Here is a 51,356-nt window from a genome sequence, read left to right as displayed (position 1 = left end):
TATCCGACCCCATCTTGTTTTCCGATACACCTCATCCACGCATAGCGTGGAAAACCCACCGTCACACGGAAACTGTCGGGGGTGGGGCGGYGTGGGYTGGCAGGACCGTTGGCGCCATGGATGGCGCCATCGAGCCCCCAGGGAGGGGTTCACGGCGTGTCCTGCCAGCCCACACCGCCCCGCCAAGCTAAGTAGTAACCCAGAGCCGCTCTGGCTTTTGAACTTGCACTTGCTTGAAAAAAGCGGTGCAGCCGCAGGCTGCAAAACCCCCTCAATCCTGATCGTGCGCGCGCGCCGCCTCCGCCTGGGTCTCTTCCTGCGCCGCCATCTCGCGCGCGATCCACGCATCGATCATGTGCCGCTGGCGCTGCGCCTGCCGCCGCTCGCGCGTGTACTCCTGGTCCAGCACCCGGTACAGCGACACCATCACCAGCACCATCAGCAACGCGAACGGCAATGCTGCGATCGTGATCATGCCCTGCAGCGCGTCCAGGCCACCGGCCAGCAACAGCGCCGCTGCAATCAGGGCCACCGCGATGCCCCAGGCCAGCTTGCGCTTCAGCGGTGGGTCGCCGGCCTCGTCGGTGGACATGCTGGCCAGCACCAGTACCGCCGAATCGGCCGAGGTCACGAAGAAGATCATCAGCAGTACCAGCGCGATGCACGACAGCAACAGCGGTAGCGGCATGCTGTCGAACAGTGTGAACAGTACCGTCTCGTAGCCATTGCCCAGCGCCTGCACCAGATCGGCGTGGCCGAAGATCTGTGCCCACAGCGCGGTGCCGCCGAACACCGCGAACCAGAAGAAGCCCAGCACCGTAGGTGCCAGCACGACGCCGATGACGAACTCGCGCACGCTGCGGCCACGCGAGATGCGCGCGATGAACGATCCCACGAACGGCGCCCACGAGATCCACCAGGCCCAGTAGAAGATCGTCCAGTCCGCCACCCAGGTGCTGCCGGAGAACGGTGACATGCGCAGGCTCATCGTCACCAGCTGGTTGAGGTAGGAGCCCAGCGTGGTGGTGAACGTATCGAAGATGAAGCCGGTCGGCCCCAGCACCAGCAGGATGGCTGCCAGCAGCGCAGCCAATGCCAGGTTGAAGTTGGACAGCCATTTCACCCCGCGTTCCACGCCACTGGCGGTGGACGCCATGTACAGCACGAAAGCGACGGCAATGATGGCCATCTGCACCGCGACGGTGGCCTGCACGCTGAAGACGCGTTCGATACCGGCGGCGATCTGGATGGTGCCGAAGCCGAGTGTGGTGGCGACACCAATCGCAGTGGCAACTACGGCGGCGACGTTGACCACCCGGCCGATCCAGCCGCGATGGTGACGGCCGATGATCGGTTGCAGCATGTCGCTGACCAGGCCGCGCCCATTGCGGTTGAACTGGAACCAGGCCATCGCCAGGCCTATCAACGCATAGATCGCCCACGGATGCAGGCCCCAGTGGAAGAACGCATAGCGCATCGATGCGCGCGCCGCATCCAGGCTTTGCGGAGCCAGTCCTTCCGGCGGCTTGCTGAAATGCGAGATGGGCTCGGCAGCGCCCCAGAACACCAGGCCGATGCCCATGCCGGCAGCGAACAGCATCGACATCCAACTGGCGCGTGAGAACTCAGGCTCGGCGTCTTCGCCACCGATGCGCAGGTTGCCGAAGCGGCCGAAGGCCAGGTACATCAGGAACACAAGCGCCAGGAACACCACCAGCAGGTACAGCCAGCCGACACTGCGGATGACCTCTGCCAGCATCGACTGGACCACCGTGTTGAAGGGGCCGGGGGCGATACCGGCAAGCAGCACCAGCAGCAGAACCAGTGCGATGGAAACGCGAAACACCATGAAGGAGCTTCTCCGATCAAGGGGATTGAGGGGAGCGAGCAGAGCTTGCGGCGAGGGGCCGGCGGCATGCAGCACAGACCGGGCAGGAGCCGCGAAAGCGGCGAGACAAGCATCGTTCGCGGCGACACGATGGGCGTGCACGTTACTGAACGCGATGTCATGGTTCTGTTAACGAATAGCGATTGGGGTCAGATMCGCTTTMCGCAGGAAAGCGGATCTGACCCCGGGGCAACTCCGGAGGCGGGCGGTCTATGCTCTAATGCGCAGCAAGAAGCGGGGGTACCGCGGCCATGTGGCCACGGTTGAGACAGTCCCTTGGAACCTGATCCGGCTCATACCGGCGTAGGGAAGCTTTGCAGTGCAGCCGTGCCCGGACTCCGCCCAAGGACCGTCCGTGCGCGGTCGCAGTGCGCCGCCGCTTCGTCCCTGACCTTCCTGGACGATGCCCGATGAACGCACAGCTCTCCGCCCTGCAGCAACAGGCCCAGCAACTCTCCGAATCCGTGACCCGGCCCATTCCCGGTTCGCGAAAGATCCACGTGCCCGGCTCGCGCCCGGATCTGCAGGTGCCGATGCGCGAGATCGCGCTGACCCGCACGCCGACGCTGTTCGGCGGCGAGGAGAATGCGCCGGTGACGGTCTATGACACGTCGGGACCGTATACCGATCCGGACGTGCGTATCGATCTGTCCGCAGGCCTGCCGGCGCTGCGCCGTGGCTGGGTGGAAGAACGGGGGGATACCGAACAGCTCGATGGCCTCAGCTCGTCGTTCGGCCGCGACCGTGAGCATGACCCGAAGCTCGATGCGGTGCGTTTCCCCGCACGCAGCCTGCCACGTCGCGCACGTGCTGGTGCCAATGTCACCCAGATGCACTACGCGCGCCGCGGCATCATCACGCCGGAAATGGAATTCGTTGCCATCCGCGAGAACCAGCGGCTGGACGCGATCCGCGATGCCGGCCTGCTGCAGCAACACCCGGGCGAGGCGTTCGGCGCTTCGATCCAGAAGATCATCACGCCGGAGTTCGTGCGCGATGAAATCGCGCGCGGCCGCGCGGTGCTGCCCAACAACATCAACCATCCGGAAAGCGAGCCGATGATCATCGGCCGCAATTTCCTGACCAAGATCAATGCCAACATCGGCAACAGCGCCGTGTCCTCGGGAATTGCCGAGGAAGTGGAGAAGCTGGTTTGGGCGATCCGCTGGGGCGGCGACACGGTGATGGACCTGTCCACCGGCAAGCACATCCACGAAACCCGCGAATGGATCATCCGCAATTCGCCGGTGGCGATCGGTACCGTGCCGATCTACCAGGCGCTGGAGAAGGTCGATGGCCGTGCCGAAGCACTCACCTGGGAGATCTTCCGCGACACGCTGATCGAGCAGGCCGAGCAGGGCGTGGACTACTTCACCATCCACGCCGGCGTGCTGCTGCGCTATGTGCCGCTCACCGCCAAGCGGGTCACCGGCATCGTCAGCCGCGGTGGCTCGATCATGGCCAAGTGGTGCCTGGCGCACCACAAGGAGAATTTCCTCTACACGCATTTCGAAGAGATCTGCGAAATCATGAAGGCCTACGACGTGACCTTCTCGCTGGGCGACGGCCTGCGCCCAGGCTGCATCGCCGATGCCAACGACGCGGCGCAGTTCGGCGAACTGGAGACATTGGGTGAGCTGACGAAGATTGCCTGGAAGCACGATGTGCAGACCATGATCGAAGGCCCTGGCCACGTGCCGATGCAGCTGATCAAGGAAAACATGGACAAGCAGCTGCGCGAGTGCGGCGAAGCACCGTTCTACACGCTGGGGCCGCTGACCACCGATATCGCACCGGGCTACGACCACATCACCAGCGCGATCGGTGCGGCGATGATCGGCTGGTTCGGCACGGCCATGCTCTGCTACGTGACGCCGAAGGAGCACCTCGGCCTGCCCAACCGCCAGGACGTGCGTGACGGCATCATGGCCTACCGCATCGCTGCGCACGCGGCCGACCTGGCCAAGGGCCACCCCGGCGCGCAGGTACGCGACAACGCGCTGAGCAAGGCGCGCTTCGAGTTCCGCTGGGAGGACCAGTTCCATCTCGGGCTGGATCCGGAGAAGGCCAAGGAGTTCCACGACGAGACGCTGCCGAAGGATGCGCACAAGCTGGCGCACTTCTGTTCGATGTGCGGCCCGCACTTCTGTTCGATGAAGATCACCCAGGACGTGCGCGACTACGCCGAGGCCGGCATGAAGGAGAAGTCGCAGGAGTTCCGTGCTGCCGGTGCCGAGGTCTACCACCAGGGCTGATGCCGCGCCGGTCGCGCCGGGCCATGCCCGGCGGGCGCAGCGGTCCAGGAATGCCGCCGGGCGTGGCCCGGCGCGACCCGTTATGCTCCGGCCATCGCCCAGCGGAAAGGACGCCATGCCTGTTGCCTTGACCACCCGCTGGCTGGCAATCGCCCGCCGCCACCCCTCGGCCTGGCTGTTGGGTGCCCAGCTGCTGGCGGTGCTGTTGTACCCGGCGCTCGACGACACCGCCGCCGGTCGTGCGGCGCTGGGCATGTTTGGCATGGCGGTACTCGGCCTGGCGCTGTGGGTGGTCCAGCGCAGTCCGCTCGGTACGTGGCTGGCGCTGCTGCTGGCCATCCCCTCGGTGGTGTTCTCGCTGGCCGGCGCGCTGCTGGACCGCACCGGCCTGCTCACTACGGCGCAGCTGCTGGAAAGCCTGCTGTACTTCTACACGGCGGGGGCATTGATCGCCTACATGCTGCAGGACCATAGGGTGACCCGCGACGAGCTGTTCGCGGCCGGAGCAACCTTCACCCTGCTGGCCTGGGCGTTCGCCTTTGCGTTCGCGGTGTGCCAACAGTGGTATCCAGGCAGTTTCCAGGGCACGACCGCAGGCCCCGAGCGCAGTTGGATGGAACTGCTTTATCTGAGCTTCAGCTTGTTGTCCGGTGTTGGATTGAGCGATGTCGTGCCGCTGCACCCGCAGGCACGGGCCCTGGTGATGCTCGAACAGTTCGCAGGCGTCATGTATATCGGCCTGGTGGTGTCGCGTCTGGTCGGATTGACCATGCTTCGGCGCATGTAAAAATGAACGCCAGATAAAAATTTCGCGCCCAAAAGGGCGCGAATAGTGGTGCAGATTATGTGAATGCGTCGGCGAGAGAGAGCCTGAGTGTCGACCCCGTCATAGGCGGGGTAACCGGCTTAGGCTAATATCCGGGGGCGTTATTGTTTTTGCGGTATGCGCCGATGCTTTGTGCGGAATCTGGCTTTTCGATGACCCTGTCCAGGGACGGTGGGGACGGTATTGCTGGTGAGCCCTGCCCAGGTCCCGTCCCTACTGTATAGCGGAAAATGAACAGCAGCGAACTCACGCCCATCGAGGCCGACCGCGTGCAGGTCGGCGACTGCGTCATTACCTTGTCCTCGCGTGAGGTCGAGGTTGAAGGCGCGCGCCGTCCGCGGCGGCTGACGCCGAAAGCGCTGGGCGTGCTGCGCGTGTTGATGCGGCAGCCGGGGCGCGTGGTCACCCGTGAAGAGTTGTTTGCCGAGGTCTGGCCCGATACGTTGCCGACCAATGACGTGCTGACCCAGGCCGTCACCCAGCTGCGCAAGGCGTTCGCCAACGACGACGACAACGGCCAGGCCTACATCGAAACCATCGCCAAGAGCGGTTATCGGCTGCTGGTGCCGGTGCAGGCGCTGGACGACGTCGAGCCGGTGGCGGAAGTGGACGCGGTGGCCGTTGCGGACGTGATGCCGTCGCCGGACGGTAGCGGCTCGATTCCGGCGCTGGCCGTGCCTGCAGCGCCTTCACGCCGGCATGGCTGGCGCCAGCTGCGCCGCCAGCTGTTGTGGCTGCTGGGTGTGATGATGCTGGCCGCGCTGCTGGTCATGGCCACATTGCTGCTCCGGCGCGGGCCGGAGCCGAACTCACCGGTGGATGCCGCGGTCGAGAACGGCGTGCGGGTGATCGGCAGCCCGCAGCGTCCCTATCGCCTGATCACCGCCACCAGTGGTTTTGAAACCTATCCCACGCTTTCGCCGGATGGCTCCCAGGTTGCCTACGAAGGCGCCAACGAGGACGGCGCCGGTGGTGGCGCGATCAAGGTGCAGACTTCGGGCAATGCGCCGGCCCGGCAGCTGGCGCTGCCGCCGAAGGGGGCCAGTGACCGCTTCCCGAGCTGGTCACCGGACGGGCGCGAGATCGCTTTTGCCCGCTTTGGAGCCGACGGCGGTTGCCAGGTGCTGATCGCCAGTGCGACCGGCGGCGGTGTGCGCCAGGCGACCCGCTGCGACGGAACCGAGCTGCTCAGCTTCGACTGGACACCGGATGGCCGCGGCCTGGTCTTTGGCAGCATGGTGGGCCGCTATGCCCATCGCGGCATCCGTGTGCTCGACCTGGCCAGCGGCCAGTGGCAGGCATTGGACTATGCGGTCGATCAGGATGACTTCGACTACGCGCCCCGTTACTCGCCGGACGGCAAGTGGCTGGTGTTCGTGCGCAATCCGCAGATGGGCGACCTGTGGCGCATGCCGGCCGGAGGCGGTGAGCTGGAGCAGTTGACCAACGAATCGGCCGAACAGCGTGGCTGGGCCTGGCTGGGCGATGGGCGCAGCATCGTGTTCGGCCGGCGCGTGGACAGTGAGGTGCGCTTGTATTACCTGGACGTCGAGCGCCGCACCCTGCGGGATGCCGGCCTCGACGACGCACAGTGGCCTGCGGTGTCACGCCACGGCGACGTGCTGGCCTTCGTTCACCGCCGTGCCCAGTTCGGCGTGTTCAAGGTGCCGATGGCCGGCGGCAGCGCCGAGCGGCTGTTCGCGTCCAGCGGGCGTGACGGGCAGCCGATGGCGGCGCCCGACGGTCGCCAGCTGGTCTTCACCTCCGATCGTTCCGGCAGTTTCGCGCTGTGGTGGGCGGACATGCAGCGGCCCGATTCTCTGCGGCCGATCGAGGGCCTGCGTCCGGAGGGGCGGCAGGCGCCGGACTGGTCGGCCGACAGCCGCCAGTTGCTGGTGGTCGGGCGTGATGAGCATGGGCGCACCGTGGTCTACGAGATCGCGCCGCGCGACGAGCACCTGCAACCGTTGCCGGTTCCGGTCGATCAGCCCCTGCAGGCCCTGTACGGGGCCACCCCGGAACAGCTGCTGGTGGTCGAGCGCGATGCAGAGCAGCGCACCCGGTTGAGTCTGTTCGATCGCAGCGTGACCCCCTGGCGCCGCCTGGCCAGCATCGACGGCGTCTCCCAGGCACGTTTCGATCGGGGCGATGGCCGCGTGCTGTTCACACGCCTGGCGTCCGGCGGCTTGTGGTCGGTGGATGCGGCACTGTCGCCGGCCAGCGTGCAGCAGGTCAGTGAAGACCGGCCCAGCCGCTGGCGCTATCGCACCTGGACGGTGGCAGGCACCGGTGGCATCGGGTATCTGGGCAACTCGACCGAGTGCGGTACGACCTTGATCCATATCCAGGCCGGGACCGAAGCCCCCGAGCGCTGCCTGGACCGGCAGCGGCTCAGCGCGGGCAACGGCATCAGTGCCAGCGCCGATGGCCGGGATCTGTACGTCGCCCTGGCGGTCAGCGATGGCGCCGACATCGGCGTCATGCAGCTGCCCCGGTCGACGCCGGCACTGTTCCCGGCCTTTCTCAAGTCGTTGATCCTGAAGAAAAATATCTCTTCGTGATTTCTTCGTGGAGTTCTCGCCGCGAATTCGTGGCGATCTCGGCGGATTTTCCTGACGGGCTGACGCCTGATTAGGCAAAACGGAAGCCTGTATCAGGCAAACCCGTGGTGCCCCATGCGTCAACTCTCGCTGGCCGATCGTGGCCAAACCGTCTCCCTCGACAAAGCGCTCGACGACCTCGCGCCGACCTGCATGGGCGTGGCCCGGCTCGGCAGCCTGCAGACGGCAGGGTCAAGCTTCACGGTCTGGCTGCAGGTCCGGGGCAGCTCCTGGGTGGAAGCCAAGGAAGGGCGTTTCCGCCTGCGCCATGGTGAGTGGATCGCCTTCGAGAAGGAGTCGCGCCCGCTGGTGCAGGCCGGCCGTAACGGACTGTGCGTGGGCCTCAGCCTGAATGCGGAGGCGATGCGGGTGCTGTCCGAGATGGCCGATTGCGGCCTGTACGCCGGTCGTGGTCGCATGAGCCGCGGCGACGCCCGCGTTGCCCTGCGCCTGTGGCGCGATGCGCTCGACAGCGGCCTGCCCGCGCAGGCGCTGCGCCCGCTGCTGTTGCATCTGGCCGGCCTGCAGCGTGACCTGGCCGACAACGTACAGCGCTGCCCCGGTCGCTCACGCAGCCGCAAGCGCCAGGTGTTCGGCCGCATGCAGCGTGCCCGCCTCTATCTGGAGGGCAACAGCCACCGTGTGGTGCGGATCGGCGAACTCGCCGAGCTGACCAACTTCTCCAGCTGGTACCTCTCCAAGACCTTCCAGAGCCTGTATGAAGAGAGCCCCCAGTCGCTTTCGGCACGGTTGCGCCTGGAGCGGGCCGCCGATCTGCTGCGCGACACCGACATGATGGTGGGCGAGGTCGCCGCAGCCAGCGGATTCGACAACTGCTGCAGCTTCGCCCGGGCCTTCCGTGCCCGTTATGGGCAGTCTGCTTCCCGGTTCAGGGAAAACGGCGGTTTGCTCCCGCCACACTCTGCAAAGTCTACGGTTGGGTCGCGCAAATACAGCATCGCAACGCAATCGTAACGTGCTGGAGCGTTTTAACACGCTACTAACACGTACCTTGGAGAGATTGATGAACGTTCGCACCCCTGCCGTGCGGCTGGGCCTGCTGCCCGCCGGCATCGCGCTGGCGCTGGCACCGGCATTTGCTTCCGCACAGGAAGCCAGTGCCCCGACCACCCTTGATCGCCTGGAAGTCACCGGCTCCCGCATCCGCTCGGTGGATGTGGAAACCTCCCAGCCGGTCCTCACCGTAAGCCATGAGGACATCCAGCGTTCGGGCCTGGTCAGCGTCGGCGACCTGCTGCAGAACCTGTCCGTGGCAGGCACCCAGACCTTCAGCAAGGCGGCCGTGCTGGCGTCCAACCCGGAACAGGGCGGCCAGTACGTCAGCCTGTACAACCTGGGTGAGCAGCGCACGCTGGTGCTGGTCAACGGCAAGCGCTGGAGCACCAGCCTGGCCGGCTTCACCGACATGTCGACCATCCCGACCTCGCTGATCGAGCGCATTGAAGTCCTGAAGGACGGCGCCTCGGCGATCTACGGTTCCGACGCCATCTCCGGCGTGGTCAACATCATCCTGCGCAAGAACTTCGACGGCGCCGAGGCCAGTGCCTACTACGGCCAGAACAGCCACGGCGACGGTTCCAAGACCCAGTACAGCCTGACCCTGGGTGCCAGCGGCGAGCGCTCCTCGATCGTGTTCGGCGCCAACTACATCAAGGAAGATCCGGTGTGGGCCAAGGATCGTGGCCTGACCCAGTACTCCTATGGCCAGGGCCACAAGGAAGACGGTCTGAGCCCGGCTGGCCCGTGGGGCCGCTTCACCGATCCGCGTGCCGAAGGCACCGCCGGTGCTGGCGAATACAACAAGGCTGGCAAGTGGGTCCCGAACACCTGGGTGGTCAACCACACCGGTTCGTGGGACACCCCGGTCGGCGTTGGCCAGCCGTCGAACAACTTCAACAACTACCACCTGATTGGTCTGGACGACTACTACAACGCCTCGCAGCAGATGATGCTGAACCAGGGCGCTGAGTCGAAGACCATGTTCACCTCGGCCAGCTACGACATCAACGACAACCTGCGTCTGAAGTCGACGGCGATGTACTCCGAGCGCGATTCCAAGCGCCAGATCGCCGGCTACCCGCTGACCGGCACCTCGCAGCCGCAGTTCCCGGTGGCGATCAGCAAGGACAGCATCTACAACCCGCTGGGCAACTGGGCCAACCCGGGCGCCGGCGTTGACATCGGTGGCTGGGGCCGTCGTATCTTCGAACTGCCGCGCATCACCCAGAACAACGTGAAGTCGCTGCACTTCGACGCGGCCCTGGAAGGCAACTTCGACTTCAACAACCGTCCGTTCGACTGGGATGTGGGCATCAACTACAACCAGTTCGATGTGACCCAGACCAGCTCGGGCAACATCAACCTGCTGGCACTGAAGAACGCCCTCGGCCCGTCGTTCATCAACGCCAACGGCGTCGCCCAGTGCGGCACCGCTGCCAACCCGATCGCGCTGGGCACCAGCCCGGGCAGCTGCGTCCCGTTCGACCTGCTGGGCGGCGCAAGCGCCGCGACCCCGGATGCGCTGAAGTACATCAACACCCTGCTGAACTCGACCGGCCAGAGCAAGAGCAAGCAGTACTTCGCCAACATCACCGGTTCGCTGTTCGACATGCCGGGCAATGCGGGCGAGTTCGCCTTCGCTGCCGGTTACGAGCATCGTGAAGTGTCGGGCTACGACCACCCGGACGCGCTGTCCTCCTCGGGTTACACCACCGAGCTGGCCGCCCAGCCGACCGAAGGCAAGTACAAGACCAACGAGTTCTACCTGGAACTGATGGTGCCGCTGCTGCGTGACCTGCCGGGTGCCAAGGAGCTGTCGCTGGATATTGCCAGCCGCTACTCGGACTACGACAAGTTCGGCAACACGGTCAACAGCAAGTTCAGCGTGACCTGGAAGCCGATCGACGACCTGCTGGTGCGTGCGACCTACGGCGAGGGCTTCCGTGCCCCGACCCTGGACGACACCTTCGGCGGTGGTTCGCAGACTTTCGACAAGTTCACCGATCCGTGTGATGCCGTGTTCGGCCAGCGCAGCAACCCGGCCGTTGCCGCCCGTTGCGGTGCTGAAGGCCTGGCGTCCGACTTCCGTCAGACCGACGCTGCTGGTCGTCCGATCAGCGCCCGTGACACCCAGGGCAACAACCCGTTCAACTCGGGCGTGGGCAACGACAAGCTGCAGCCGGAAACCAGCAAGACCCGCACCGCGGGCCTGGTCTGGAGCCCGAGCTTCGTCAGCGGCCTGAACGTCTCGCTGGACTGGTACAAGATCACCGTGGACAACGTGATCACTGCGCTGTCGGCGAACTACGTGCTGAACCAGTGCTACCAGAACGGTGTGCAGGCCTTCTGTGACCAGTACAGCCGTGGCGACGTTGCCAATGGCCAGCAGGTCACCGGCCTGAGCCGCGGCAATGCCAACCTGGGCTCGCTGGAAACCGAAGGCTACAACTTCGGCGTCCGCTACCGCATGCCGGAATACAGCTTCGGTACCCTGTCGTTCAACCTGGACACCAACTACCTGACCAGCTTCCGTCAGCAGGCCACCAAGGGTGCTGCATGGGATGACTACGCAGGCTACTGGAACTACCCGCGTGTCCGCGGCACCCTGGCCAGCACCTGGACCAAGGGCGACCTGTCGGCCACCTGGACCATGCGTTACTACGGCGGCTTCCGCGACTTCTGCTACGACCAGGAAAATGGCCTGGAGTGCAACCAGCCGGATTACTACACCGAGAACGGTGGCTGGAGTGGCGGCCTGGGTGCCAACAAGAAGGGCGCGATCGTCTATCACGACATCTCGGCCACCTGGCAGGCTCCTTGGAACGGCAGCGTGACCGTCGGTGCCCGCAACGTGTTCGGCAAGACCCCGCCGATCACCTACGCGGTGACCAACGCCAGCGCCGTGCAGCTGGACCCGATGCTGGATTACGACCGCTTCCTGTTCATCCAGTACAACCAGCGCTTCTGATCCATCGAAGCCTGAAGGCAAGACGAGGAGGGCGGGCCGCAAGGCCCGCCCTCTTTGCGTTTGGCAGAGTGGGTCGGGAAACTCTGAATCGGGCGGTTCAGCGACAGGGGTCACGTTTGTCGCAATTGGACCGTTGGTACGGTCGCGGAGGTCCATTCCGGACCAAGGAGAGCGCGAAATGAAAAACGCGATGCCACGGATGTTCGCAGCTGCGGTTCTTGCCGTCCTGAGCCTGGCCGGCAGTGTGTCGGCCGGCCCGCTGGTGTGTGCCAATGGGCGCTATTGCGCCGAGGTGCGCAGCGACTGCATCAAGGCTGGTGAAGATGCGGCGTACTGCCAGCTCCTCTTCGAACGCTGCGTGTACGACCACTGCGCACAGCCCTGATGCAACGAGGCGCGTCCTCGCGGACGCGCCTTCATCGTGTGCATTGCCGGTGCAGCTCAGGCTTCGCTGGGCGTAAGCCCCATCAGGCTGTTGGCATGTTCGCGCCACTGCGGCAGTTTGTTGAGCACGCCCGCGCGCTGCAGGTAGTCCTCATCCACCGGATCGCCGTTGACCAGCGCAAGCGCCACGTGCACCGCACCGGTCACCCAGAAGCTGCGCGTGTTGGCGCGCTGCGGCTGCAGGTGGAACGCCACCGCTTCGATGATCGGCATCGGCAGGCCCCACAGCCCCAACAGGTAGGCACCGGCTTCGGCATGGCCGGGGCGGGTATCACCGGCCAGCGACGGCTCGGTGCGCTCGTTGCGTACGCCGGGCAGCAGCAGGCCGATGTCGGCCAGCAGTGCCGCGGTTGCGCCCAGTTCGGCGCTGGATTCGGGCAGCAGGCGTGCGGCCAGCCGCGAGGCGAGCAGGGCGCGCTGCTGCAGCGAATTGCGTTCGGCGGTCGACAGCGTCGGCGCCGAGAACACTTCGCTGGCCAGTACCAGGTCGCGCAGTGTTGCCAGGCCCAGCCGGGTTACCGCGGTACGCAGGTCGGCGATGGTGCGGCCCTGGCTGAAGAACGCCGAATTCGACAGCTGCAGCACCTTGGCGGCGATGGCCGGATCGGCGGCCACCAGCTTGGCGACGTCGGCGCTGTCGGCATCGTCGTCATGCTCCAGCGCCTGGGTCAGGCTCAGGTACAGGTGCGGCGGCGACGGCAGTTTCTCGATGCGGCCGATGGCATCGCGCAGGCGCGGGCTGTCCAGTACTTCGCGCAGCTCTTCCAGGCTGGTCAGCGCTTCCAGAAGCACTTCCGGCGCCAGTGGCAGGGGCAGGAAGCGATGGGCAACGCCGATCAGGCGCGCCGGCGGCGGCCGGTTGCCATGCTGTGCGTCCACCAGCGCGATGCGGATGGTTTCCGGACGCAGGGTCCGGATCTGGCCGAGCAGCGTGGTGGCATTGAGATCCGGCAGCTGCGGGCAGACGATCACCGCGTCCACACCCTGCGTGGCCACCGCATTCATCGCGGTCTGGCCATCGGTGGCGGTCAGCGGCTGCCAGTCTTCCCCAAGATCGGCAATGAATTCGGTCAGCTCGGCCGGCAGGCTGGCTGCATCCCCAACAAGCAGAATACGCACGACACATTCCCCTGGCTGTCTCGACGGTGGATGTCGATGACGTGTGAAGTGACGCAATTTACCTAATACGACGGCAAGAGTGATGTGCCGTCATCATGAAACGTGACCCGCATCGCTCCGGCAGAGCATGCCGGAGCGATCCGGTTCAGGCTCAGGCCTTGCTGTCGAGATGGCGTTGGTGGGCCTCGATCAGGATCTGCTTGGCCTCAGCGGCGCCGCCCCAACCATCGAGCTTCACCCACTTGCCCTTCTCCAGGTCCTTGTAGTGCTCGAAGAAGTGGCCGATGCGCTCCAGCCAGTGGCTCGAGACCTGCGCGATGTCTTCAACGTGGGCGTAGCCACTGAAGATCTTCGACACCGGCACGGCCAGGATCTTCTCGTCGCTGCCTGCCTCATCGCTCATCTTCAGCACGCCGACCGGACGGCAACGCACGACCGAGCCCGGTACCAGCGGCAGCGGCAGCACCACCAGCACGTCGGCCGGATCGCCATCGCCGCACAGGGTGCTCGGCACGTAGCCGTAGTTGCAGGGGTAGCGCATCGGGGTGGACAGGATGCGGTCGACGAAGATCGCGCCGGTTTCCTTGTCCACTTCGTACTTCACCGGCTCCGAGTCCTTCGGGATCTCGATGATGACGTTGATTTCTTCCGGCGGGTTCTTGCCGGGCGAGACGAGTTCCAGACCCATGGTCGTGCTCCAGGTGGGGGATATAGACGGATAGCCCCCCATTTTATGCCTTTGCCGGGCGCTGTGCAGGGGAGGAGGCCGACAGTACGGCACGGCGGCCGCCCACACGTGCTGGTGGGGTTGCCCGATGGGGACGTCGGGGCGCCGGGTGCAGGCTGGAACCCTCATCCAAGGAGCTCCCGCATGAAAGCATCTGCCCTGTCGATCGGCCTGACCTGCGCGCTGCTGATGGTGTCGCCGGTACAGGCGTTTCCCTATGTCGACCTGATCGACTACCCGCACCAGGAGGCCAACTGGGACCGCTTCTTTGCCCTGGAAGGCCGTCTGCAGCACGGCTTCGACAGGATCTGCGGAGACACCTTCTGCGAAGGTGAGTACAGCGACATCCGTGCGCTGCGCCTGCGGTGTTCGGTGGACGCGGTGCGCGGCACGGTGCATGAGTGCCTCTGGGCATTTGCCGCCAGTGACCTGGTCGTGTCGCGGCATGATGGTGCGATCGCGGCCCGGCAGCCGACATGGCTGTGCCGGCTGCCGCTGGTGCCTGGCACTCCGGTGGAGGACTTCCATGCGGCGCTGGCGGCCCGTAATCCGCTGCACGATCCCTTGCCTGGCACGTCGGAGAGCGTCTATGACGGGCTGACCGGTTGCATTCACTGATGCGAACGTGACTGATTCTCATTAACGGAGTAGCATGCGCGGCGCCTTCCGTCTGTCGTCCCGGTTCCGCGCATGTCCTCCAATGCCGCTTCCCTCACTGAACTGCTGATCCGCGAGCGCCCTGCGCTGCTGCGCCGGGTACAGCGCATCCTTGGGGGCGACAACGGCGCCGAGGACGTGATCCAGGCCGTGTGGTTCAAGGCCCGCGGGGTTGACGACAGCCAGGCCATCGACAACCCGCGCGCCTATCTGTATCGACTGGCCGCCAACCTGGCGACCGACCACGGCCGCGAATCGACCCGGCGCAACCGCCTGCTGGCTGACCATTACCTGTGGGGACCGGACGAGGTGATCTCGACCGAGGAGCAGGCGATGGCACAGGACGAGCTGCAGCGGGTGCTCGACGCGGCGGGACACCTGCCGGAGCCGACCCGCACCATCTTCCGGCTCAACCGCCTGCAGGGCCTGACCCAGGCCGAGATCGCACGCCGCCTGGGCGTGTCGGTGACCACCGTCGAGAACCATGTCCGCACCGCGCTGCAACGCCTGGCCTGGGCGCGCAGCGGCCGATGATCGCCCCGGCTTGGGGCTGGCCCTCGCTGAAACGTCTTGATCACTGGACCGTGGATGCGGTCTAGTTCCTCCGCCCGCGCTTGAATGCGCCTGTCCGCCAGCCGATGAGCCCGCCGAACACGCTGCCCGCCGCCAATGACGATGCCCTGGCCGAACAGGCCCGGGGCTGGATTGCGTGGCTGGCCGCAGGCGATATCAGCGATGTGCGCATGGATGAGTTCGAACACTGGCTGCAACAGCCGGGGCACCGTCGCGCCTTCGAGCACGAGCGCGCATTGTGGCGCAGTGTCGGGCCACGGCCGCCGTCGGCACGCACCGAGCGCCGGCGCCCGAAGCGGTTGCGATGGGCAATGGCCGCTGCGGCGGCACTGGCGATGCTGGTGGCATGGCCGGAAGCCTGGCTGCGCCTGCACGCCGATCACCGTAGTACGCATGTCGTGCAGGACGTACGGCTGCCCGATGGCAGCCGCGCGGTGCTGGATGCGGACAGCGCGATCGCCGTGCGGTTCGATGCCGATGCACGCCAGATCGAACTGCTGCGCGGGCGCGCCTGGTTCGAGGTCAGCCCGGATGCGCAGCGACGTTTCAGCGTGCGCGCGGGCAACGGCGTGGTCGAGGACATCTCGACTGCGTTCTCCGTGGCACGCGACGGCGACCAGGTGGAAACCCAGGTCGGACAGGGCAGGGTGCGCGTGGCCAGCCCGGCCGACGGTGGCTGGACGTACCTGCAGGTGGGCCAGCGTGCCCTCTATGGCGAACACAGTGGCGTGACGCGCCTGCGGGATGTTGCCGCCGACAGTGTCGGCGCGTGGCGGCAGGGCGAACTGCTGCTGGAACAGGCCAGCGTTGCCGATGCCGTGCAGTGGGTGGGGCGTTACCGCGCCGGCCCGACCTTCGTGCGCGGCGATCTGTCGCGGCTGCCTGCGGTCAGTGCCGCGCTGCGCATCGATCGTCCGGAACAGGCGCTGGACGCGCTGGCGGCAACCGCAGGGTTGCGGGTCACCCGCCTTCCATTCGGCGTCGCCATCGTGCAGTAGATCCACGCCATGCGTGGATGATCCGTGCCTCTGTGCCGACCAGCAGTCGGCACCCACAGGCCCGCCACCCCGTCCGGTACTCGCGCGATCGGAAATTCTCCTTGGGGTTCTTGCCGGTCCACCCGTCTTACCCCGCGAACGTACCCGCCGCCGCCACGTACGTCGCCGTGTCCGCCTGTGTTGCGGATGACGCCGCGCCTGCGGCACCGATTACCTGACAGGTTCCCCATGTTCGACTCCCACCGCCCGGGCCGCGCGCTGCGCCCGTCCCGCCTGTGCATCGCCCTGCTGGCCGCCGGCCTGGCCGGCGTCGCACCGTCCGTGCTGGCACAGAGCGCCACCGGCAACCACGCCGCCGTGCAGCGCTTCGACATTCCGGCACAGCCGCTGGACGAAGCGCTGCGCAGCTTCATGCGCCAGTCCGGCGTACAGGTCGTGTATCCGGCCTCGCTTGCCCAAGGCCTGAACTCGCGTGCAGTCAACGGCAGCCTGTCGGCCAACGAGGCGCTGCAGCAGCTGCTGCAGGGCAGCGGCCTGGCGATGCGTCGGGTCAGTCCCGATGCGGTGACCCTGGAAGCGGCAACGCCGGTCCAGGCCGACAGCGGTGTGATCGTCACCGATACGCTCAGCGTGGCCGGCGACCGTGTCGACGGCAGCGCAGGCGGTGACGAAGCGCGCCTGCTCGACAGCTACCGCAGCGTGGGTTCCACCACTACGCTCAATCGCACGCACCTGGAGCGATTCCGCGGTACGTCCAACGGTGACATCGTCAAGGGCGTGGCCGGTGTCACTGCAGGTGATCCGCGCGTGGGCAATGGGTTCGACGTCAACATCCGTGGTATCCAGGGCCAGGGCCGCGTACCGGTGATCATCGACGGTGGCCAGTCCAGCATGGACACCTACCGCGGCTATGCCGGCCAGTCGCAGCGCACCTATCTCGACCCGGACCTGATCTCCAGCCTGACCATCACCAAGGGCCCGAGCCTGCAGGCCAACGCCTCCGGTGGCATCGGTGGCGTGGTCGAGATGGAGACGCTGAAGATCGGTGACGTGCTGCGCGAGGGGCGCGACTTCGGCGTGCGCGTGCGTGGCGGCCTGGCCAACAACAGCGCCAACAACCTGCCGTCCTACAGTGCCGCGCCGCGCAATGATCGCAGCGCTACCGGCAGCCAGTTCTTCAACGTGGCCGGTGCCGGGCACTGGGACCGTTTCGACCTGGTTGCCGCCTATGCTTACCGCGACAACGGCAACTACTTCTCCGGCAGGCATGGCTACGATGACTTCCCGCAGACCCGGCGCACGCTGGCGCCGCTGAACCCGCCGCGTACCGAAGTGTTCAACACCTCGTCGCGCTCGAAGTCGGCGCTGCTCAAGGGCACCTGGCGCATCGATGACGCGCAGACGCTGGAAGCCGGCTACCGCCGTTATGAAGGCACCGCCGGCGAGATCATGGCCTCGCAGATCATCCGCGTCGACCGCGATCGCATCCCGCAGTGGGACCCGGGCCATGTCGACATGGACAGCTATACCCTGCGCTACCGCTTCAACCCGGACAGCGAGCTGGTCGACCTGCGTGTCAATGCCGCCTACACCGACACCGACAGCGTGATGTACAACAGCCTGACCGGCATCACCCCCTGGTACTTCGATCGTCGCACCGAGTGGTACGACGCGCCCAGCTTCAGTGGCGACCCCGGTTACAAGGATGCCTACCGCAACCCGCTGCGGCAGAAGCGCCTGAGCCTGGATGCCAGCAACACGTCGAAGTTCGACACCCGTGCCGGCGCGTTCACGCTGGACTACGGCCTGTCCTACAGCGACGAGGACATCGCACCGGGCAGTTCCGGTCCGGTCATGCACGACGACCTGGTCAACAACCGCTTCCTGCGCAACGCCGAGCGCAAGGAATACAGTGCGGTGGCGTCGCTGAAGTGGCAGCCCGACGAACACTGGGAGCTGCTGGCCGGTGGCCGCTGGAACCGGGTGGATGTGCATGACCGCAACCGACTGGCCACGCCGGATGCCTATGAGGTGCAGGGCCAGTACCGCTACACCGAACTGCTCAACGGCAATCCGGCGCTGCCGTCGTGGCGCGCCAAGCGCATCGCGCTGCTGAACTGGTATCCGGACGCCAACGGCAATTTCACCCAGGCCTCGCTGCTGGCCTCGCCGTACAAGAAGGGCACGGTGGCGGACATCGCGGGCTGGAACTTCTATGACGCCGGCAAGCCGCAGGATCTGGAAGTGCCGGTCAGCTGGACCTGGTCGCAGCCGATCCGCCGCCGCGACACCGCGTTCTCGCCGACCGCCAGCGTCGCCTACCGCTTCAGCGAAGACACCATGGTCTACGTTAAGTACGCCGAGGGCACCAAGCTGCCGAGCCTGTTCGAGACCACGCTGGGCCTGTTCACTGCCGCCAAGCCGGTGGGCGAGTTGAAGCCGGAGCGCGCGCGCAGCTGGGAAATCGGTGCCAGCACCATCCGCTACGACCTGTTCACCGCCGGCGACCGCCTGGCGCTGAAGCTGGCGTACTTCGATACCCGCATCGACGACCTGATCACCCGTGACTACCGCACGCTGTCGGCCGGTCTGATCCGCAATGTCGACCAGTTCAAGGTCTCGGGCATGGAATTCCAGTCCAGCTATGACAGCGGCAAGGTATTTGCCGATCTGTCCGCGCACTACTACTTCAAGGCCAAGACCTGCGCGCCGGACATCGCCGCCGAGCGTCGCGCGTATGGCGTGCAGCGCAAGAACGCGGAGCTGGCCGGCACGCCGGACTGCGTGGATGGCGGCTTCGAGGGTTCGTACACCAACACGCAGAATCCGCCGCGCTACATGGTCAACCTGACCCTGGGCTCGCGCCTGTTCGACGAGCGCCTGACCTTCGGCACCCGCGTGGTCCACAACGCCGGCCCGATCAGCAAGCTGGACAAGGACTGGAACGTGGGCCTGTCGGCGATCCAGCAGCTGTACCGGCCGACCACGCTGGTGGATCTGTTCGCCAGCTGGAACTTCAACGACCAGTGGTCGGTGGAAGCGGGCGTGGACAACCTGACCGACCGCTACTACCTGGACCCGCTTGCCCTGGGCGTAATGCCGGCACCGGGCCGTACCGCGCGGCTGGCGTTGACCTGGAAGTACTGATCGCGCATCCACGCGTGGCGTGGATCTACCGGACAACGGGTAGCGCCGGGCCATGCCCGGCGCCTTCCTCGAGCTACTTACAGCCCGGTCGCCGCCTTCACCGCATCTTCGTGCAGGGACTCGTTCAGTTCATCCACCACGGTGCTCCACGCCGCATCGGCCTGCAGCGATTCAGACAGGAACTGGCGCTGGGCATCGTTCCAGTAGGGCGCCTCGACCACTTCCACATCGGTGGCCAGCTGGTGTTCACGGATGAAGCGGGCGATGCCCTCGGCGCTGGCGTCCAGGCCCAGCTGCAGGAACAGGTTGGTCATGCGCGGTTCGGTGGTGATCATCAACGGTTCCTGCGGGAAGTAGGGATGCGCCATTATCGGTGCACTTGGCCTTGGGGAAAGCCCCGTGGCGAACGTCTACAGCAGGACGACCTCCTTGGCACTCCCCCCATGAACGCACACATCGCCCCTGAAGACAGCCGCAGCCTGCGGCTCAAGGCCGCCACCCGCGACAGCCACGGCGCGCTGGACAAGCGCATCATGGCCGGCGACATCTTCGCCGACCGCAGCAACTTCGCCCGTTTCCTGCGCGTGCAGTACCGCTTCCACCGCAGCATCGATGCGCTGTATGCCAACCCTGCGCTGGATGCACTGCTGCCCGACCTGGGTGAGCGCCGCCGCCTGACACAGGTCGCGCGCGACCTGCAGGACCTGGAGCAGACCCTGCCGGGGGCCGACATCGCGGCGTTGCCGTCCGATCTGGAACTGCCCGCCGCGTTGGGGTGGCTGTATGTGGCCGAGGGGTCCAATCTGGGGGGCACCGTGCTGTACAAGATGGCCGCCAAGCTGGGCCTGGACCGCGATTTCGGCGCCCGCCACCTGGCCGCGCACCCCGATGGCGCCGCCCGCCACTGGCGCGAGTTCACCGCTGCGCTGGACGCGGTGCCGCTGAGCGCCGAGCAGGAGCAGCAGGTGATCGATGCGGCCGACGCCGCGTTCCGCAGCGTGCACGGCCACGTCGAAGTGGAATTCGCCTGATGCACGGCGCGCGCCCACAGGTGCAGCGCTGATGCGCTGGCTCTGGTTCGCGCTGGGCTGGCTGATGGTCGGCCTCGGGGTGATCGGCGCGTTGCTGCCGGTGATGCCGACCACCATCTTCCTGATCCTGGCGGTGGGCTGCTTCGCGCGCAGCTCGCCGAAATTCGAGCAACGCCTGCTGGCGCATCCGCGCTACGGCCCGTCATTGCGGCTGTGGCGCGAGCAGGGCGCGGTGTCGCGCAAGGGCAAGGCGTTCGCCAGCGCCGGCATGGCGGTGGGCTTTGCCCTGTTCTGCTGGGGCGCACATCCGTCCTGGCGGCTGCTGCTGGGCGTGGGCCTGTTCTTCGCGGTCAGTGCCGGCTACGTGCTCAGTCGGCCCGCACCGCGGCTGGAGCCCAGTCCGGTCGTGGAAGTGGACGATGCCAATGATCCGCGTTCGGCACGCCGCCGTGCAGCGACCCCTGATGCTGATGGAAAACGAGACGATGCTGCCTGCTGACCTGGCCCCCGTGGCTGCCCCTGCACTGACGCCCTGGGGCATGTATCTGGCCGCCGACGTGGTGGTGAAGGCGGTGATGATCGCGCTCGCGCTGGCGTCGCTGGCCACCTGGACCGTGCTGCTGGCCAAGGGCTGGGAACTGGCCCGGCAGGCACGGCAGCTGCGCGCAGCGCGTGCGCTGCTGCTGCAGGCGCCGAGCCTGCCCAGCGAGAGCGCCGACGCCAGTGTGCAGCAGGGCACCGCACTCGCCATGCTGGACGCAGCGCGCACCGAACTGCGCCTGTCGCAGGAACTGGATGGTCGCGACGGCATCAAGGAGCGCGTGGCCTCGCGCCTGGACCGCATTGAACTGGAAACCGCGCGCATGCAGCGACGCGGCATCGGCGTGCTCGCCAGCATCGGCGCGGTGGCGCCGTTCGTCGGCCTGTTCGGTACGGTGTGGGGCATCATGAACAGCTTCATCGGCATCGCGCACAGCAACACCACCAACTTGGCGGTGGTTGCGCCGGGCATCGCCGAGGCCTTGCTGGCAACCGCGCTGGGCCTGGTCGCCGCAATTCCCGCGGTACTGGTCTACAACCACTTCAGCCGCGTGCTGGCCGGCCTGCGCGGCCTGCTTGGCGATCTGTCGGCGGCGGTGCAGCAGCTGGTCTCGCGCGATCTCGATCGTGCCGTTCCGCGTAGCGCAGCGACGCCGCTGCGCGCGGTGCACTGAGGCGCGACAATGGCGATCAGGACCGCGTCCGACCGCGACGACACGCCGGAAGAAGCACACGAGATCAACGTCACGCCGTTCATCGACGTGATGCTGGTGCTGCTGATCATCTTCATGGTGGCCGCACCGCTGGCGACCGTGTCGGTACCGGTGCAGCTGCCGGCCAGCAGCGCCAGCGCCACGCCGCCGGAACAGGCACCGGTGTATGTGACCGTGCAGGCCGATCTGTCGCTGCGTGTCGGCGAACAGGCCGTGGCGCGCGACGGGCTGGCGGCTGCATTGCAGGCGGCCACTCACAGTGATACCGCACAGCGCATCTTCCTGCGCGCCGATACCCGTGTGCCCTATGGTGAACTGATGGCCACGCTGGATGCATTGCGTGCGGCCGGCTACCTGAAGGTGGCGCTGGTCGGCCTGGAGCAGGGCGCACGATGAGTGGACTGCGGCGCTGGGCGACCAGCCTGGCGATCGTGCTGCTGGTGCATGCGCTGCTGATTGGCGCGGCCTGCTGGTGGGCGGCGCGCGCACCGGCTGTGGCCGCCGTGGCGCCGCCGGCAGCGTTGATGCTGGAGCTGGCGCCGATGGCACAGGCGCCACCCGTGCCGCCGCGCGAAGTGGCAACGGGCCCCCTGCAGCAGCAACAGCAGCGGCAGGCGCCGAAGCCGGCGACACGCGAGCAGCCGAAGGCGCCGGTGCAGCCGCAGGGTGACCTGCCACCACCGCGTACGCCGGAGCCGACGCCGTCGCCGGATACCGCTGACGCCAACGTCGCGCAGACCAGCGCACCGCCGCAGGTGGCGGCCGACGCGGCCGCACGCTACACCGCACCGCAGACCACCGCCGGCGAACGCAGTCGCGCTGAAGCCAGCTGGGAAGGTCGCCTGCTGGGGCACCTGCAGAAGCACCGGCGTTATCCACGCCAGGCCGAGCGGCTGCGCCAGCAGGGGGTGGTGTACGTGCGCTTCGCCGTGGCCCGCGATGGCGCGGTCTCGGGGTTGAAACTGGGCCGCAGCAGTGGCTTCGCACTGCTCGACCAGGAGACGCTGGACACCGTGCAGCGGGCCAGCCCGGTACCGGCGCCGCCGGCCGAAGTGGCCGGCGACCCGGTGGAGGTGATGGTGCCGGTGTCGTTCTTCCTGCGCGGGCGTTGACCAGCCGTGGGGTCGGATCCCTTTCCCCGGAAAGGGCTCTGACCCCGTCAAGCCCGCCATCCACGCATGGCGTGGATCTACAGCAACGGCACCAGCAGCAGCGCCACGATGTTGATGATCTTGATCAGCGGATTGATTGCCGGGCCGGCCGTGTCCTTGTACGGGTCACCGACGGTATCGCCGGTCACCGCGGCCTTGTGCGCCTCGCTGCCCTTGCCGCCGAAGTGGCCGTCCTCGATGTACTTCTTGGCGTTGTCCCAGGCGCCGCCGCCGGTGGTCATCGAGATGGCCACGAACAGGCCGGTCACGATCGTGCCGATCAGCAGGCCGCCCAGGGCGCGCGGCCCCAGCAGCAGGCCGACCACCACCGGCACCGCCACCGGCAGCAGCGACGGCACGATCATTTCGCGGATGGCCGAGCGGGTCAGCATGTCCACCGCCCTGTCGTACTGCGGCTTGCCGGTGCCCTGCATGATGCCGGGGATCTCGCGGAACTGGCGGCGCACTTCCTCCACCACCGCACCCGCCGCGCGGCCGACCGCTTCCATCGCCATCGCACCGAACAGGTAGGGAATCAGGCCGCCGATCAGCAGGCCGATGATCACCGTGTGGTCGCTCAGGTCGAAGCGGAACTCCTGGCCGGGATGTGCCGCCTGCAGGTTGTGGGTGTAGTCGGCGAACAGCACCAGTGCGGCCAGTGCCGCCGAACCGATCGCATAGCCCTTGGTCACCGCCTTGGTGGTGTTGCCCACCGCATCCAGTGGATCGGTGATGTCGCGGATCTCCGAGGGCAGCTCGGCCATCTCGGCGATGCCGCCGGCGTTGTCGGTGATCGGGCCGTACGCATCCAGCGCCACGATCATGCCGGCCATCGACAGCATCGCGGTGGCAGCGATGGCGATGCCGTACAGCCCGCCCAGCGCGAACGCGCCCCAGATCGCCGCGCACACCGCCACCACCGGCAGCGCGGTGGACTTCATCGAGATGCCGAGGCCGGCGATGATGTTGGTGCCATGGCCGGTGGTTGACGCTTGTGCCACGTGCTGCACCGGTTTGTACTGGGTGCCGGTGTAGTACTCGGTGATCCACACGATCAGGCCGGTCAGCACCAGCCCGATCAACGCACAGCCATACAGCGCCATCGGCCCATGCACGTTGTCGGACATCAGCCCGGTGGTGATCGGGTAGAACGCGATGGCGGCCAGCACGCCGGAGACGATCACGCCCTTGTACAACGCGCCCATGATCGAGCCGCCTGGCTTCACCTTGACGAACAGTGCGCCGATGATCGAGGCGATGATCGACACCCCGCCCAGTACCAGCGGATACAGCACCGCGTTGGCGCCCGCCTCGGCCAGCATCAGGCTGCCCAGCAGCATGGTGGCGATGACGGTTACCGCATAGGTCTCGAACAGGTCGGCGGCCATGCCGGCGCAGTCGCCGACGTTGTCACCGACGTTGTCGGCGATCACTGCCGGGTTGCGCGGGTCGTCCTCGGGAATGCCGGCTTCGACCTTGCCGACCAGGTCGGCGCCGACGTCAGCGCCCTTGGTGAAGATGCCGCCGCCCAGGCGCGCAAAGATCGAGATCAGCGAGGAGCCGAAGGCCAGGCCGACCAGTGCATGCAGTGCCTGTTCCATCGGCAGGCCCAGCCGCAGCAGCAGCGCGTAGTAGCCGGCCACGCCCAGCAGGCCCAGGCCGACCACCAGCATGCCGGTGATGGCGCCTCCGCGGAAGGCGACGTCCATTGCCGCGCTGATGCCATGGCGCGCGGCCTCGGCGGTGCGCACGTTGGCACGCACCGAGACATTCATGCCGATGTAGCCTGCTGCACCGGACAGCACCGCGCCGACCGCGAAACCAATGGCGGTGTACCAGCTGAGGAAGATGCCGACCAGCACGAACAGCACCACACCGGCGATGCCGATGGTCAGGTACTGGCGGTTGAGATAGGCACGCGCACCTTCCTGGATCGCGGTGGCAATGGCGACCATGCGTTCATTGCCGGTGGGTTGGCGCAGGATCCAGCGCGCCGAGACGATTCCGAACAGGATTGCGAGGATGGCGCAGCCCAGCGCCAATGACAGCCCGTGACGTTCCAGCATTAGACCCCTCCGCAGAATGGATGTAGGCATCCAGTGGCGATGAACGGCACCACGAGGGGGACGACGGGCTGCAGCCTGGAACCAACCCGTACCGACCTTGGTGGTCGTCCGACGTATGGCGGTGTTCAGCATTCCCTGGTGCCCGCAGTATGCGTGCACCCGCGCCTGGATGGTAGCGCCGGGCCGCACCGCGCCGCGCCGCATGATACGTGGGCGCCCTCCAGATGAACGCATCGCCATGCGCGCGGAACCCGCCGCCGGTCCATGGGCATGCTTTGAGAGCCGCAGAGCCTTTGCACCCCGTTAAGCCATCTTCTGCAAGCCTGCGCACAGTCCTGAAGGAGATTCCCCATGCGCCTGTCCCTGTTGATGTTTGCCGCCCTGGTCCCGGCGCTGCCGGCCTTCGCGGTGGAAACCCCGGAACTGCAGCGCGCCGTGGGAGCGCCTCAGGCGGTCGGCGCGGTGCATACGCTGCGGCAGATCCCCGAGGCCTGTGCGCGCCTGGAAGGTGCCTTCACCGGGCAGGCCGCCGAGCCGTATCGCTTCTCTGCGGTGAGCACGAGCGAACAATGCCAGCCGCGCGCGCGCTTCGTCGACTACGCCAAGGCACAACCGAGTGCCGACAAGGGCTGGAAGCTCAATGATGTGATCCGCGTGCCCAATGCCGCATGCCCGGCGCAGCAGGCGGTGGTGCGCGTGTGGCGCCTGCCGGTGAACAACACCCAGACGCTGGATGGGCAGGGCCAGTCGCGCATCTACCTGGAAGAGGCGAAGAAGCAGGCCGCCGCCGGCCAGATTCCGCAGGTGACGATGTTCGCCGCGCAGCTGCAGATGGAAGGCAAGGCCTGCAATTGAGGCCGTCTGGCAGCGCGAATCCACGCAAGGGCGAATCCACACTACTTCGGCGCGCATCGGTAGCGCCGGGCCATGTACGGCGGAGAACCTGGTAGTGCCGGCCGCTGGCCGGCTCTCCTGCAATCAATCCGCCAGCGTCGCCCCGCGCGCCACCAGCAGCTCGCGCAGGGCTTTGCGGTGGCAGTGCGCCTCATCCTCGCAATAGCACCCCACGCTGATGTCGCTGTGCTGCGACATCGCAGCCAGCAGGTCCAGCGCGTGGGCGGCGTCGGGCGCCTTCATCTCGGTCGTGTAGTGGCGGAAGAAGGCGTTCCAGTCGGCGGCCGTTTTCGCCTCGTGCGCCTGCTTCACCAGTGCCGCGCTGGGCGACAGTGTCGGGAACCAGACGTCGTACCAGTCCTGCCGGGCGAACTCGCTGCGCGGCACACCGCGCGGTGGCCGTCGCACGGTACCGATGCGCAGGCCCTCGCCGGGAGCGCGAGGAGTACCCAACCGAACAACACGCAGTGCCATGGTGTACCTCCACAAAAAAGGGGACGGAGGGGATTAAGTCGTATCCGATCCACTGCTGACGCTGTTGGAGATGACGGAGGGGCGTATGCGACTTAATCCCCTCCGTCCCCTTTTCCAGGTCAGCCCTCGAAGGGCGGCAGCTTCTGCTTCACCGCCACGTTCTTCAGCGTGACGTATTTCGGCAGGCCGTCGGCGCCGTAGGGAAGCGGCGCCTCGCCCTTGATCAGCGGCGACAGGTAGGCGCGCGCCCTGGCGGTGATGCCGAAGCCATCGCGGTGGATGAAGCCGGCCGGCATCTTCTTCTCGTGGTTGGCGATCTTCGACAGTGGCGCTGCTTCGATCTTCCAGCGATAGGGCGCATCGCTGCTGCGGACGATCACCGGCATCACCCCGTTCTGGCCCTTCAGCGCCAGCTGCACGGCAGCCTTGCCCACGGCCTGCGCCTGCTCCCAGTCGGTCCTGCTGGCCAGGTGCCGGGCCGAGCGCTGCAGGTAGTCGGGCAGGGCCCAGTGCACCTTCAGCCCCAACTGGTCCTTGACCCGGCCAGCCAGGTGCGCGGCCACGCCACCCAGCTGCGAGTGGCCGAACGAGTCCTTGCCGCCGCCGGCGTCGGCAACGAAGCGGCCATCGGCGGTGGCGATGCCTTCCGACGCCACCACCACGCAGTAGCCGACGCGCTCGACCACCGCCTTCACCTTGGCCAGGAACATCGCCTCGTCGTAGGCGCGCTCGGGCAGCAGGATGATGTGCGGGGCTTCGTCATCGCCGTTGCCGGCCAGGCCGGCGGCCGCGGCCAGCCAGCCGGCGTGGCGGCCCATCGCCTCGTAGATGAAGACGCGGGTCGAAGTCTCGGCCATTGCCGCCACGTCCAGCGCGGCCTCGCGTACCGATACGGCGGTGTACTTGGCCGCCGAGCCGAAGCCGGGGCAGGTGTCGGTCACCGCCAGATCGTTGTCGATGGTCTTGGGCACGCCGATGCAGGTCAGGTCGTAGCCGGAGGCCTTGGCCAGCTGCGAGACCTTCAGTGCGGTGTCGGCCGAGTCGTTGCCGCCGTTGTAGAGGAACCAGCGCACATCGTGGGCCTGCAGCACCTCCAGCAGGCGGTCGTAGCGGGCACGGTCGGCGTCCAGCGACTTCAGCTTGACCCGGCACGAGCCGAACGCGCCGCCCGGGGTATGGGCGAGGGCGCGGATCGCCGCAGCGCTCTCCTTGCTGGTGTCGATCAGCTCTTCGCGCAGCGCGCCGAGGATGCCGTTGCGCGCGGCCAGGACCTTGATGCCCTTGGCCCGGGCCTGCTCGATCACCGCCGCCGCCGTGGCGTTGATGACCGCGGTGACACCACCGGATTGGGCGTAGAGGAGAGTACCGTTGCGCATGCGTCTACCTGCTCGGGGGAAAGGACATTGCAGGGACATTACCCGGATGCGGTAAAGTGGCGCTATTGCGGTGCAGCGATACCGGTCCGTCCGGGACGCGAACCTTCTTTGTTTTCAACACGTTGGAGTCAGGTCAATGCGATTGGTTCTGTTGGGACCGCCCGGTTCGGGCAAGGGGACACAGGCGACGCGCCTGAAGGAAAAGCTGGGTATCGCCCACATTTCGACCGGTGACATGCTGCGCGCGGAAATCGCCGCGGGCACGGAGCTGGGCAAGCAGGCCAAGACGGTGATGGATGCCGGCAACCTGGTGTCGGACGACATCCTGCTGGGCATGCTGGAGTCGCGCCTGACCCAGGCCGATGTCGCCAAGGGCTTTATCCTCGATGGCTACCCGCGCAATGTGGCCCAGGCCAACGCGATGGACGGCCTGCTGGCCAAGATCGGCCAGCCGCTGGACGCCGTGGTGCAGCTGGACGTGGCCACCGAGCTGCTGGTCGACCGCATTGCCGGTCGTGCCAAGGAGCAGGGTCGTGCCGACGACAATCCGGAAGCGGTGCGTCAGCGCCTGCAGGTCTACAACGACCAGACCGCCCCGGTGGTCGACTTCTACGCCGGCCGTGGCACCCTGGCCCGCGTCGACGGCGTCGGTGAGCTGGACGAGATCGAAGCCCGCATCCTGGCGGCGATCAAGGCCTGATCCGGCGGGGCCGGCACGCTTCCGGCCCTTCGGGCGCAAAAAACACAGGCCTGGTCCGCGAGGATCAGGCCTGTGTCGTTTGATAGGCGCCAGCAGAGGGCTTGCTCAGGGCCCCGCAGCATGAGCTCCCTTGGGGATGGCCTCTTGGGGAGTAGGACCGGTTCGGGTACTGCGGCTGGCAGTTCGAATTGTGTCCGGGTTCACAGAACATCGCTATCGGGAATTCCCTGACAGAAGATTGGAGTTTTCTCACATCCCGTGTAGGACTTGTCTTACCCGGAGGCGGACATTGGCCCTATACAGCCGTCATCGGTCACAATCCCCGGTCATGAGCAGCGTACATATCCTTGCAATCGCCGGCACCTTCATGGGCGGCGTGGCCGCCCTGGCGCGGGAACTCGGCCATACGGTCAGTGGCAGCGACCAGGCCATCTATCCGCCGATGTCGACCCAGCTGGAACAGCTGGGCATCACCCTGGACCAGGGCTATCGCACCGACAGCGTGCCGGCCGGAACCGATGACGTGGTGATCGGCAACGCGCTCTCGCGCGGCAATGCGGCCGTGGAGGCCGTGCTCGACGCCGGCCAGCGCTACATTTCGGGCGCGCAGTGGCTGTCCGAACAGGTACTGCCGGGCCGCGACACCCTGGCCGTGGCCGGTACCCATGGCAAGACCACCACCACCACCATCCTCACCTGGCTGCTGGAAAGCGCCGGGCGTTCGCCTGGCTTCCTGATCGGCGGCGTGGCCGAGGATTTCGGCGTTTCGGCCCGGCTGGGCCAGGGCCGCGAATTCGTGGTCGAGGCCGATGAGTACGACACTGCCTTCTTCGACAAGCGCAGCAAGTTCGTGCATTACCGGCCGCTGGTGGCCATCCTCAACAACCTTGAGTACGACCACGCCGATATTTTCCCGGACGTGGCCGCGATCCAGCGCCAGTTCCACCATCTGGTGCGCACCGTGCCGGCACGTGGCCGCCTGATCGTCAACGGTGAGGATCAGCACCTGGCCGAGGTGCTGGCGATGGGGTGCTGGACGCCGGTCGAGCGCTTCGGTTTCGACCCGTCCCTGGAATGGCATGCGGAACTGCTGGCTGCCGATGGCAGCGCGTTCCGCGTGCACCATCGAGGGCAGGCGCTGGGCGATGTGCAGTGGTCATTGCTCGGCCGTCACAACGTGCTCAACGGCCTGGCCGCGCTGGCCGCTGCACATGCAGTGGGCGTGGCGCCGGCCGAGGTGATGCCGGCGCTGGCGCGCTTCCGCAGCGTCAAGCGCCGCATGGAAGTGATCGGCAGCCATGACGGCATCACCGTCTACGACGATTTCGCCCATCACCCGACCGCAATCGCCACCACGCTGGAAGGCCTGCGTGCCAAGGTGGGCGATGCGCGCATCGTGGTCGCGATGGAACCGCGCAGCAATTCGATGCGTCTGGGCGCCCATGCGCAGGCGCTGGCGCCCTCGCTGGCACTGGCCGACGAAGTGGTGTTCCTGCATCGTCCGGAACTGGCCTGGGATGCCGCTGCGGTGATCGCTGCGGTGCGTGGTGAAGCGCACGCGGTGCCGGATACCGACGCGCTGCTGGCGCAGCTGCAGGCCAGCGCGCGCAGCGGCGACCACGTGGTGTTCATGTCCAATGGTGGCTTCGACGGCGCACCGCGCCGCTTCCTTGCCGCGCTGCAGGCCCGATGAGCAGCGACGCGTCACTGCCACTGTTTCCGCTGCACACCACGCTGGTACCGGGTGCAGCGGTGGGCCTGCGCGTGTTCGAGCGGCGGTACCTGGATCTTGTCCGCGACAGCGGCCGTAGTGGTGAGGGCTTTGGTGTCTGCCTGATCCTCGACGGCCAGGAAGTGGGAGCCCCGGCAACACCGGCGGCCTATGGCGTGCAGGTGCGCATCGAAGACTTCGATGTCGGCGCCGACGGCGTGCTGCAGCTGCGCCTGCGCGGCACCCGCCGCTTCCATGTCGAGCGCACCCGCGTGCGCGACAACGGGCTGGTGGTGGCCGATGTGCGCTGGTGCGAGGAAGACCCCGATGACGAACTGCGGCCGCAGCATGCACTGCTGGCCACGGTGCTGGGGCACATCATCGAGCAGGCCGGTGAGGCCTATGCGCCGGCCAATCCGGCGCTGCTGGACCAGGCCAGCTGGGTCGGCTGGCGGCTGGCCGAGCTGCTGCCGCTGAGCGAGCAGCAGCGATTGCAGCTGCTGCAACTGGATGACCCGCACCAGCGGTTGCAGCAGTTGCTGGGCTGGATGCCGTAGAAGCCTGCCTCGGGTGGGTGTGCACCTTGGTGCACATGCTGGGGTATGCGTGGGATGCCATCCACGCATGGCGTGGATCTACTGTAGAGCCGAGCCTATGCTCGGCTTGTTGGATCGCGCGAAAAGCAGCCGAGCGCAGGCTCGGCGCTACAGTGGGTGATCGCGCACCGGTACCCGTCAAGGCGTGGTGGTCTTCAACCGCAGCACCGGCAACCCGGTTTCGCTGTGCACATCCTCGCGCTGCGGCAGCTCCTGCACGGCTTCCTTCACGGCATTCAATGCCGGGTCGACGCCACGCAGCGGGTGCCACATGCCGATCCACTCGAAGTGGCGTTCGTAACGCAGGGTCTGTGCGCTGCCCAGCCACAGCGGCGTGTTGCCCGGCTGCAACTGGGCCGGTGCCGGCCACAGCCGCAGTACATAGCGCTCATCCGGCTTCGCGCCCTGGCGTACCATCAGCAGGGCTTCCACACGGGTTTCCAGCGTCGCCGGCAACACCGGCAGTTCATCGGCACCGGTGTTCTTGTCCAGCATCAGCAGCGCCTGCTGCCAGCCGGCTTGTTCCTGCCGCTTCCAGCCACGTGCTTCCAGCTGCGCCTGCAGCGGTGCCAATGGGCCGGCCACCTGCACGTCAAGCGGCCAGCGCTGGTCGTCGTCGAATTCGTTGCGGCGTGGCGGCAGCTGCGCCCAGTCGTGCTGCCACCAGGCCTGCATGTCCATCGCCTGCGGGGCCGGCAGGGTCGGTTCGAAGCGTTCCAGCTTCACCGGAATGTGGCGCGGCGCGTACCACATCGCCGCCACGGCGAAGACGCCGTAGAACAGCCATGCCACCGGCTTCACCCAGAACGAGCGGTTGAAGCGGCGGCGATAGGCGATGCCCAGCACCAGCAGCCAGAACGTGCCGAACAGCATGCCGCCGATCACATCGCTCAGCCAGTGCGCGCCCAGGTACAGGCGCGAGAAGCCGATCAGGCTGACCACGATGCCCGACACCAGGTACGGCCAGACGCGGGTGCGGCCGGGCATCTCGCGTGCGATCAGCACCGCGAAGAAGCCGAAGGTGATGGTGGCCATGGTCACCGACACCGACGGGAAGCCGAAGCCGCTGCTGGCATCGATCGGGCGCACCACATCCACGGTGGCACCGAGCAGCATGGTCAGCGCCAGGCCGAAGGCGAGGGCGGCCAGCCAGTGTGCCGCCGCCATCCAGCGCCGGCGCCAGACCAGGTAGCCCATCGCCGCGGCCGTGGCCGGCAACAGCACCTGCCAGGCACCGAGCGAAGCCAGGGCCGCCATCGGGTAGTCGGCCAGCGGATTGCGCAGCGCCAGCATGGCCTGGTGCACCAGTAGGTCGATGGCCAGCGGCTCGCCGTGTGCGACCACCACGGTCAGCAGCGCGAACCAGCCCCAGCCCAGCAGCAGCAGCATCAGCGCCAGCATCGCCAGCGGCACCGATTCGCGGCGCTTAGGGTCCAGCACGCCGACGGTGTAGCGGCCCAGCGTCGGGTGGCGGTTGGACCAGTCCAGCAAGCGTGCCAGCCAGTTGTCCATGCGTGCGGCCGACCAGCGGTAGCCGTACAGCACGATGGCCCAGACCAGGCCAAGGATCACCGCCAGCAGGCCGACCACCACCACCAGCCGCCCCGCCACGGCAGCCACCGCGTCATACGCTTCTCCGAGGATCCAGCCCGGGGCAAGGAACAGCACCGCCCACGAAATGCTGGCGATGCCGCTGGCCTGCACGTAGCGGCTGGCGGGCATCTTCATCATGCCGGCGATGGCCGGTACGAACGGGCGGATCGCGCCAACGTAGCGCGCCACCAGGATGCTCTTGAATGCATTGCGGCGGAACAGGTTCTCGCCGCGGTCGAGCAGCTGCGGATAGCGGCTGAACGGCCACATGCCACGCAGGCGGTCGCCCCAGCGGCGGCCGATCCAGTAGCTGATGCCATCGCCGGCAAACGCACCCAATGCCGCAGCCGCCACTGCGTACGGCCCGGAGATCTGGCCCAGGCCAATGAACACGCCCACCGCGAACAGCAGCGGCAGGGCCGGCACGATGGCGCCGAGAATGATCACCGCATCGCAGAAGGCGATGAGGAAGATAACGGCACCCGCCAGCACGGGGTGAGCGGCAATCCACGCGAGCGTGGCGTCGATCCATGAAGAGTCCATTGCCCGATTATAGGGGCGTGAAGGTGACTGGTTCCCAGCCGCTTCGTGACCGTTTGCAACCGGCGCCATCGCCTAGAATGGGGGCATGCCGCATACGCCAGACGCTCCCCACCATGCTTTGAAGGCCGACAGTTTCGGTCAGATCCTTCTGGTTGAAGGGCCCGACGGCCCGTTCGTTCGCCGCGATCTGGGCGCCACGCCGCTGTGGCTGCGGTTGCCCGCGTGGTGGCTTGCACGGCGCGAAGCACGCGCGCTGCGCCATATCCATGGCATGGCCGATGTGCCGCAGCTGCTGGCCTGGGATGGCCGCCACCTCGATCGCAGCTTCATGGCCGGCGATGCCATGTACCAGCGTCCGCCGCGCGGCGACCTGGCCTGGTTCCGTTCCGCACGGCGCCTGCTGCAGCAGCTGCACCGCCGTGGCGTGGCCCACAACGATCTGGCCAAGGAGGCCAACTGGCTGGTCACCGAGGATGGCCGCCCGGCGCTGATCGACTTCCAGCTGGCGGTGATCGGCAACCCGCGCTCACGCTGGATGCGCCTTTTGGCCCGCGAGGACCTGCGCCACCTGCTCAAGCACAAGCGCATGTACTGCCGTGAATCGCTCACCCCGGTGGAAAAGCGCGTACTCAAGCGTACCTCGTGGGTGCGCGAGCTGTGGTTCGCCACCGGCAAGCCGGTCTACCGCTTCGTCACCCGCCGCATCCTGCACTGGGAAGACAACGAGGGTCAGGGACCGAAGCCGTGAGTACATCGCCGGTGATGAGCGCCCCGCCGAACGCGGGCAGCGTGCTGCGCACTCAGCTGCCCGGTGCGGATTTCGTGCACGCCTGCCAGGCCACCACCCGGCGTGACGGGCGTACCGCACTGCAGGCCTACCGCGACATGGCGGCGACCATTCCCGGCTGGTTCGATGGCTTGATGGCACTGCGCAACCACGGCATGCGCCTGCTGGGCATGAAACACCTGGGTTCGCTGCGGGCTGTGCAGGACACCGTCGATCCGGTGCCCGGCCAGCGGCTGGGCATCTTCACCCTGCAGTCGCTGGATGACGATGCCATCGTGCTGGAAGACGATGATCGCCACCTGCGCGTACAGCTGGCCCTGCAATGGCAGGGCGACGTGCTGGAAGTGGCGACGGTGGTGCATACGCACAACGCGTTCGGGCGCCTCTACATGCTGCCGGTCGCGCCCGTGCACAGGTTGATCGTGCCGCATCTGCTGCAGAAGCAGGTGCAGTTGTACCGGTGACGCGACACTGCGTCCGCCGGGCCATGCCCGGCGACACGCGGCGTTTCCGGGTTACGGCGTCGCCGGTACCACCTGCTGGCCAATGAAGTTGCGCTTGGCATCGAAGTCGTAGGCGATCTGCAGCTGGCCCACGTCCGGGCAGGCGTGGCAGTCGCGCAGCGGCGTGCGGTACAGCAGGCGGATGCCGCCGTTATCCAATGGCGAAGCGCCGGCCGACTGCGCTGGTGCGAACGGCGTGGCCTGCGGGTTGGCCTTCAACAGCTCCTGCACGGCCGGGTCGGCACGCAGCGTGTCGTCCAGCTGCACGGCGTCCACATCGATGCGCTTGCCGCTGGCGTCGACCAGGCGGGTGCCTTCGTTGGTGTTGGCACGGAAGGGATACTCGACCGTGGCAATGCCCAGCCCCTCGTTCTCATGCCAAGCGGTGACGTACGCCAGTTCGCCGGCGCTGGAAAGCTGCTCGGCGGCGGTGATCGCCTCGGCGCTGGCGCCACCGGCGCGCATCGCATCGCGCAGGCAATCCCGGGTGGCGGCATTCTCGCCCTGGCGGCATGCGTTCAGATCGCCATCCCAGACCACGGCTTCGCTCCAGCGCATCTTTCCGTCGGCGGCCTTCTCCGCGCTGGGCGCGTCACCGGCGGGCGGCTCCTTGCCGGGTTCCGGCGAACGGCCCTGGCAGGCGGTCAGCAGGACAAGCCCCAGAGCAGGCAGCAACAGGCGGGAACGGCGCATGGCGTGAACCTCGTGCGTTGGCTGGAGACCCGAGTATCGTCAAGGCCGGGTGAACTCCGCGTCGGCGCGGCATACTAGCGGCTCATTGCATACGCTGGAGTGTGGAACGTGGGCAGTCTGCAGGGCAAAACGCTTTTCATCACCGGTGCCTCGCGTGGCATCGGCCTGGCCATCGCACTGCGCGCTGCGCGCGACGGTGCCAATGTGGCCATCGCGGCCAAGTCGTCGGTGCCGAATCCGAAGCTGCCGGGCACCATCCACACCGCCGCCGAAGCGGTGACGGCGGCAGGTGGGCAGGGCCTGGCGCTGAAGTGCGACATCCGCGAGGAAGAGCAGGTGCAGGCGGCCGTCGCGGCCACGGTCGATACCTTTGGTGGCATCGACATCCTGATCAACAACGCCAGCGCAATCTGGCTGCGCGGCACGCTGGACACGCCGATGAAGCGTTTCGACCTGATGCAGCAGGTCAATGCGCGCGGCAGTTTCCTGTGCGCGCAGGCCTGCCTGCCGTACCTGCTGCAGGCACCGAATCCGCACATCCTCACCCTGGCACCACCGCCGAGCCTGGCGCCGAAGTGGTGGGCACCGCACACCGGCTACACGCTGGCAAAGATGGGCATGAGCTTCGTCACCCTGGGCCTGGCTGCGGAGTTCGGTCCGCAGGGCGTGGCGGTGAACGCGCTGTGGCCGCGCACGGTGATCGCCACCGATGCGATCAACATGATTCCGGGCGTGGATGCGGCCGGCTGCCGCACGCCGCAGATCATGGCCGATGCCGCGCATGCGGTGCTGGTGCGCGAAGCGGCGGCCTTCCACGGCCAGTTCCTGATCGACGATGAAGTGCTGGCGCAGGCCGGTATCACCGATCTTTCGGGCTACGCGGTGGATCCGTCGCGTCCGTTGCTGCCGGATCTGTTCCTGGATTGACCGTGCGTCGCGGGAAGAGGCCCAGGGCTGCGACCCTCGGCCTGCTGCGCTAGAATGCGCGTCTGTAATCGTTTTCAACAGGGATGTGAATATATGTCACGCACGCTTTCAGTTGCGGCGCTGGCCGCTTCGCTGTCGTTGATCCTGACAGCCTGTGGTGGCAAGGCCCCCGCAGCTGCGGGCGGCGCCGCTGCCACCGGCACGGCAGACGCCGGCGCGGCCCCGTCCGACACACAGCAGCAGCTGACCGCCAAGCTCAACGCCTACATCGGCTGCTTCAACGCGCTGGATTCGAAGACCCACGGCAGCATCCAGTCCTATACGCGCTGGATCAAGGATGTCGACGCTGGCCCGACCGGGCACGAGACGCACGTGTACGGACCGTTCGAGATCAGCGATTACGACATGAAGCAGTGCGACGCCCCGGTGACCGAGGCGATTGCTGCCAAGCCGGCGCTGGCCGATCTCGATGCGGCTGCAGGCCATTACCAGCGGGCGCTGAAGGCGCTGGTGCCGCTCAGCAAGGACGCGCATGACTACTACGATCGCCAGGACTACGAAGACGACCAGTTCGCCAAGGGCAAGCAGCTGCACGCGCCCTTGATGGCCGCCTTCAAGGATTTCGTGGCTGCCAGCGAAACGTTCAATGCCGAGCTGGAGCGCCAGAACGACGCCGCCCAGCGCGAGCAGCTCAAGGCGCTGGAGCAGGCCGAGGGGCGCACGCGCGAGTACTACCGTCTGGCGATGATGCTGGAAGCCAAGGCCATCATGGATCTGATGAGCGAGGATGATTTCGATCAGGCCAGGGCCCGCGAACGCCTGGATGCCTTCAACCGCATTTCCGATGAAGCGCACGCCAGGGTTGCCGACCAGGAACCGGGCAAGTCGGACTGGGAAGGCTTCGAACGAGGGGCCGAGAATTTCCGGCGCGAAGGCAAGGAGCGGCTGCAGCGCGTCAGCGAGAAGAAGCCTTACACCGATTTCGAACGACGCATGCTTGATTCGCCGTCGATGGCGCCGCGCGGCTCTGCCAACAAGCTGATGCAGGAATACAACACGCTCGTTTTCCAGAGCAACCGCCAGTAGCGCTCCCGCTCATGGCGTGATCAGCGAGCGCCGGTGTACATCGCCGGCGCCCGCATCAATGACTGAACGCATCCGGCAGCTGGCCACCGCACTTGCGGCAGTGCCGCGCATCCGGCTCGTGCCCTTCCAGCCCGCAATGCGGGCATCCACGTGCATCACGGCGCGCGGCCAGCTCGGCTTCGCGCATGGTGCTGGCCAGTTCGGCGGTGTAGATGCCGGTGGGCACGGCGATGATGCTGTAGCCGATCAGGATCAGCACCGAGGTGACGAAGCGGCCAAGCACGGTCTGCGGCACGATGTCGCCGAAACCGACCGTGGCCATGGTCACCACCGCCCAGTACATGCTGGCCGGAATGTTGCTGAAGCCGTGCTCCGGGCCTTCGATCACGTACATCAGCGCGCCGGCGATGATGGTGATCGTGATCACCGTGAACAGGAACACCAGCACCTTGCGCCGGCTGCGCCACAGCGACGTCATCAATACGCCGCTTTCCTCGATGTAGCGGGTCAGCTTGAGGATGCGGAACACGCGCAGGATGCGCAGCGCGCGCACCACCAGCAGGCTTTGCGCGCCGGGGATGAACAACGACAGGTAGGCGGGCAGGATCGACAGCAGGTCGATGATGCCCCAGATGCTCACTGCGTAACGCAGCGGGCGCTTGACCACCGCCAGTCGTAAGAGGTACTCGGCGGTGAAGATGATCGTGAAGCCCCATTCCAGGATGTACAGTCCGGTGGACCATTCGGCATGCAGGTGCTGCACGCTGTCGATCATCACCACCAGGATGCTGGCGACGATGGCCACCACCAGGAGCAGGTCGAAATTGCGCGAGGGCCGCGAGTCGTGGCGGTAGATGATGTCGAACCACCGGCGGCGCCAGCCGGTCTCGGTGGCGGGGTTCAGCTGGGGGGCGGAAAACGGTCGCATGGGCGCATTGTGCCGCAGGGGTTCCGGCGCGAGAATGGGGATTCCTGAACCCTGCCGACTGCCATGACCGCCGCTACCGATCCGCTGATCTCCCTTTCGCACTATTACCTGCCGGTCTACAAGCCCCGCCAGGTGGTACTGGAGCGAGGCCAGGGCGCCCGCGTGTGGGACAGCCAGGGCCGTGAGTTCATCGACTTGGCCGCCGGCATCGCCGTGTGTGGCCTGGGCCACAACGATCCGGACCTGGTGGCCGCGCTGGTCGAGCAGGCCGGCAAGCTCTGGCACACCAGCAATGTGTTCTACAGCGCGCCGCCGCTGCACCTGGCCGAGGAACTGGTGAAGGCCAGCCGCTTCGCCGAGCGCGTGTTCCTGTGCAACTCCGGCGCCGAAGCCAACGAAGTGGCGATCAAGATGGTCCGCAAGTGGGCCTCCAGCCAGGGCCGCCCGGCCGACAAGCGGGTGATCATCACCTTCCGTGGCAGCTTCCACGGCCGCACCATGGGCGCGGTGACCGCCACCGCCCAGCCGAAGTACCAGGAAGGCTACGAGCCGCTGCCCGGTGGCTTCCGCTACATCGATTTCAACGATGAGGTGCAGCTGGAAACCGCGATGGCCGCCGGTGACGTTGCGGCGGTGATGCTGGAGCCGATCCAGGGCGAGGGCGGCGTGATGCCGGCCAAGTCCGGTTTCCTCAAGCGCGTGCGCGAGCTGTGCGACCAGCACAACGCGCTGCTGGTGCTGGATGAGATCCAGGCCGGCATGGGCCGCACCGGTACCCTGTTCGCGCACTGGCAGGACGACGTGGTGCCGGACATGGTCACCCTGGCCAAGGCACTCGGCGGCGGCTTCCCGATCGGCGCGATGCTGGCCGGCCCGAAGGTGGCCGAGACCATGCAGTTCGGCGCGCATGGCACCACCTTCGGTGGCAACCCGCTGGCCGCTGCGGTGGCCCGCGTGGCACTGCGCAAGCTGGCCTCGGCGGAGATCGCCGCCAATGTCAGCCGCCAGTCGAAGGCGCTGCGCGATGGCTTTGCGCGCATCAACGAAGAATTCGGCGTGTTCAGCGACGTGCGTGGCCGTGGCCTGATGCTGGGCGCAGTGCTGAGCAAGGACTTTGCCGGCCAGGCTGGCGCGATCCTCGACCACGCCGCCGAGCAGGGCCTGCTGACCCTGCAGGCCGGCCCGGACGTGCTGCGCTTCGTGCCGTCGCTGAACATCACCGACGAAGAAGTGACCGAAGGCCTCAAGCGCCTGCGCGCGGCGATTGCTGCGTTCATCGCCGCGCGCTGACGCTGGCAGCGATAGCTGTAGAGCCGAGCCCATGCTCGGCTCATCGCAGTGTCAGGCAACAGCAGCCGAGCATGGGCTCGGCTCTACAGTGGTTCACGCAATCTGGTAACGCTTCAACACCTTGCCCAGCCCACGGCCATCGCGCACGGTTTCCGCATGCAGGCCGGCGGCGCGTGCACCGCGCACATTGGCGAACAGATCATCGACGAACAGCGTGTGTGCAGGCGCTGCATCGAGCATCTCCAGCGTGCGCAGGAACACCGCCGGCGCTGGTTTGCGCAGGCCGAAATCGGCGCTGCAGAACACGCGACCCAGCAGGGCAGGGAACAGCTCCGGCAGCAGGGAAGGCAGGGCCTGCTTCATCAGCGCGCCATTGTTGGTCAGCACCGCCATCGGCAGCTGCAGGGCCTGCAACCGTTGCAGCACGGCAGCCTGTGGATGGCTGGCGGCCCGTCGCGCCGCGGTCCATGTAGCCACATCGACAGTCGTGCCCAGCAGCTCCCCCAATCGCGCCAGATAGGCCGGGCCATCCAGCGAGCCATTGTCATGCGCGGCTTCCAGCCCGCTGTCGTACAGCGCAGCCTGCACGGCCTGCGTTGGAACCTGCAGCGCCTGCGCAAGGTGCAGCACGCGCTGCGCGCGCTGGTACTGCACCAGCACGCCATCCACATCCAGCAGCAGCAGATCGATCCGCATCGGCCGAGCATGCCATCGTGGCCGATGTGCGGAAACCCTGGAGTGCTCGTGCGACAGACGGTCGCAGACACGGCTGCAGGTGCCTGCCTAGAATGGCGCTTGAACCTGCAGGAGACGCAACGATGAAGGCTTGGATGGTGGCAGTGGGACTGGGTGCGCTGATGCTGGCGCCGTCGGCGATGGCGCGGGTGTGTGCGGTGAGCATCGACAGCACCGACCAGATGAGCTTCAGCAGCCGCGAGATCAAGGTCGCCGCTGACTGCACCGCCGTGGACCTGACCCTGCGCCACACCGGCAAGCTGGCCGCCACTGCCATGGGCCACAACTGGGTGCTGACCCGCAGTGCCGATTACCAGCCGGTGGCGATGGCGGGCATGCGCATGACCCTGGCCGACAGCTACCTGCCGAAGGCCGACAAGCGCGTGCTGGCGCACACCAGGGTGATCGGTGGTGGTGAGACCACGCGCGTGCGCTTCTCCACCCAGGGCCTGCAGAAGGGCGGTGACTACACCTTCTTCTGCTCGTTCCCCGGCCACTTCGCGATGATGAAGGGCAAGTTCGTCTTCGGTTGAGCAGCCACGCATGGCGTGGCTCCACCAGTAGATCCACGCCATGCGTGGATGAAAAAAGGGGACGGAGGGGATTAAGTCGTTTGTGCACAAACGACTTAATCCCCTCCGTCCCCTTTTGGTGCCAACCAAGGTTGGCACCCACCAGAGCGGGCTCAGCCCTTGGCGGCTTTGAAGGCCACGCGTGCAGCGGCGAGGGTGGCCTCGATCACGGCATCGTCGTGCGCGCTGGACAGGAAGCCGGCCTCGTAGGCCGACGGCGCCAGGAACACGCCCTGGTCCAGCATCGCGTGGAAGAAGCGGTTGAACGCCGGGATGTCGCAGGCCGTGGCCTGCGCATAGGTCTCCACCTTTTCACTGGTGAAGAACAGGCCGAACATCGCGCCCACGCGGGTGGTGGTCACGGCCACGCCGGCATCGGCGGCGGCCGCTTCCAGGCCAGCGCACAGGCGCGCGGTGCGCTCGGCCAGGTCGGCGTGGAAACCCGGCTGCTGGATCAGTTCCAGCATCGCCAGGCCGGCAGACATCGCCACCGGGTTGCCGCTCAGCGTGCCGGCCTGGTAGATCGGGCCGGCCGGAGCGATCTGCTGCATCAGCTCGCGGCGACCGCCGTAGGCGCCCACCGGCATGCCGCCGCCAATGATCTTGCCGAAGGTGGTCAGGTCCGGGGTGATGCCATAGTGCGCCTGCGCGCCGCCAAGGGCAACGCGGAATCCGGTCATCACTTCGTCGAAGATCAGCAGCGCGCCATGCTTCGTGCACAGTTCACGCAGGTGCTGCAGATAACCGTCGCGCGGAGGAATGCAGTTGGCGTTGCCGACCACCGGTTCGATGATCAGGCCGGCGATGTCGCCACCCTGCTGCTCGAACAGCGCCGTGGCGGCCTCGAAGTCGTTGTAGGGCAGGGTCAGGGTCAGTTCGCTCAGGCCGGCCGGCACGCCCGGCGAGGTCGGCACGCCCAGGGTCAGCATGCCGCTGCCGGCCTTGACCAGGAACGAGTCACCATGGCCGTGGTAGCAGCCTTCAAACTTGACGATGCGGTTGCGACCGGTGGCGCCACGCGCCAGGCGGATCGCCGACAGCGTGGCTTCAGTGCCGGAGTTGACCATGCGCACCATCTCGCACGACGGCACCAGGCGGGTGATGGTTTCGGCCATGGTCACTTCGGCCGCGCACGGCGCACCGAACGACAGGCCGTTGTCGATCGCCTTCTTCACCGCCTGGCGCACCGCCGGGTGGTTGTGGCCGACGATCATCGGGCCCCAGGAACCGACGTAGTCGATGTAGCGGTTGCCGTCGACGTCGTACAGGTAGGCGCCGTCGGCGCGCTCGACGAAGAACGGCTCGCCGCCAACCGACTTGAACGCACGTACCGGCGAATTGACGCCGCCGGGCAGCAGCTGCTGGGCACGGGAGAACAGGGCGTGGGACTGGTCGTGGTTCATGGGGCTTTCCTGGGCGTTACGCGAACTGGGCGAGGTAGGCGCGCTGGGTTGCGACCGGGTCCGGTGCGGCATAGATACCGCTGACCACGGCCACCAGATCCGCGCCGGCGTCGATGATGGGACCGACATTGTCCGGCGTCAGGCCGCCGATCGCCACCCGCGGTACGCCCAGTGCGGCGCTTTGCCGCAGCAGGTCGGTGTGGGCGCGGCTGCTGGTGACCTTGGTGGTGGTCGGGAAGAACGCACCGAAGGCCACGTAGCTGGCGCCGGCCGCCACGGCCTTCTCGGCATTGGCCAGCTGGTCGTAGCAGGAGGCGCCGATGATGGCGTCGGCGCCGAGCAGGGCGCGCGCGCTGGGGATGTCACCGTCGGTGCCGCCCAGGTGCACGCCGGCCGCGCCCACCACATGGGCCAGCGCGGGGTCATCGTTGATGATCAGCGGTACGCCGTAATGCGCGCACAGCGCCTGCAGCGCGATCGCCTGCTCCTGCCGCAGCGCGTCGCTGGCGGTCTTGTTGCGGTACTGCAGCCAGGTGGCGCCTGCGGCCAGCAGCGGCGCGGTACGGGCCAGCAGGCGTGCGGTATCGGGCTCGTCCGGGGTGATCAGGTAGACGCCGCGGGGCGCCGGGGAAGCAGAAGTCATCGATGGCTACCGGTGCGTGGGCCGCGATGGGACAATGGCGGCCCGTGAATCCAGCCCTGATTATCCGATGAGCGACGCCACCCCCACCACCCTGCGAACCTGGATGTGCGTGGTCTGCGGCTTTCTTTACAGCGAAGCGGAAGGCTTGCCGGAAGAGGGCATCGCGCCCGGGACGCGCTGGGAGGACATTCCCGAGACATGGACCTGCCCGGATTGCGGGGTGACCAAGGCCGATTTCGAGATGGTCGAAGTCGATTGATGTGGGTGGGTGCGGACCGTTGGTCCGCACACCGGAGACCCTCAATGCAGCCGCGGCACCGGCCCGCCAAGGTCGATCAGCTTCTCGCGCAGCCACTGCGCATCGCTGGCCTCGGGATTGCGCTTCAGGTACTGCCCCAGGTCTTGGCGGGCACCGGCCAGGTACTCCAGCTGCAGGTACGCCAGGCCGCGGTCGCGCAGCGCGTCGTCCTGCTCGGGTGCCAGCTTCAGCAGGCGGTCGGCGCTGCGCGCGGCACGGTCCCACTCGCCGGCTTCGGCGTAGACGCCATGCAGGTTGCGCAGCATGCGCATGAGGATCGCGCGTGCCGGCGCCGGGTCGAGGATCTGCGCCAGCACCTGGTCGTCGGGCATCTGCCCGCCCAGGTGTGACTTGGCGCGTTCGCGCAGTTCGTCCACGTCCAGCGGGCGGCCACCGTTGAACGGGTCCATCACCAGCACGCCGTCGTCCACCGGCAGGCGCACCAGGAAGTGGCCGGGGAAGGACACGCCATCCAGCGGGATGCCCAGCCGCCGCGCGACTTCCATCTGCACCAGCGCCAACGAGATCGGGTTGCCCAGGCGCCGCTCGAACACCTGGTTGAGGTAGCTGTTGCGCGGGTCGTAATACTCGTCGTGGTCGCCGCTGTAGCCCAGCTCGTCGAACAGGTGGCGGTTGATTGCCGCCATCTTCAAGGGGCTGTTGTCGATGCTCTCAACTTCCGAGCGCAGGTGGTCGACATGGCTCTGGATCAGCGCGTCGTAGGTGGACGGCTGCAGATCGGGGTATTCATCGCGCGCGATCAGCAGCGCGGTCGGCAACAAGGGCAGCGCCTCGTCTTCGAGGTCGGCCAGTGCATCCCAGTCGGGGAGTGTGATCCGGTCCTGCATGCCCACAGACTGGCGGCAATTGCAGGCGGTTTCAAGCGGTGTCGCGTGAAAAAATCAGGGGTCAGATCCCTTTCGTGTGCGAAAGGGATCTGACCCCTGCAGGGTTGCCGGCCAGCGGCCGGCACTACCGTGGGTGCCGGGCGCGGCCCGGCCGCACCTTACTTTTCGATGCCCGGGCCGAAGGTCAGCGCGGTGCCGTCCTTCAGCTTGAGCTTCTCGGCCTGGCCTGCATTGAGCTCCAGCACGTACCGGGCCGGACCACCGCTGGGATACGGCGGGCACATGTCGCCGGCCGAGCACGGCGGAACGTCGCGCTGCTGGCTGACCAGCCTGCGCTCGCTGTCGAAGTACAGGATGTCCAGCGCGATCCTGGTGTTCTTCATCCAGTACGCCTGCATTTCCTCGCGGTCGTGGATGAACAGCATGCCGTGGTCGGCCGCCATCTGGTCGCGGAACATCAGACCGCGCGCGCGGGTTTCATCGTTGGTGGCCAGCTCGACCTGGTAGCGGGCGCCATCCAGTTCGACCCAGTGGCGGGCCGCATCGGTGGCGCAGCCGGCCAGGGCCAGCAGCGGGAGCATCAGCAGCGAACGCAACAGCGACATCGTCAGGATCCTTCGAAAGGGTCAGAGCACGACCGGCGGCTCGCCGCCGACAATCACCACATCGGCGCGGCGGCGCGCGAACAGGCCGACGCAGACCACGCCCGGCAGCTGGTTGAGCTCGCGCTCCAGCTTTTCCGGATCGGTGATCTGCAGGTTGTGGATGTCCAGGATCTGGTTGCCGTTGTCGGTGACCACGCCTTCGCGCCAGGTCGGCTGGCCGCCGGTCATGTCGCGGATCTGGCGGGCGACCAGGCTGCGTGCCATCGGGATCACTTCCACCGGCAGCGGGAATTTGCCCAGCACCGGCACCTGCTTGCTCGGGTCGACGATGCAGATGAAGCGCTCGCTGGCCTCGGCGATGATCTTCTCGCGGGTCAGCGCGGCGCCGCCGCCCTTGATCAGGCACTTGTTGGCGTCGCACTCATCGGCGCCGTCCACGTACAGCGACAGGTTGCCGCTGTGGTTCAGCTCGATCACCTCGATGCCGTGCTGCTTCAGGCGCGCGGTGCTCTGCTCGGAGCTGGACACGGCCCCCTTGATGCGGTGCTGGATGCGGGCCAGCGCGTCGATGAAATAGGCCACGGTGGAACCGGTGCCGACACCGACGATCATGCCGTCTTCAACGTACTCGATGGCTTTCTCGGCGGCCAGGCGCTTGGCTTCGGACATGGGAAGAACTCTCAGGCAGGGAATCAGGATTTCTTTTCCAGCGACAGCAGCAGCTTCCACTGCGCAGCGGTCACCGGGAACACCGACAGGCGGTTGCCCTTGGCAACCAGCGGGAAGCCTTCGCCGAGCTCATCAGCGTGCAGCTTGATCTCGTCCAGCGCGATCACCTGCGTGAGCTTGCGGTCGAAGGCCACGTCCACCAGCATCCAGCGCGGGTTCTCGCGCGTGCTCTTGGGATCGTGGTAGTCGGATGCCGGGTCGAACTGGGTGTCGTCCGGGTAGGCCGGGCTGGCCACGGTGGCCAGGCCAACGATGCCCGGCACCTTGGTATTGGAGTGGTAGAACAGGATGCCGTCACCCACCTGCATGCCATCGCGCATGAAATTGCGCGCCTGGTAGTTGCGCACCCCGTTCCAGGGTTCGACCTTGACCTTGGCCAGGTCATCGATGGAGAAGGCGTCCGGTTCGGACTTCATCAGCCAGTAGCGCTTGCGGGCGGTCATGCGTTCACGGGGGCAGCGGAGGGAAACAAGGTGCCGTCTTCGGTGCAGATCGCATCCACCGGCACGTCCCACGACGCCACCGGCAAGGACTCGACCTGCTGCACCGTGAACGCCGCACCGACCAGCCAGGGCGGCGCCGGCCGATCATGGCGGAAGGCGAAGCTGCGATCATACCAGCCGCCCCCCATGCCCAGCCGCCGGCACTGCGGGTCGAAGCCCACCAGCGGGGTCACCACCAGCGCCATCTGCGCCGGTTCCAGGGTGTCTTCCAGCGCCAGGTCCGGTTCGGGAATGCCGTAGCGGTTGCTGGTCAACGGCTGCCCCGGCCGCCACGGTGCGAAGCGCAGCACCTCGCCGGCCAGCACCGGCAGGCAGTAGGTGAGGCCTTCGGGCAGTTGCAGCTGCCAGCGGTGCAGGGCGATTTCGCCATCCAGCGCCCAGTAGCCGGCCACGGCGCCTTCGCGCGGGGCGAACGGCAGGGCGAGCAGGGCATCGGCAAGCGATTCGGCGGCGGCGATGCGCTCAGCGGCGGAAAGGTCGCGGCGGCGTTGCCGCAGGTCGTGGCGCAGGGCCTGGCGCGGGTCGGTCATGGCAGCGTGCGGCAAGGAACAGCCGTCATTGTGCCGCAAAGAACAAGGGCGACGCCCGAAGACGCCGCCCTTGCTGGAATATTGCATTCTCCGCAATGTCGATGCATGCGAAACGACCTTGAACCCGGGGGCTCAAGTGGGAACGCTGGAGAACCATCGGGCTTCCCGCTACAAGGCGGACCTGCACTCCCGGCGCTGTCGCGCTCCCGGTGTCGTTCTTAAGGGACAAGGCGAATGTTTGCACATGCCGTCGAGTACCGCAGAGAACGCGTGGTCATTATAGCCAGCGCGCAGAATCTGGATAGGCCGTTCGTCGGCAACAGTCCGTGCCAATTCAGAAAAGGGGACGGAGGGGATTAAGACGTTTCCAGCACGGAAGGGGCGAATGCGCCTTAATCCCCTCCGTCCCCTTTTACGGGGTGCCGTCGATCGCGCGGTCCAGGCGCCGGTTCAGGTCGGCCAGCGTCTGCTGCAGGGCCACCGCCTGGCGGGCATTCTCGTCGCGCAGCAGCTGCAGTTCGTGGGCCAGGTTCAACGCCGCCAGCACGGCGACGCGGTCGACCGCGGCCATGCGGTTGCTGCCGCGGATCTCGCGCATGCGCGCATCCAGCAGGCGCGCGGCGGCCATCAGGCTGTCGCGTTCATCGCCACCGACGCCCACGGTGTATTCACGATCGAGGATGCGGACACTGACCGGTTCGGCGCTCATGTGTGCTGCTCCAGGGATTTGAGGCGGCTGATCATCGCTTCCACCCGCGAACGCGCCTGTTCGTTCTTGGCCAGCAGCGTCGAGCGCTCGGCCACCAGCTGTTCCTGCTGGTGGCGCAGGCTGCGGTTCTCCTCGGCCAGGCGCTGGTTGCGTTCAAGCAACGCCTCCACGCGGGCGGCGAAGTCCTGCAGCTGGGCAAGGGGATCGGCGGGTTCCATGCGGGCACGATAGGCAAGCCGGGTAAGGGCGGTCAAGCGTTGTCGCAGCAAGGCTGGGCAGCTGCGGAGAGGATGCCGTCGGGTTGCTACACTACCGGGTCTCACGGGCGCGCGCGTGCGCGTCCCGGGTTTCCTTATCCGAACGAGCCGCACGATGACCGAACTTCCCTCCGTCGACGACGTTACCCGCGCCAGCCAGGAACTGGGCCTGGGCGCCACCGCTGCCGAGCTGCACGGCGCGCTGTGTGGCTGGCTGGCCGCCGGCGGCGCCCCTGGCAACGACTGGCCGGCGCGCGTGCTGGCCGACGACAACCTGCCGCCTGTGCCCGCCGACAGCGTGCTGGGGCAGCTGCTGCAGGTCACCATCAAGCAGCTGGAAGACCGCGACTTCGCTTTCGAACTGCTGCTGACCGACACCGACGACGTGTCCGCGCAGGCCGATGCCATGTTCAGCTGGACCCGCTCGTTCCTGGGCGGCTTCGGCCTGGGCAGCGGCGGCCGCCGCCCGACCCTGTCCGAAGAGGGCGAAGAAGCGCTGACCGACATGGCCAGCCTGGCGCGTGCCTCCAGCGAGGATTTCGAGGCCGGTGGTGACGATGACGACGAAGCCCTGTCGGAGATCGAGGAATTCATCCGGGTGGCGGTGCTGCTGCTGCACGGCGACGTGGTGCTGGCCTCGCGCCATCGGCAGCGCCTGAACTGATGGATATCAAGCAGCGCACCGGCATCGCGGCCGGCGAATACAAGCGTCGCCGCCGCCAGCTGATGGACATGGCCGGCGAGGACGCGATCCTGGTGCTGCCGGCCGCGGCCGAGAAGGTGCGCAGCCTCGATACCCATTATCCGTTCCGCCAGGATTCGGATTTCCAGTACCTGAGCGGCTTCCCGGAGCCGGAAGCGGTGCTGGTGCTGATCCCGGGCCGACGCCACGGCGAGGCCATCCTGTTCTGCCGCGAGCGTGATGCCGAGCGCGAGGCCTGGGACGGCAGCCGTGCCGGCCAGGAAGGGGCGGTGGCGCAGTACGGCATGGACGATGCCTACCCGATCGATGATCTGGACGACATCCTGCCGGGCCTGCTGGAAGGGCGCTCGCGCGTCTACTACCATTTCGGCCGCGATGCCGACTTCGACCTGAAGCTGATCGGCTGGGTCAACCGCGTGCGTTCGCAGGTGCGCCATGGTGCGCAACCGCCCCATGAGTTCCTCGAGCTGGGCCACCTGTTGCATGAGCAGCGCCTGTTCAAGTCCGGCGCGGAAGTTGCGTTGATGCACCACGCCGCGCAGATCAGCGTGCGGGCGCACCTGGCCGCGATGCATGCAGCGAAGGCGGGCATCCACGAATACGAACTGCAGGCCGAGCTGGAGCGTGTGTTCCGCGCCAATGATGCTGTGCCGGCGTACTGCAGCATCGTCGGCGCCGGCCGCAACGGCTGCATCCTGCATTACCGCGACAACAACGCGCGTTCGCGCGATGGCGAGCTGGTGCTGATCGATGCCGGTGCCGAATACCGCGGCTACGCCAGCGACATCACCCGCACCTTCCCGGTGAATGGCCGCTTCAGTGCCGAGCAGCGTGCGCTGCACGATCTGGTCGGCGACGCGCAGGCCGCTGCACTGGCCCAGGCCAGGCCGGGCGTGCCGTACGAGGCCGGTCACCTCGCCGCAGTGCAGACCCTGACCGAGGGCCTGCTGCGGTTGGGCCTGCTGAAGGGCACGCTGGAAAAGAACCTGTCCGAAGGCCTGTACCAGCGCTTCTACCGGCACAAGACCGGGCACTGGATCGGCATGGATGTGCACGACGTGGGCGATTACCGCCTGGCGGGCGACTCACGCCTGCTGGAGCCAGGCATGGCGTTCACCATCGAGCCGGGGGTGTATGTCGGCGTGGATGACACGACGGTGGAACCGCGCTGGCGCGGTATCGGGATCCGTACCGAGGATGACGTGCTGATCACCGATGACGGGCATCGTGTGCTGACCGAAGGCCTGGCGCGCAGCGCCGACGAGATCGAAGCGGTGATGGCGGGGTAAGGGGTTTCGGCAGGGCTTGCAGCCCTGCACCTGCTCAATGCAGCGGCAACGGCGAAAGCAAGAGCGGCATTCCGTGGGATGGCGGGGTGGTGTGGGTGGTCAGGACACGCCGTAAACCCATCCATGGGGGCTCGATGGCGCCATCCATGGCGCCAACGGTCCTGCCCACCCACACCGCCCCACCTCTGACAGGCTCCTGCGGCTGTTGGTGGGTGCCGACCATTGGTCGGCACATCTGTCAGATATCGAATGAATCATCCACGCATGGCGTGGATCTGCTGGTCACTGCGGCCGTTGGTACGCGCGGCTGTTGGTAGGTGTCGACCTTGGTCGACACAGAGCGAGCGCAGCGAGCGACCCGCTTTTGATTTTCATTTTCTTTTCCGTGGTTGGACGCGCACGGAACCTGTCAGAGGTGGGGCGGGATGGGTTCGCGGGGGTGTCCGCGGCATGGATGCCGCGGCCAAGCCCCCATGGACGGGTTCACGGCGTCCCCCGCGAATCCATCCCGCCCCACCAAGCGCAGCTTTTGATTCAACGGCCAACCACGAGGGGCTCAGCCGTTCGCCGCAGCAAACTCCGGTCGGGTAAGGTTGTCAGCCTCGCCCTCGGTGCACAGCACTTCGTCTTCGATGCGGATGCCGCCATACGGGCGGAAGAAGTCCACGCGGTCCCAGTTGATCGCATCGCCATGTCCGGCGTCCTTCACTTCGTTCAACAGCATGTCGATGAAGTACAGGCCCGGTTCGATGGTCACCACCATGCCCGGTTCCAGCACGCGGGTCAGGCGCAGGTAGGGATGACCGGCCGGGCGCTCGATGCGGCCACCTTCGTCGCTGGCGGCGAAGCCGGCCACGTCATGCACCTGCAGGCCGATCAGGTGGCCGATGCCGTGCGGGAAGAACGCGGCGCTGACGCCGGTTTCCAGCGCGGTCTGCGGCGAGACCTTGATCACGCCGAAGTCCTTCAGCACGCCCATCAGCGAAAGATGCGCGTCCACGTGCAGCTGCTTGTAGTCGAAGCCCGGGCGCACTGCTGCGCACATCTGCTGCTGGGCGGCGTCGACGGCGGCGATCATCGCGGCGAATTCGTCGTGGCCGTGCGCGGCGTACGTGCGGGTGATGTCGCTGGCGTAGCCGTGCGCGCTGGCGCCGGCATCGATCAGGAAACTGCGCAGCGGCTGCGGTGCCTTGCGGCCCAGCTCGGTGTAATGCAGCACGGCGGCATGTTCGTTCAGCGCCACGATGTTGCCGTAGGGCAACTCGTTGGCATCCTGGCCGACGGCCTGGCAGTACGCCATGTGGATGCTGAATTCGTCGGCGCCATTGCGGAACGCGGCTTCGGCGGCACGGTGGCCACGCACGCCCAGCACCTGCGCCTGGCGCATCAGCGCGATCTCATACGGCGTCTTGCTGCCGCGGTGCCATTCCAGGTAATTCACCACCGGCGCCGGGTTGTTCGGCACGAAGGCACCCAGCGCGCTCTGCGGCTCGCCCAGGATCGCGCAGCGCGCCGGATCGGCCGGCAGCAGGGCCAGCGCCTCGTCGGGCGTGCGGATGATGTGGATATCGAAATGCTCCACCCACCAGCCGCTGGGCGCGTCCGGCACCACGTGCCAGTAGTCGAAGGGCTGGTGGAAGATCACCGCCGGGCGCTTGCCCGGGGTGAACACGATCCAGCTGTTGGGCACGCGGGTGAGCGGCAGCCACGCCTTGAACTGAGGATTTACCGCGTACGGGTAGTCGCGATCATCGAACACCTGGTAGTGAAGGGTGCCGCTGGGCACCACCAGGTGGTCGAAGCCGCCGCGGGCCAGCGCCTGTTCGGCGCGTCGGCACAGCACGGCCAGGTGGTCGGAATACAGGGCGCCGGGGTCTTGCTGGATCATTGCGGTGGCTCGACACGGAAAACGGCCCTAGATTCTGCCGCATACCGCAGAAAACCGCTGTGCCGGAACCGGCACTCAGGCCGTCGAAACCGGTCCCTCGTCGCTGTCCTCACCCACCCACTGCCGCAGCAGCTGCCGATGTTCGCGCGACAGGGTAAGGAAGCGGAAGCCGGTCCAGCTCTGCCCGGGCGCGTGCGCAGGCTCGCTCCACAGCAGATGCACGCCCACGTCGATGGCCTCCTGGCGGCCGTCGCCCATCGGCAACGGGAAACGCAGCTGGTACAGCGCGTCCTCGCGCAATGGCGTGCTGGCCAGCATCAGCATGCCGGTTTCGGACACGTTGCCAAGGCGACCCACCACGCAGTCGCGCATCTGGTCGGTGACCGGTACCAGGTCCGAGACCTGGCGGCGTGGCGCCCGACGGGTGTCCTGGGGCGGTTGGGTGTTCATGCGGATGTCTCCCCGGCGTGGCCGTCGGCCAGTGCACGCAGTGCGTCGAGGCTGGCCTGCCAGGCGCGATCAACCAGCCGCCCCTTGTCTTCGGTGACCAGCTGCGCGCGGCCCGCGCTGAGCTGCCGGGCCAGCGTATCCAGGTCGGTATCGGCGATCTTCTGTCCGCGCGGATTGACGAACAGGGCATGGCCGGTCAGCAGGCTGTACCAGGACAGGCGCTGGCGGCGCAGCGTGCCATCGCCATTGTCGATGTCGAACCAGCTGCCGAACGGCAGCGCGGACAACTGCTGGTAAGCGGCTTCCTCGGCGGCGTTGCGCGGGCTGGATGGTGCTGTGGTGGTGGGCCCGGCCTGTTCCCCCAGCCGTG

The 51,356-nt window shown here is 66.9% G+C and carries 51 protein-coding genes, 1 other RNA gene and 1 riboswitch; of the genes, 28 read left to right on the top strand and 24 right to left on the bottom strand.

Annotated features, from left to right (window positions below):
- Positions 1–271: 271 nt before the first annotated feature.
- Positions 272–1,849 carry a BCCT family transporter gene (locus D7T59_RS13340; protein ID WP_180852644.1) on the bottom strand — a complete coding sequence of 526 codons (1,578 nt, stop codon included), beginning with the start codon at positions 1,847–1,849 and terminating at the stop codon, positions 272–274.
- Between the two features lie 265 nt (positions 1,850–2,114).
- Positions 2,115–2,216, top strand: a riboswitch (TPP riboswitch).
- Positions 2,217–2,298: 82 nt separating this feature from the next.
- Here D7T59_RS13340 and thiC point away from each other — a divergent pair.
- The 6 genes from thiC to D7T59_RS13310 all read left to right on the top strand — a co-directional run bounded on the left by thiC (position 2,299) and on the right by D7T59_RS13310 (position 11,942).
- Positions 2,299–4,143, top strand: a complete 1,845-nt coding sequence (gene thiC / locus D7T59_RS13335; RefSeq protein WP_180852643.1) for a phosphomethylpyrimidine synthase ThiC — start codon at positions 2,299–2,301, stop codon at positions 4,141–4,143.
- A gap of 115 nt (positions 4,144–4,258) precedes the next feature.
- On the top strand, positions 4,259–4,930 hold the full coding sequence (locus D7T59_RS13330) for an ion channel (protein ID WP_180852642.1): 672 nt from the start codon (positions 4,259–4,261) through the stop codon (positions 4,928–4,930).
- Positions 4,931–5,199: 269 nt separating this feature from the next.
- Positions 5,200–7,530 (top strand): winged helix-turn-helix domain-containing protein, encoded by a 2,331-nt coding sequence (locus tag D7T59_RS13325; protein WP_180852641.1) that lies wholly within the window; start codon positions 5,200–5,202, stop codon positions 7,528–7,530.
- 114 nt (positions 7,531–7,644) lie between these two features.
- Entirely contained in the window at positions 7,645–8,544 is a 900-nt protein-coding gene (locus D7T59_RS13320; protein WP_005410939.1) for a helix-turn-helix transcriptional regulator, read from the top strand.
- A 49-nt stretch (positions 8,545–8,593) separates the two neighbouring features.
- A complete protein-coding gene (locus D7T59_RS13315; RefSeq protein WP_164139144.1) occupies positions 8,594–11,557 on the top strand; it encodes a TonB-dependent receptor plug domain-containing protein in 2,964 nt (987 codons plus the stop codon).
- A gap of 178 nt (positions 11,558–11,735) precedes the next feature.
- The gene (locus D7T59_RS13310) at positions 11,736–11,942 is read left to right on the top strand and encodes a hypothetical protein (RefSeq protein WP_049429946.1); all 207 of its coding nucleotides are present in this window, start codon (positions 11,736–11,738) and stop codon (positions 11,940–11,942) included.
- Positions 11,943–11,998: 56 nt separating this feature from the next.
- Here D7T59_RS13310 and D7T59_RS13305 read toward each other — a convergent pair whose 3' ends face one another.
- A complete protein-coding gene (locus D7T59_RS13305; RefSeq protein ID WP_164139145.1) occupies positions 11,999–13,120 on the bottom strand; it encodes an HDOD domain-containing protein in 1,122 nt (373 codons plus the stop codon).
- Positions 13,121–13,271: 151 nt separating this feature from the next.
- On the bottom strand, positions 13,272–13,808 hold the full coding sequence (ppa, locus tag D7T59_RS13300) for an inorganic diphosphatase (RefSeq protein ID WP_005410935.1): 537 nt from the start codon (positions 13,806–13,808) through the stop codon (positions 13,272–13,274).
- Positions 13,809–13,991: 183 nt separating this feature from the next.
- Here ppa and D7T59_RS13295 point away from each other — a divergent pair, with 183 nt between their 5' ends.
- The 4 genes from D7T59_RS13295 (at position 13,992) to D7T59_RS13280 (ending at position 19,222) form a co-directional block, all read left to right on the top strand.
- Positions 13,992–14,465 (top strand): hypothetical protein, encoded by a 474-nt coding sequence (locus D7T59_RS13295; RefSeq protein ID WP_180852640.1) that lies wholly within the window; start codon positions 13,992–13,994, stop codon positions 14,463–14,465.
- Positions 14,466–14,537: 72 nt separating this feature from the next.
- On the top strand, positions 14,538–15,038 hold the full coding sequence (locus D7T59_RS13290; protein ID WP_014038389.1) for an RNA polymerase sigma factor: 501 nt from the start codon (positions 14,538–14,540) through the stop codon (positions 15,036–15,038).
- Positions 15,039–15,142: 104 nt separating this feature from the next.
- The gene (locus D7T59_RS13285; RefSeq protein WP_164139151.1) at positions 15,143–16,075 is read left to right on the top strand and encodes a FecR family protein; all 933 of its coding nucleotides are present in this window, start codon (positions 15,143–15,145) and stop codon (positions 16,073–16,075) included.
- A 228-nt stretch (positions 16,076–16,303) separates the two neighbouring features.
- Positions 16,304–19,222 carry a TonB-dependent receptor gene (locus D7T59_RS13280; protein WP_180852639.1) on the top strand — a complete coding sequence of 973 codons (2,919 nt, stop codon included), beginning with the start codon at positions 16,304–16,306 and terminating at the stop codon, positions 19,220–19,222.
- 77 nt (positions 19,223–19,299) lie between these two features.
- On the opposite strand, the gene D7T59_RS13275 is transcribed toward D7T59_RS13280, so the two are convergent.
- Entirely contained in the window at positions 19,300–19,557 is a 258-nt protein-coding gene (locus D7T59_RS13275) for a DUF2789 domain-containing protein (RefSeq protein WP_010483993.1), read from the bottom strand.
- Between the two features lie 108 nt (positions 19,558–19,665).
- Here D7T59_RS13275 and D7T59_RS13270 point away from each other — a divergent pair, with 108 nt between their 5' ends.
- Genes D7T59_RS13270 through D7T59_RS13250 form a run of 5 tightly spaced genes read left to right on the top strand, consistent with a single transcriptional unit; the run spans position 19,666 to position 22,618 of the window.
- Positions 19,666–20,253: a biliverdin-producing heme oxygenase gene (locus D7T59_RS13270; protein ID WP_012512028.1), complete on the top strand. Its 588-nt coding sequence runs from the start codon at positions 19,666–19,668 to the stop codon at positions 20,251–20,253.
- 31 nt (positions 20,254–20,284) lie between these two features.
- Complete coding sequence (locus tag D7T59_RS13265) at positions 20,285–20,752, top strand: YbaN family protein (RefSeq protein ID WP_180852638.1); 468 nt, start codon at positions 20,285–20,287, stop codon at positions 20,750–20,752.
- A complete protein-coding gene (exbB, locus tag D7T59_RS13260; protein ID WP_180852637.1) occupies positions 20,739–21,467 on the top strand; it encodes a tonB-system energizer ExbB in 729 nt (242 codons plus the stop codon). Before D7T59_RS13265 ends, exbB begins: the two co-directional genes overlap by 14 nt.
- 9 nt (positions 21,468–21,476) lie before the next feature.
- Entirely contained in the window at positions 21,477–21,902 is a 426-nt protein-coding gene (gene exbD, locus D7T59_RS13255; protein WP_180852636.1) for a TonB system transport protein ExbD, read from the top strand.
- The gene (locus D7T59_RS13250; protein WP_180852635.1) at positions 21,899–22,618 is read left to right on the top strand and encodes an energy transducer TonB; all 720 of its coding nucleotides are present in this window, start codon (positions 21,899–21,901) and stop codon (positions 22,616–22,618) included. The genes exbD and D7T59_RS13250 overlap by 4 nt, the downstream gene beginning before the upstream one ends.
- Positions 22,619–22,695: 77 nt before the next feature.
- On the opposite strand, the gene D7T59_RS13245 is transcribed toward D7T59_RS13250, so the two are convergent.
- Positions 22,696–24,723: a sodium-translocating pyrophosphatase gene (locus D7T59_RS13245; RefSeq protein ID WP_180852634.1), complete on the bottom strand. Its 2,028-nt coding sequence runs from the start codon at positions 24,721–24,723 to the stop codon at positions 22,696–22,698.
- Positions 24,724–25,074: 351 nt separating this feature from the next.
- Here D7T59_RS13245 and D7T59_RS13240 point away from each other — a divergent pair, with 351 nt between their 5' ends.
- A complete protein-coding gene (locus D7T59_RS13240; RefSeq protein WP_180852633.1) occupies positions 25,075–25,578 on the top strand; it encodes a hypothetical protein in 504 nt (167 codons plus the stop codon).
- Between the two features lie 123 nt (positions 25,579–25,701).
- Here the strand turns inward: D7T59_RS13240 and D7T59_RS13235 are convergent, their stop codons facing one another.
- Positions 25,702–26,091 (bottom strand): DUF488 domain-containing protein, encoded by a 390-nt coding sequence (locus D7T59_RS13235; RefSeq protein WP_164138168.1) that lies wholly within the window; start codon positions 26,089–26,091, stop codon positions 25,702–25,704.
- A 119-nt stretch (positions 26,092–26,210) separates the two neighbouring features.
- Positions 26,211–27,467: a 6-phosphofructokinase gene (locus tag D7T59_RS13230; RefSeq protein ID WP_180852632.1), complete on the bottom strand. Its 1,257-nt coding sequence runs from the start codon at positions 27,465–27,467 to the stop codon at positions 26,211–26,213.
- A gap of 136 nt (positions 27,468–27,603) precedes the next feature.
- Between D7T59_RS13230 and D7T59_RS13225 the strand changes: the two genes are divergently transcribed.
- From D7T59_RS13225 to D7T59_RS13215, 3 genes are all read left to right on the top strand, one after another.
- Positions 27,604–28,167 carry an adenylate kinase gene (locus D7T59_RS13225; protein WP_014038375.1) on the top strand — a complete coding sequence of 188 codons (564 nt, stop codon included), beginning with the start codon at positions 27,604–27,606 and terminating at the stop codon, positions 28,165–28,167.
- 328 nt (positions 28,168–28,495) lie between these two features.
- The gene (gene mpl / locus D7T59_RS13220) at positions 28,496–29,860 is read left to right on the top strand and encodes a UDP-N-acetylmuramate:L-alanyl-gamma-D-glutamyl-meso-diaminopimelate ligase (protein WP_164138165.1); all 1,365 of its coding nucleotides are present in this window, start codon (positions 28,496–28,498) and stop codon (positions 29,858–29,860) included.
- Positions 29,857–30,435, top strand: coding sequence for an LON peptidase substrate-binding domain-containing protein (locus D7T59_RS13215; RefSeq protein WP_164138163.1), 579 nt, complete (start codon positions 29,857–29,859; stop codon positions 30,433–30,435). The genes mpl and D7T59_RS13215 overlap by 4 nt, the downstream gene beginning before the upstream one ends.
- 177 nt (positions 30,436–30,612) lie before the next feature.
- Here D7T59_RS13215 and D7T59_RS13210 read toward each other — a convergent pair whose 3' ends face one another.
- Positions 30,613–32,610, bottom strand: coding sequence for a bifunctional DedA family/phosphatase PAP2 family protein (locus tag D7T59_RS13210; RefSeq protein ID WP_180852631.1), 1,998 nt, complete (start codon positions 32,608–32,610; stop codon positions 30,613–30,615).
- Positions 32,611–32,695: 85 nt separating this feature from the next.
- On the opposite strand from D7T59_RS13210, the gene D7T59_RS13205 reads away from it, so the two are divergent.
- Positions 32,696–33,358, top strand: coding sequence for a serine/threonine-protein kinase (locus D7T59_RS13205; RefSeq protein ID WP_180852630.1), 663 nt, complete (start codon positions 32,696–32,698; stop codon positions 33,356–33,358).
- A gap of 14 nt (positions 33,359–33,372) precedes the next feature.
- On the top strand, positions 33,373–33,861 hold the full coding sequence (locus D7T59_RS13200) for a DUF2867 domain-containing protein (protein WP_219629791.1): 489 nt from the start codon (positions 33,373–33,375) through the stop codon (positions 33,859–33,861).
- A 51-nt stretch (positions 33,862–33,912) separates the two neighbouring features.
- Here the strand turns inward: D7T59_RS13200 and D7T59_RS13195 are convergent, their stop codons facing one another.
- Complete coding sequence (locus tag D7T59_RS13195) at positions 33,913–34,593, bottom strand: hypothetical protein (RefSeq protein WP_180852628.1); 681 nt, start codon at positions 34,591–34,593, stop codon at positions 33,913–33,915.
- A 108-nt stretch (positions 34,594–34,701) separates the two neighbouring features.
- Here D7T59_RS13195 and D7T59_RS13190 point away from each other — a divergent pair, with 108 nt between their 5' ends.
- Positions 34,702–35,520, top strand: coding sequence for an SDR family oxidoreductase (locus D7T59_RS13190; protein WP_180852627.1), 819 nt, complete (start codon positions 34,702–34,704; stop codon positions 35,518–35,520).
- 93 nt (positions 35,521–35,613) lie between these two features.
- Entirely contained in the window at positions 35,614–36,606 is a 993-nt protein-coding gene (locus D7T59_RS13185; RefSeq protein ID WP_180852626.1) for a YiiG family protein, read from the top strand.
- Positions 36,607–36,661: 55 nt separating this feature from the next.
- On the opposite strand, the gene D7T59_RS13180 is transcribed toward D7T59_RS13185, so the two are convergent.
- Positions 36,662–37,534, bottom strand: coding sequence for an ion transporter (locus tag D7T59_RS13180; protein ID WP_164138150.1), 873 nt, complete (start codon positions 37,532–37,534; stop codon positions 36,662–36,664).
- 63 nt (positions 37,535–37,597) lie between these two features.
- On the opposite strand from D7T59_RS13180, the gene D7T59_RS13175 reads away from it, so the two are divergent.
- The gene (locus tag D7T59_RS13175; RefSeq protein ID WP_180852625.1) at positions 37,598–38,824 is read left to right on the top strand and encodes an acetylornithine transaminase; all 1,227 of its coding nucleotides are present in this window, start codon (positions 37,598–37,600) and stop codon (positions 38,822–38,824) included.
- A 93-nt stretch (positions 38,825–38,917) separates the two neighbouring features.
- On the opposite strand, the gene D7T59_RS13170 is transcribed toward D7T59_RS13175, so the two are convergent.
- Positions 38,918–39,520 (bottom strand): HAD-IA family hydrolase, encoded by a 603-nt coding sequence (locus tag D7T59_RS13170; protein WP_180852624.1) that lies wholly within the window; start codon positions 39,518–39,520, stop codon positions 38,918–38,920.
- Between the two features lie 122 nt (positions 39,521–39,642).
- On the opposite strand from D7T59_RS13170, the gene azu reads away from it, so the two are divergent.
- On the top strand, positions 39,643–40,092 hold the full coding sequence (gene azu, locus D7T59_RS13165) for an azurin (RefSeq protein WP_164138143.1): 450 nt from the start codon (positions 39,643–39,645) through the stop codon (positions 40,090–40,092).
- A 152-nt stretch (positions 40,093–40,244) separates the two neighbouring features.
- Here the strand turns inward: azu and hemL are convergent, their stop codons facing one another.
- On the bottom strand, positions 40,245–41,534 hold the full coding sequence (gene hemL, locus D7T59_RS13160) for a glutamate-1-semialdehyde 2,1-aminomutase (protein WP_180852623.1): 1,290 nt from the start codon (positions 41,532–41,534) through the stop codon (positions 40,245–40,247).
- Between the two features lie 16 nt (positions 41,535–41,550).
- On the bottom strand, positions 41,551–42,177 hold the full coding sequence (gene thiE, locus D7T59_RS13155) for a thiamine phosphate synthase (RefSeq protein WP_180852622.1): 627 nt from the start codon (positions 42,175–42,177) through the stop codon (positions 41,551–41,553).
- A gap of 34 nt (positions 42,178–42,211) precedes the next feature.
- Between thiE and D7T59_RS13150 the strand changes: the two genes are divergently transcribed.
- Entirely contained in the window at positions 42,212–42,436 is a 225-nt protein-coding gene (locus tag D7T59_RS13150; protein WP_014038358.1) for a rubredoxin, read from the top strand.
- Positions 42,437–42,477: 41 nt separating this feature from the next.
- On the opposite strand, the gene D7T59_RS13145 is transcribed toward D7T59_RS13150, so the two are convergent.
- From D7T59_RS13145 to D7T59_RS13110, 8 genes are all read right to left on the bottom strand, one after another.
- On the bottom strand, positions 42,478–43,323 hold the full coding sequence (locus D7T59_RS13145) for a SirB1 family protein (RefSeq protein WP_180852621.1): 846 nt from the start codon (positions 43,321–43,323) through the stop codon (positions 42,478–42,480).
- 158 nt (positions 43,324–43,481) lie between these two features.
- The gene (locus D7T59_RS13140) at positions 43,482–43,928 is read right to left on the bottom strand and encodes a DUF192 domain-containing protein (protein WP_099552956.1); all 447 of its coding nucleotides are present in this window, start codon (positions 43,926–43,928) and stop codon (positions 43,482–43,484) included.
- A gap of 21 nt (positions 43,929–43,949) precedes the next feature.
- On the bottom strand, positions 43,950–44,597 hold the full coding sequence (gene rpiA, locus D7T59_RS13135) for a ribose-5-phosphate isomerase RpiA (RefSeq protein ID WP_006389802.1): 648 nt from the start codon (positions 44,595–44,597) through the stop codon (positions 43,950–43,952).
- A 23-nt stretch (positions 44,598–44,620) separates the two neighbouring features.
- Positions 44,621–45,100: an EVE domain-containing protein gene (locus D7T59_RS13130; protein ID WP_164138133.1), complete on the bottom strand. Its 480-nt coding sequence runs from the start codon at positions 45,098–45,100 to the stop codon at positions 44,621–44,623.
- Positions 45,097–45,690, bottom strand: a complete 594-nt coding sequence (locus tag D7T59_RS13125) for a 5-formyltetrahydrofolate cyclo-ligase (protein ID WP_164138131.1) — start codon at positions 45,688–45,690, stop codon at positions 45,097–45,099. Before D7T59_RS13125 ends, D7T59_RS13130 begins: the two co-directional genes overlap by 4 nt.
- An 83-nt stretch (positions 45,691–45,773) precedes the next feature.
- Positions 45,774–45,959, bottom strand: a non-coding RNA gene (ssrS, locus tag D7T59_RS13120) — 6S RNA.
- A gap of 143 nt (positions 45,960–46,102) precedes the next feature.
- Positions 46,103–46,399, bottom strand: coding sequence for a cell division protein ZapA (locus D7T59_RS13115; protein WP_005410899.1), 297 nt, complete (start codon positions 46,397–46,399; stop codon positions 46,103–46,105).
- Positions 46,396–46,617: a TIGR02449 family protein gene (locus tag D7T59_RS13110; protein ID WP_005410898.1), complete on the bottom strand. Its 222-nt coding sequence runs from the start codon at positions 46,615–46,617 to the stop codon at positions 46,396–46,398. Before D7T59_RS13110 ends, D7T59_RS13115 begins: the two co-directional genes overlap by 4 nt.
- 154 nt (positions 46,618–46,771) lie before the next feature.
- Here D7T59_RS13110 and D7T59_RS13105 point away from each other — a divergent pair, with 154 nt between their 5' ends.
- Both D7T59_RS13105 and D7T59_RS13100 read left to right on the top strand, forming a co-directional pair.
- Positions 46,772–47,320, top strand: a complete 549-nt coding sequence (locus tag D7T59_RS13105; protein ID WP_164138129.1) for a YecA/YgfB family protein — start codon at positions 46,772–46,774, stop codon at positions 47,318–47,320.
- A gap of 5 nt (positions 47,321–47,325) precedes the next feature.
- Complete coding sequence (locus tag D7T59_RS13100) at positions 47,326–48,648, top strand: aminopeptidase P N-terminal domain-containing protein (RefSeq protein ID WP_180852645.1); 1,323 nt, start codon at positions 47,326–47,328, stop codon at positions 48,646–48,648.
- Positions 48,649–49,204: 556 nt separating this feature from the next.
- Here the strand turns inward: D7T59_RS13100 and pepQ are convergent.
- The 3 genes from pepQ to D7T59_RS13085 form a co-directional block, all read right to left on the bottom strand.
- On the bottom strand, positions 49,205–50,536 hold the full coding sequence (gene pepQ / locus D7T59_RS13095; RefSeq protein ID WP_180852620.1) for a Xaa-Pro dipeptidase: 1,332 nt from the start codon (positions 50,534–50,536) through the stop codon (positions 49,205–49,207).
- A gap of 75 nt (positions 50,537–50,611) precedes the next feature.
- Complete coding sequence (locus D7T59_RS13090) at positions 50,612–50,986, bottom strand: PilZ domain-containing protein (protein ID WP_049426705.1); 375 nt, start codon at positions 50,984–50,986, stop codon at positions 50,612–50,614.
- Positions 50,983–51,356 (bottom strand): DUF1631 family protein (locus tag D7T59_RS13085; protein WP_180863252.1); only part of this gene is annotated, 374 nt, incomplete at its 5' end. The genes D7T59_RS13085 and D7T59_RS13090, both read right to left, overlap by 4 nt.

It is taken from the genome of Stenotrophomonas maltophilia (assembly GCF_013464915.1).
Lineage (GTDB): Bacteria > Pseudomonadota > Gammaproteobacteria > Xanthomonadales > Xanthomonadaceae > Stenotrophomonas > Stenotrophomonas maltophilia_AT.
The sequence above is the reverse complement of the archived record's forward strand: the minus strand, read 5'-3'. Positions and strand labels throughout refer to the sequence as shown.

Excerpts from the sequence above, each read along its gene's own strand:
- D7T59_RS13340 (WP_180852644.1), bottom strand. The coding sequence starts at position 1,849 with ATGGTGTTTCGCGTTTCCATCGCACTGGTTCTGCTGCTGGTGCTGCTT.
- thiC (WP_180852643.1), top strand. The coding sequence starts at position 2,299 with ATGAACGCACAGCTCTCCGCCCTGCAGCAACAGGCCCAGCAACTCTCC.
- D7T59_RS13330 (WP_180852642.1), top strand. The coding sequence starts at position 4,259 with ATGCCTGTTGCCTTGACCACCCGCTGGCTGGCAATCGCCCGCCGCCAC.
- D7T59_RS13325 (WP_180852641.1), top strand. The coding sequence starts at position 5,200 with ATGAACAGCAGCGAACTCACGCCCATCGAGGCCGACCGCGTGCAGGTC.
- D7T59_RS13320 (WP_005410939.1), top strand. The coding sequence starts at position 7,645 with ATGCGTCAACTCTCGCTGGCCGATCGTGGCCAAACCGTCTCCCTCGAC.
- D7T59_RS13315 (WP_164139144.1), top strand. The coding sequence starts at position 8,594 with ATGAACGTTCGCACCCCTGCCGTGCGGCTGGGCCTGCTGCCCGCCGGC.
- D7T59_RS13310 (WP_049429946.1), top strand. The coding sequence starts at position 11,736 with ATGAAAAACGCGATGCCACGGATGTTCGCAGCTGCGGTTCTTGCCGTC.
- ppa (WP_005410935.1), bottom strand. The coding sequence starts at position 13,808 with ATGGGTCTGGAACTCGTCTCGCCCGGCAAGAACCCGCCGGAAGAAATC.
- D7T59_RS13295 (WP_180852640.1), top strand. The coding sequence starts at position 13,992 with ATGAAAGCATCTGCCCTGTCGATCGGCCTGACCTGCGCGCTGCTGATG.
- D7T59_RS13290 (WP_014038389.1), top strand. The coding sequence starts at position 14,538 with ATGTCCTCCAATGCCGCTTCCCTCACTGAACTGCTGATCCGCGAGCGC.
- D7T59_RS13285 (WP_164139151.1), top strand. The coding sequence starts at position 15,143 with ATGAGCCCGCCGAACACGCTGCCCGCCGCCAATGACGATGCCCTGGCC.
- D7T59_RS13280 (WP_180852639.1), top strand. The coding sequence starts at position 16,304 with ATGTTCGACTCCCACCGCCCGGGCCGCGCGCTGCGCCCGTCCCGCCTG.
- D7T59_RS13275 (WP_010483993.1), bottom strand. The coding sequence starts at position 19,557 with ATGATCACCACCGAACCGCGCATGACCAACCTGTTCCTGCAGCTGGGC.
- D7T59_RS13270 (WP_012512028.1), top strand. The coding sequence starts at position 19,666 with ATGAACGCACACATCGCCCCTGAAGACAGCCGCAGCCTGCGGCTCAAG.
- D7T59_RS13265 (WP_180852638.1), top strand. The coding sequence starts at position 20,285 with ATGCGCTGGCTCTGGTTCGCGCTGGGCTGGCTGATGGTCGGCCTCGGG.
- exbB (WP_180852637.1), top strand. The coding sequence starts at position 20,739 with ATGCTGCCTGCTGACCTGGCCCCCGTGGCTGCCCCTGCACTGACGCCC.
- exbD (WP_180852636.1), top strand. The coding sequence starts at position 21,477 with ATGGCGATCAGGACCGCGTCCGACCGCGACGACACGCCGGAAGAAGCA.
- D7T59_RS13250 (WP_180852635.1), top strand. The coding sequence starts at position 21,899 with ATGAGTGGACTGCGGCGCTGGGCGACCAGCCTGGCGATCGTGCTGCTG.
- D7T59_RS13245 (WP_180852634.1), bottom strand. The coding sequence starts at position 24,723 with ATGCTGGAACGTCACGGGCTGTCATTGGCGCTGGGCTGCGCCATCCTC.
- D7T59_RS13240 (WP_180852633.1), top strand. The coding sequence starts at position 25,075 with ATGCGCCTGTCCCTGTTGATGTTTGCCGCCCTGGTCCCGGCGCTGCCG.
- D7T59_RS13235 (WP_164138168.1), bottom strand. The coding sequence starts at position 26,091 with ATGGCACTGCGTGTTGTTCGGTTGGGTACTCCTCGCGCTCCCGGCGAG.
- D7T59_RS13230 (WP_180852632.1), bottom strand. The coding sequence starts at position 27,467 with ATGCGCAACGGTACTCTCCTCTACGCCCAATCCGGTGGTGTCACCGCG.
- D7T59_RS13225 (WP_014038375.1), top strand. The coding sequence starts at position 27,604 with ATGCGATTGGTTCTGTTGGGACCGCCCGGTTCGGGCAAGGGGACACAG.
- mpl (WP_164138165.1), top strand. The coding sequence starts at position 28,496 with ATGAGCAGCGTACATATCCTTGCAATCGCCGGCACCTTCATGGGCGGC.
- D7T59_RS13215 (WP_164138163.1), top strand. The coding sequence starts at position 29,857 with ATGAGCAGCGACGCGTCACTGCCACTGTTTCCGCTGCACACCACGCTG.
- D7T59_RS13210 (WP_180852631.1), bottom strand. The coding sequence starts at position 32,610 with ATGGACTCTTCATGGATCGACGCCACGCTCGCGTGGATTGCCGCTCAC.
- D7T59_RS13205 (WP_180852630.1), top strand. The coding sequence starts at position 32,696 with ATGCCGCATACGCCAGACGCTCCCCACCATGCTTTGAAGGCCGACAGT.
- D7T59_RS13200 (WP_219629791.1), top strand. The coding sequence starts at position 33,373 with ATGAGCGCCCCGCCGAACGCGGGCAGCGTGCTGCGCACTCAGCTGCCC.
- D7T59_RS13195 (WP_180852628.1), bottom strand. The coding sequence starts at position 34,593 with ATGCGCCGTTCCCGCCTGTTGCTGCCTGCTCTGGGGCTTGTCCTGCTG.
- D7T59_RS13185 (WP_180852626.1), top strand. The coding sequence starts at position 35,614 with ATGTCACGCACGCTTTCAGTTGCGGCGCTGGCCGCTTCGCTGTCGTTG.
- D7T59_RS13180 (WP_164138150.1), bottom strand. The coding sequence starts at position 37,534 with ATGCGACCGTTTTCCGCCCCCCAGCTGAACCCCGCCACCGAGACCGGC.
- D7T59_RS13175 (WP_180852625.1), top strand. The coding sequence starts at position 37,598 with ATGACCGCCGCTACCGATCCGCTGATCTCCCTTTCGCACTATTACCTG.
- D7T59_RS13170 (WP_180852624.1), bottom strand. The coding sequence starts at position 39,520 with ATGCGGATCGATCTGCTGCTGCTGGATGTGGATGGCGTGCTGGTGCAG.
- azu (WP_164138143.1), top strand. The coding sequence starts at position 39,643 with ATGAAGGCTTGGATGGTGGCAGTGGGACTGGGTGCGCTGATGCTGGCG.
- hemL (WP_180852623.1), bottom strand. The coding sequence starts at position 41,534 with ATGAACCACGACCAGTCCCACGCCCTGTTCTCCCGTGCCCAGCAGCTG.
- thiE (WP_180852622.1), bottom strand. The coding sequence starts at position 42,177 with ATGACTTCTGCTTCCCCGGCGCCCCGCGGCGTCTACCTGATCACCCCG.
- D7T59_RS13150 (WP_014038358.1), top strand. The coding sequence starts at position 42,212 with ATGGCGGCCCGTGAATCCAGCCCTGATTATCCGATGAGCGACGCCACC.
- D7T59_RS13145 (WP_180852621.1), bottom strand. The coding sequence starts at position 43,323 with ATGCAGGACCGGATCACACTCCCCGACTGGGATGCACTGGCCGACCTC.
- D7T59_RS13140 (WP_099552956.1), bottom strand. The coding sequence starts at position 43,928 with ATGTCGCTGTTGCGTTCGCTGCTGATGCTCCCGCTGCTGGCCCTGGCC.
- rpiA (WP_006389802.1), bottom strand. The coding sequence starts at position 44,597 with ATGTCCGAAGCCAAGCGCCTGGCCGCCGAGAAAGCCATCGAGTACGTT.
- D7T59_RS13130 (WP_164138133.1), bottom strand. The coding sequence starts at position 45,100 with ATGACCGCCCGCAAGCGCTACTGGCTGATGAAGTCCGAACCGGACGCC.
- D7T59_RS13125 (WP_164138131.1), bottom strand. The coding sequence starts at position 45,690 with ATGACCGACCCGCGCCAGGCCCTGCGCCACGACCTGCGGCAACGCCGC.
- D7T59_RS13115 (WP_005410899.1), bottom strand. The coding sequence starts at position 46,399 with ATGAGCGCCGAACCGGTCAGTGTCCGCATCCTCGATCGTGAATACACC.
- D7T59_RS13110 (WP_005410898.1), bottom strand. The coding sequence starts at position 46,617 with ATGGAACCCGCCGATCCCCTTGCCCAGCTGCAGGACTTCGCCGCCCGC.
- D7T59_RS13105 (WP_164138129.1), top strand. The coding sequence starts at position 46,772 with ATGACCGAACTTCCCTCCGTCGACGACGTTACCCGCGCCAGCCAGGAA.
- pepQ (WP_180852620.1), bottom strand. The coding sequence starts at position 50,536 with ATGATCCAGCAAGACCCCGGCGCCCTGTATTCCGACCACCTGGCCGTG.
- D7T59_RS13090 (WP_049426705.1), bottom strand. The coding sequence starts at position 50,986 with ATGAACACCCAACCGCCCCAGGACACCCGTCGGGCGCCACGCCGCCAG.